The sequence below is a fragment of the Polymorphospora sp. A560 genome (genome assembly GCF_045781765.1).
Lineage (GTDB): Bacteria > Actinomycetota > Actinomycetes > Mycobacteriales > Micromonosporaceae > Polymorphospora > Polymorphospora lycopeni.
On sequence record NZ_CP122282.1, the window covers coordinates 5,280,249 to 5,336,677 of the forward strand.

Here is a 56,429-nt window from a genome sequence, read left to right on the forward strand (position 1 = left end):
GAAGCAGACCGCCCGGGAGATACCGGACGCGGTCAGGGGCCGCTGACCAGCAGAGAGGGATCGACATGTCCAATGATCCGGACCGTATTCGCCGGGACATCGAAACCACCAGGGACGAACTGAGCAGCGATGTCGACGCGCTCACCTACAAGGTGAACCCGAAACGGGTGGCGGCGGAACCGGTACACCGCGCCCGCGGCCGGCTCGCCATGATCAGGGAGAAGGTGATGGGCACCGCCGGCCACGCCCAGGACTCTGCCGGTCACCGGGCCTCCGCGGCGACACAGCGCGTCTCGGGCGCGGCACAGGACGCCGCCCACCGGGTCTCCGGTGCGGCGCACCATGCGTCGGGCATGGCGGGTGAAGCGGCGCACGACACGTCCGACCTCGCCTCCAACCTGGCCCACCAGGCGTCCCATGCCGCGTCCTCGGCCGCCGGCCAGGCTCGGCGGGTCCCGGCGGAGACGTTGCACCGCGCTGAGGGCAGCCCGCTGGCCGCCGGCCTTATCGCCTTCGGCGTCGGGCTGCTCGTCTCGGCGCTCATCCCACCCAGCCAACAGGAACAGCATGTGGCCGGTCAGGCGAAGCGGAAGGCTTCGGAGCACGCGGACGAGGTCAAACAGCAGGTCGGTGGGATGGCACACCAGGTGCAGGAGAACCTGCGCCAGCCCGCGCAGCAGGCAGCCGACGCGGTTAAGGGCGCGGCTACACGCGGCGCCTCGACGGTACGCGACCAGGGCACGACGGCGGCCCACCACCTCCAGGACGAGGTGCGACAGAGCCGGACCGATCTCCGACACTAGGGCCGGCCGGCACACCGCGCAGCCGGGTGCCTTTCCACGTCGACAGCACCGAATACGCCTGACGACTGACCGTCGGCCATGGTTCGCTCATCCTCGGAAAACGTGACGGGCGGGAGCTGTGGGGCAGGCACGGGGGCGAGGTCGAGGCCTTTCCGGGCACTACCGGCCTCGCCGCCTCATCCTGCCGGCATGACGATCTGGACCGACCAACCAGTCAGAGGTGTATATCAGTGTCTACCGACGCCATCGAGTTGCTGACCAACGACCACCAGCAGATGCGGCGCATGTTCCAGGAGTTCCAGGCCGCCGGGGACGACATGACGAAGAAGGTGAAGCTGGTCGGTCAGATTCTCGAGGCGCTCACGGTGCACACCTACATCGAGAACGAGTGCATGTACCCGGAGACGCGCCGGCTTCTGCCCGACCTCGACGAGGAGATCCTGGAGTCGTACGAGGAACACCACGTGGCGGACGTCCTCAGCTTCGAACTGGCCATGATGGACCCCGACGACGAGAACTTCGAGGCCAAGACGATGGTCCTCATCGAGTCGGTGACCCACCACCTTGATGAGGAGGAGCAGGAATGGTTCCCGACGGTTCGTGAGGGTCTCAGCCGCGAGCAGTTGCAGGACATCGGCGCCCGGATGGTCGAGCTGAAGAAGAAGGCTCCCCGCAAGCCGACGGCGCCGCGGGCGTTGCAGCGGGCGATGGCGGCCGTCAAGGCCTGACCTGTTCTTCCGACCGGGCCAAGGGATCAGGGCTGGGTTCGGGCGGACGACGCGTGGGCCGAGCACCGAACACCGGCGCCGGGACGGCGCCGGCGCGGCTCGTGGGGCGGATCGGCCCGAGCCCTCCCATCAGCAGGCGACGTAGCAGGGAACGTCCGCCCTGCGCCGCCGCCACCGCGGCAATCATCGCCGCGGACGTCAGCAGTCCGACCTGCCACCACAACGGGAATCCGGCAAGCGCCGTCATGATCGACAGGACGACCGGTACGCAGAGCTTGAACCTGAGCTTGGCCACCGGGATCGATCCACCGTCGGTCGTTGGGCCGGTTCTGGGCATCGGGCACCTCTTCTCGTTCATCGCCGCAGCCACCACAAGGCCGCCTCACAGGAGCCACAGGACGGCGAGGCCGACGGTGACGGCCGGAACGGTGGTGATGAGGGTGGCCATCACCGCGGATCTGCGGCGGAGTACGGCCAGTGGGATGAGCGCGTCCCCGTCCTGGCTGACCGCGTTCGCGACCAGGGTCGGCAGTGGTAGCCCACCGCTGACGTACAGCCCGGTGAAGACGATCTGTACCGCGCACCCGGGAATGAGTCCTACAACGGCGCCGAGCAGCACGCCGAGGACTCCGGTGAGGGCCAACTGGGTCCCGTCGAAGCCGGTCGTCGTGCTCAGCACCTGCCAACCGAGGTAGGCGACGGCGACCCAGACCGTGATGAAGGAGGCTTCGTGGGCACTGTGCCGCAGGGCGGCACGGGCACTGCGCGGCTCGGCGGTCTCCACGGTGTCGTCGGCGAAGCGTCCCCGGCCAGCCATAAAGATCAACGCGGCGGCGAGGGTTCCGCAGCAGCCGATGACGAGGTACGGGTCGATCCCAGCCAGTGCGGTGGCCAGGAGCGACGGGTCGACGGCATGGAAGACCACGGGTACGGACACGACGAACCCCGGGATCGTCAGCGCCCAGAACGCGGCCGACATCAGGCGGGTCCGCCTGGGAACCGTGTCGGCCAGGACGGCGAGCGCGCCCGCCGGCTGTGCCGGAGCGGGAGTTTCCTTGATCGGGTGTTTGGCGGGACGGTCGTCGAGAGCCTTCGCCGGATCGATTCCGAGCAGGTCGACCACGTATCCGGTGGCCAGACCCACGACGAACAGCAGTGCGTGGATCTTCAGTGCGAAGACGGGGTTCGCCGCGATGACCACCCAGGACGAGTCGCCCATCGTCGCTGTCAGGGCCGCGACGACCGTACCGAACGAGACCTTGCCCCGGGCGTAGAGGGGCATCAGGATGATCGCGCCGCCGCAGCCGGGGCTGACCCCGAGCAGCGCGCCGACCAGCGGCCCGATTCGGGGACGGCGGGTGAGGCCGTCGGTGACACGATCGCCGTACCGCCACCGCAGCCATCCGAACACCGCCACCAGGACGGCGACGTACACGCCGACCTGCATGAACGCGTCCGCGAGCGGGCGGACCACAAGCTCGACCATCATCGGCCCCCTCCGGTCGGGGCCGTGCCGGGCCCGGTGGTCCACCGGGCCGGGCACGGCCGGCGTCAGTGGCGACCGCCGGACGAACCGACGGGGGCGGGCGGCGGAGTCCCGTGCAGCCGCGGATCCGCCGGGGCGAGCACCGGCGCGGGGGCGTGCGCGGTCGGCGTCGCCTGGTAGCTGAACTCGCCCTTGCCGTCCGGGCTGGGGCCGGAAGCCCAGCGGCCCTCGGCCGCTTCCTCCCCTTCGGAGAAATTGATGTACTGGTAGGAGAACCGGTTCTCCTGTTCGGCGTCGGGGAACGCCTCCGGTACCGGCATCTCTTCCAGTCCGTCCTGCTTGAGCTGCTCGATCGCGGCGAGCCACATGTTTTGGTGCATGGTGTCGCGGGCCAGGAGGAAGCGCAGCATCTGCTTCACGCCGGGGTCGTCGGTCATGTTGAACAGTCGCGCGACCTGAAGCCGGCCCTGGGCCTCTGCGGTGACGTTGAGCTGGAAATCGGCGAGCAGATTGCCGCTGGCGGTGATGAAGGCGCCGTTCCACGGCACGCCGTTGCTGTCGACCGGCAGCGGTCCGCCACCGGCGTGGATGAAGTGCGCTGGGTTCGAGCCGCTGTAGATCGCGGTGAGCATCGGGTTGTCCTCGGCCGCCGCCTCCTGGGCCGACAGCGGCGCGCTGTCCAGCAGTCTGGCGATCATCGTGCAGATCATCTCGACGTGCCCCATCTCCTCGGTGCCCACGTCGAGCAGCAGGTCCTTGTACTTGCCCGGCAACCGGCAGCTCCAGCCCTGGAACAGGTACTGGTTGGCCACCGTCATCTCACCCCATTTGCCCCCCAGCACCTCCTGGAGACGGTTGGCGAATTCGGCGTCAGGGGCGTCCGGCTTGGCCTCGAACTGCAGGTCCTTGACGTGACTGAACATGGTGTCCTCCTCGGTGACGGATCGCAGACACCAGGCTCATTCCCATCTCGCTGGCCCGGCGGGGCCAACCGGCGGCCCACCGGGGCCATCGTCGGACCCGCCCGCCCCGGGGACCGTGACGCAGGACCACCTCGACCGCCACGCCCCGCGGCCGCAGTGGATAGGCCCGGACACGTCCACCCTGCGCGGCCACCAGGCACCCGACGATCCACAGCCCCAGACCGGACATGCCGGCCGAGGGCTCGCGCCGGCGCAGCATCGCGCGCACGGCCGCGCAGGACGTACCTTCGTCGGCGACCACGATCACCAGGTCGTCGGCGGGGATCCGGGCGGAGATCGACACCTGTCCGCCCGCCGGTCCGTGCCGCAGGGCGTTGTCGACAAGATTGATCAGGATCTGGCGTACGCGCTGGCCGTCGACCAGCCGGTCTGCTGCGCGCGGGCTGAGATGCAGCCGGGCCCGTTCTGACGGCACGGTGGCGAGGACCGCGTGCAGGACCTGGGTCAGCGGGATCCGAGCGCCGTCGTCGCCGGTCGTGGCGTCCCGTGCCAGGGCAGCTGCCTGTTGCCACACGCCGTCGAGATGCGCGGCCTGGTCTCTGGCCAAGCGCAGGAGCGCCTGCCGGTCCTGGGCAGTGAACCGTCGCGAATCGTCGGTGAGTGCCCGCGTCAACGACGTGAGGGCGCTGATGGGGGTTCGTAACTCGTGGCACAGCGCCCGTAGCATCAGCGCGTCCGCACCGTCGGTGGGCCGGGCGTCGACACTCGCGCCCCGGAGGCCCCGCAGCCGAGCGACAACGGCGCCGACCGCCCGCCGTGACGGCATGGTCAGTCCCGTCCGGGGTAACGTCGCGGGATGTCGGGCCCGGCGACGATCCGTATCGCGCTCGTCGACGACCACGCCCTGTTCGTCCGAGGACTCGAACTGCTGCTGCCCACCACCAGCAACGGCCGGATCCAGGTGGCGGGCACGACGAGCGACGCCGCGACGGCGGCCGCACTCGTCCGGGGATGCCTGCCCGATCTGGCTCTGGTCGATCTGCACATGCCTGCTCCCGGCGGGGTCCGTGCCATCATGGCGATCCGGCGTACCAGTCCCGGCCTGCGGATCCTCGCGATGTCCGGCATCGACGACACCGACACCGCGGTGGCGGCGCTGCGGGCGGGGGCCGAGGGCTACCTGCCCAAGAGCAGCGAGCCCGAAGATCTTCTACCGCCTCTTCTCGCCGCCCTCGAAGGATGGTCGGTGCTGCCCATGGACCTGTTGGCGGCGGTCGTCGCGCCGGCGCGGACCGGCCGTCCGGTCGCGGCGATCCTCGACGACCAGGAGCGGGCGCTGCTGCGGCTGATCGCACAGGGCAGCGGCACGTTGCAGATCGCCGACACGCTGCACATCTCCGAACGGAGCGTGAAACGGTTGACCGCCGCGCTGTTGCGCAAGCTCAGGGTCTCCAGCCGTGCCGAGGCCGCGGCACTCGCCGGCAGCGCCGGCCTGCTCTAGACCTACCCCGGGGCACCGCCTTGCCGGTGCGAGCGTCAGTCCTCCTGGTCGCGGTGCTTCTCGCGCCAGTCGCGTACGGCGTCCCGGACCCGGTCGAAGACGGCCAGCGGCGGGCCGGCCACCAGGTTCGCCGCGGCGGATTCACCCGTATGCGGGTGGGGCCGGGTCGGGGCCGTCGCCTCGGCCACGCGCAACGCGCCGGCCATCCGGCTCAACTGGGCCGAGGACAGGCTCTTCCGTAGCGACGGGAACTCCTCGGTCTCCTCCCGCGTCGCGTGCGCGATGACCGCGTCGGAGAGTTTCGCCAGCCGCGCGTCGAAGTCGGGGTGGTCGACCCCAAGTTCGTATAGGGCGTGGAGTTCGTGCTTGGCCTGGTCTTCCTCGTGGCGGAGCCGCTCGGTGACCGAGTCGCCCCCGTCGATCCGGCGCCGGGCGCTCGGATGTACGACGATCTCCTCGGCGCTCTCGTGCACCGCGAGCAGCCGGACGAGGTCCTCGAACAGTTCACGCTTCTGTGTTCCCCCGGCCCGCGCGAGTTGGCCGAACAGGCTCTTGATCTGACCGTGCTGGTCGACCAGGAGATCGACCACGTCGTGCTTGACATTTGTCGTCACGTTTGCCACCCGCTTCCGGCTTCTCAGTCCCGAACGTCGTGTCCGTCTGTTCCCGAACCGGGAGGTTCCATGCGTTCCACCGGCGTTCGCGATCCGACAGGCTTGCAGCGCCGGTCGTCGTGCCTCGTGCGGCCGTCGCCGTAGGCGGTGCTGCGATCTTCTCATCGGTGCGCGACATTGCCGCGCCCGCACCCGGTTCGGCGACCGCCCTGGCGCTTCGCCGTCGGGAAGCGCCAGGGCGGCACGTTGGCTGGGTCAGCAGGTGGAGTTGGTTTGGGTGAGCAGGCCCATGCGCCATGGCAGGGCGATGTAGTCGCCCCGGGCGTTGGGGTCGATGCCCTGGTAGAGGAACTGGAGCCGGCAGGGGTTGATGGGCACGGTCTGGTCGTTTCCGGACCGCAGGAGTTCTCCGTGGCTGAAGTCGCGCGACCATGCGGCGCCGGAGAACGTCACGTTGTTGGAGCGGGCGAACGGGTTCGACTCGGTGGCCAGGTGTGGTGTCCACTGGCCGGCGAGATCGTTCGAGGTGAAGGACCGGTACCAGCGGCGGCCATCCGTGGCCTGGCATCCTTCCCTCATGGGACTACGGTTCGGCACCCGCGCGTCCCATTCCCCGTGGGTGGACACCGTGTGGACCTGTACGAGCGAGCGGGTCGCGGAGATGACCTCCGTTGCGACGGCGTGCTGGGGCCTGGTGTTCTGGGAGCACGAGGGCAGGGCGTACGCCGGCATTTCCGGCCCGCAGACCGGTGCCGGCGCCGCACCGGTACCGGAGGGCGCGACGTTCGTCGGCATCGAATTCGCCGTGGGCACGTCGCTGCGGGCCGTGCCCACGGCGGCCCTGGTCGACGGCGGCGTCGAACTTCCGGAGGTCACGCGCGGGACCTTTCGGCTCGACGGCGTCCGCTGGGAGACGCCCCGCGCCGACGACGCCGAGACCTTGGTCGACCGTCTGGTCCGCTCCGGGTCCGTGGTCCGTGACCCACTCGTCGCCGAGATCCGCCGGGCCCACCGTCCAGCGGTCTCGGGGCGCACGGTCGAACGCCGGTTCCGGGCGGCGACCGGGCTCACCCGGGGCGCCGTGCGACAGATCGAGCGCGCACGCCGGGCGGCGGCGATCCTGGCCGCCGGCGTCCCGGTCGCCGATGTCGTCGTCAGGCTCGGATACTTCGACGAGCCCCACCTGGCCCGTGCGCTACGCCGGTACGTCGGGCGTACGGCCCGAGATCTGCGTACGGGCACCGGTGGTGCGATCGCCTTGGATCTGGATCATCCGACGACGTCGTAGATGAGCTTCATGACGCCGTTGGGATAGGCGGCGGACGACCGGAGGGTCAGCATCTGCTTGTCCCGGTCGGACCTACTGAACAGGCTCTTGCCGGATCCGAGCAGAACGGGGAAAAGGAGAAGGTGGTACCGGTCGATGAGTTTCGCCTCCGACAGTCGGCGGGCGAGTTCCGCGCTGCCGTGAATGAATATCGCGCCGCCCTCGCTTCGCTTGAGCGCGGCGACGTCATCGACCGAGCGCAGAATCGTCGTCCGACCCCATCCCTCGACGAGGGCTTCCTCGGGCAGCGTGGTCGAAACCACGAACTTGGGCAGTTCCTTGTAGGCGAGGTGGTCGTCCGAGTCACGCCAGATCGGCGCGAACGCCTCGTAGCTTCGGCGGCCGAACATCAGTGCCGTGGTCTGCTCCAGTTCCTCGCCCTTGAGCGAGAACGCCTCGGGCAGGAATTCGATGTCCTTGACCACCCAGCCTCCGCTGCGGTGTTCCTCGCCCGGCCCACCGCCCGGGGAGTCCACAACGCCGTCGAGCGAGACGAACGCGGTATAAACCAGATCACGCATGGTTGTACTCCTCGCAACCGGGCGACGGGGTCGCCGGGTAGATCGGCAATCGGCCGCTGCCCCACCCTGACCTGGCGTGGCGCAGCACTGACGGCAGGTTAGGCGGCGCCCACCGTGGCGGTCTTGTACGGAAACGACGAAAGCCGGCGCGATGTCATCCGGAACCCGAGGGCATCGAGGCCGCCATGTCGTGACGTCGGCAGCGGCCAGCCATGGAGCGAACGCGGTTGCCGTGCCCGTCAATCCGCCGTGAACACGACGGGCAGTGTGGTGAGCCCCCGGAGGAACGTATGTCGCCATCTGAGTTCTTCCGGTCGGACGGCCAGCCGAATGGTGGTGTAGCGGCGCAGCAGCGAGCTGAGCGCGATCTCGCCCTCCAGTCTGGCCAGCGGTGCGCCGAGGCAGAAGTGCCGACCGTGACCGAACGCCAGATGTGCCTGGTCGGACCGGTCGGGGTGGAAGGCGTCCGCGTCGGCGAAGCGGGTCCGGTCCCGGTTGGCCGAGGCCAGACCGATACTGACGACGCTCCCCTCGGGTACGGCCACCCCGCCGATGGTCAGATCCTGGACGGCTGTCCGCAGGGTGCTGCGCTGGACCGGTCCGTCCAGCCGCAGCGACTCCTCGACCGCGGCGTGCAGCAGTGCCGGATCGTCACGGAGACGGTCCAGGCTGACCCGCTCCAGGAGCAGGCGCAGAATGGTGTTGCCGAGAAAATTGGTGGTGCTTTCGAAGCCGGCGACCAGCAGCAGGTAGAGCATCGCGACGACCTCTCGCTCGGCGAGCAGGCCCTGCTCGTCCCGGGCGGTGATCAACGTCCGGAGAAGGTCCGGACGGTCATCGAAGGCGGCGTCGTCCACGGTCGCGTCGTGGCGGGTTCGCTCGACCAGTTCGGTGAGGTATTCGCGTAGTGCCGCGTCTCCCGCGGCCCTGGTCATCGGCCGGTTTTCGACGTACGACGGGGTCAGTGCCGCCTCCGCCCAGACCCGGAACCTGTCCCGGTCGGCTACCGGCACCCCGAGCAGTTCGCAGATGACCAGGACCGGCAGCGGATGGGCCAGCGTTTCCACGAGATCGGCGCCGGCCCGGTCGGCGATGCCGTCGAGGAGATCGTCCGTGATCTGCTGGACACGGGGGCGCAGCCGCTCGATGGCCGCGGGGGTGAAGGCGCGTTTCACCACGCCGCGCAGTCGCGTATGGTCCGGCGGATCGCTGTGCAGCAGGTGCGCGGCGCCGAACTCGATCCGCTCCTCGGTCAGTTCGATACCGGCGGACTCGAGGGCCGTACGGGCGTGGCTCAGGTGATGGGCCAACCGGGGGTCGGTCAGCGCCGCCCGTGCCTCCTCGTACCGGCACACGAACCAGGTTTCCACCCCGTCGGGCTGGACGAGCCGGTGCACCGGTGCCCGCTGCCGCAGGTCGGCGTAAGCGGGGAACGGGTCGGCGACGCCGTCGAGGCGGAAGATCTCGCTGTACCGGGCGGGGGTACGGGGCTCGTTCACGGTAACTCCTCGGCGGCGGTACCGGGCCTGGCGGGACGGTCGGTGCCCGCACGTGAAGCGGGCGGTGTGGCACCACGGACGGGAGTGGTTCCACGGTGCCGCGCACCGGGCACGTACGCAGTGTGCCCCGGTGCGCTGTCGGACGCCATCCCCATGGCGGTCAGCCGGTGAAGGGTGCCCCGGGCGGGTCGGCAGCACCGACCGACGTCAGCGCAGCGCCATCCTCGTCTGTGTCTGCATGACGCCGCCGTCGCGCTTGAGCGCGCGTAACAGCCGGTCCAGCGCGGGCATGTCCCGCACCCGGACGCGCAGCAGGTAGTCGTAGGGGCCGGTCACGTGGACGGCGTCCACCACGCTCGAGACACGTCTCACCCAGGTCAGGAACTCCTCGGAGTCCCGGTCCTGATGCAGCCGTACGTCGATGAACGCCTCCATCCCCACTGCCGGATCCGGCTGCGCGTCGGCGAGCACGACCGTGAATCCGGCGATCACCCCCACCGTTCGCAGGCGGCGGACCCGGGCCGCGACGGCATTCGTGCTCAGCCCCACCTCGCGACCGATCGCGGTGAACGATGCGCGGCCGTCTGCCCGCAAGATACTGAGAATCTGCTCGTCCACCGCATCCACACCACAAATCTAGCCGTCACACCGCGAAAATCTCTGCCGCTTCCGGCGGGATGGCCGATCGTTGCCCGGTATGGAGATCAGTAAGGCGTTCCTCAGCGGCATCCTCGCCGGCCTCGCCGTCGCCGTCCCCCTGGGCGCCATCGGCGTCCTGCTGCTCAAGGAGGGTGTCCAGCACGGCATCCGCCGGGCCTGGACCGCGGCCGCGGGGGTCGCCGCCGCCGACGTCGTCTACTGCACCGTCGCGGTCCTCTTCGGAGCGGTCACCGCCCCTGTCGTCACCGGGCTCGCGCCCTGGCCCGCCGTCGTGGGCGGCCTCGCCCTCGTCGGCATCGCCGCCCGTGGACTCGTCCGTGGACTCTCCAGCACGGCAGCGCCCGCGGCGCCCGACCGTTCCCCGGGTCCGCGACGGAGGTTCACGGCGTTCCTCGCCCTGACGATGATCAACCCGGCAACCCTCGTCTACTTCGCGGCGATCACCACCGGGCTCGGCACCGTGTCGCAGACGCGCGCGACGTCCACGGCGTTCATCGTCGGTGTCGGCCTCGCGTCCGTCGCCTGGCAGATCCTGCTCGTCGCTGTCGGGAGCACTCTCAAGACGCACACCGGACGGGGCGCGCAGCGGGTCACCGTGCTGGTCGGGAATGCCGTCGTGGGCGTCCTCGGTCTGCTGATCGTCACCGGCGCGGTCCTCTGAGCATCCCCGCCGCCGCATGGCCCGCCACCGAGAAGACCGTCTGGGACAGACGCCCGACCGGCACCGTGGGTGGCGGGCAAGCTCAGTGGTCGCCGGGGTCGCGCCGGGTGGCGAGGTGGAAGGCGACGACGAGTTCGTGCGCGGCCGTGTCGAGGTCGATCTCCTCGCCGTAGGTGGTCCAGTCACGCTGGCCGGCCCCACCCACGGCGCGGAGCTGCCGTACCTGCGGATGACGGATGCCAGCTTCGGCCTCCCCGCAGCCTTCACGCCGCAGCAGAAGGCGCTCTCCACGCTGATGGTCGACTACTGGACCGGGTACGCCCAGCGGGGCGACCCGAACCACCGGGACGGCCCGCGCTGGTCACGCCACGACCCGGCCCGGGCCAACGCGCTGCGGCTGGCCCCCGGGCCGGGCGGCGTCACTCCGATCGACATCCGGGCCGCGCACCAGTGCGGATTCTGGGACGAGGTGGCCGACGCGGGCTGAGCCCGGCCGGCGACAGCCCCGCCACCCCGGCAAGGGTGGCGGGGCGTCACGCCGACACGGAAGGCGTGGCGGCCGGCCGGCGTCAGCCGTTGTCGATCAGGCTGGCGATCTCGTTGTAGATCAGGTGTGCCTTCGCGCCCTGGTTCGACGGGCAACCGCCGAGGTGGTGCAGGGCGATGACCTGGTGGTTGGCGTTCAGCACCGGCGAGCCGGAGTTTCCGCCGGAGGTGTCACAGCTGTAGCTGATGTTCCAGGTGTTGTAGTTCGCGTTCCGCACGGTGCACGTCGGGCCGCCCTGGCTGTCCTCGTAGATCGACAGCCGCTTCGGGCTGCCGTCGCCGTGCCCGGGGATGTAGATCCGCGTGCCGGTGGTGGTGGCGGTCGTCGCCAGGTAGAGCGTGCCGAAGCTCTGGATGCTGGCGAAGTTGTTCACGGAGTACAGGGTGTAGTCCAGCTGGTTCGATCCGCCGCTGCTCACCTTGTAGAGGGTGGCGCCACTCACCTTGGTGCCGGCGCCCGGGTTCGCGCCGCCGCAGGTGGCGCACTGGTAGTTGAACTGCATTTCACTGCCGCTGACCTGGGCCTGCGTCGAGAAGCAGTGCTTGTTGGTCAGCATGCGGTTGGTGTTGCCGATCCGCCAGGTGGTGCACAGCCCACCGCCGCTGATCAGCAGTCGCGCCACCGCCCGGCCGCGAGCGTATTCGGTGGGGTGACTGCTCTGGTAGCAGACCGCGTCGCGGCGGGCGTCGGTGCTGCACACAGACTGCGTGGAAGGGTTGTGCCGGGCGATCTCCGCGCGGTCGTAGCCGCGCCAGAACCGGTCGACGGTCGCCACGTTGCCACGGGAGGGGCGGCTGCTGTGCAGCGTCACCACCGCGGTGTCACCCTCCACCGACATCGCCCAGAAGCCCGGCTGCCCGTCGGTGGTGTAGTCCGAGCCGGTCGCCCGGTTCAGGTGGCGGTCGTACCGGTAGCTCTCCTTGCCATCGGGGCTCGACACGGTGACGTAGTCGCCGTCAGCCAGTTGCAGAGAGCTGAAGTGCACCTTGATGTACGTCGCGCCGGGGTGCTGGATGAGCTGTGTCCGGCTGTCCCCGGCGGCGGACAGTGAGCCGTCGACGATGCGTAGTTCACCGATCGTGGTGACACCCTCGGCCGAGAACTGGTCCGATTCGGGTGCCCGCTGTGACTGCGGCGCAAGAGGTGCGGCCGGGTACTCCTCGGCGGCGGCGGATACCGGCAGCAGACTCAGCCCGAGCGTGCAGGCGGCGAGCGCCACCGACGCCGTTCGCAGGCGGCGTAAGGCAAGGTTCATCGTCGCTCCTCTCCAGGAAACCAGCACCCAGACGTGCTTCCCGCCTTACTACACGAGGAGCGGCAATGCATGCAAGTTTATCAATATCTTCGTGCCCTGTGCGCCACTTCGTGACGCCACCGCGCCGGGATCGGAACCGTCGACATCGGACCGCGCGGCGACCGCACGCAGGGCGATCGCCGCCGGCCGCTCCCGCTCCGGCGGCGGAAAATCCGTGGATCTCGGTCCGTCCGACCGCCACCATGTCTCCCGGACATCTCCCCGGGCCGCGGCCCGACGATCGGGAACTGGCGGTAGCGATCGATGACGTGGCGACGGATCATGATCGACCTGGCGCCGCTGCGGGAGGCACCGGCCTTCCGCCGGCTGTGGATCGGGTCGACGCTGTCGGCTTTCGGCAGCCAGATGACCAGCTTCACGGTCGCGTTCCAGGTCTGGACCCTCACCGAATCCTCGCTCGCGGTCGGTGCCGTCGGCCTCGCCGTCGCCGGGCCCGCGATCCTGTTCGGTCTTGTCGGCGGGGCGATCGCCGACAGCATGGACCGCCGGCGGCTGGCGCTCGTCGCCTGCGTGGCCCAGGCGGTCATCGCCGCCGGGCTCGTCGTGCAGGCGATCGCCGGCCTGGAGCAGCTCTGGTTGTTGTACCTGCTGGTGGCAGCCAATGCGACGGTCAACGCGGTCGGCGGACCGGTCCGGCGTACGTTCCTGGCGCGGCTGCTCGACCCCCGCCTGGTCCCCGCCGGTGCGGCCCTCAACATGCTCGCCATGCACGCCAGCCTCACCACCGGCCCGATGGTCGCGGGCGCGCTGGTCGCCGGGTGGGGCATCACGGTCGCCTACCTCGTCCACCTGCTGACGTTCGTGGCCGCGTTCGACGGCCTGTTCCGGCTGCCGCCGATGCCGCCGGAGGGCGAGACCGGGCGACCGAACCTGCGCGCGATCGGGGAAGGGCTGAGCTTCATCCGCCGCAGCCGGGTGATTGCCGGCGCGTTCCTCACCGACATCAACGCCACCCTGCTCGGCATGCCGTTCGCCCTGTTCCCGGCGATCAACGCCGCCCACTTCGGGGGCAGTCCGCAGACGCTCGGCCTGCTCACCGCGGCGCCAGCGGTCGGCGGCGTCATCGGGGCGCTGCTGTCCGGGCCGGTCGGCCGGATCAGACGGCCGGGCCGGGGCATCCTCGTCGCCGCCGCGGTGTGGGGGGCGAGCCTGGCCTGCTTCGGGCTGACGACGTACCTGTGGCTGGCGCTCGCCCTGCTCGTCGTCGCCGGGGTGGCCGACGTACTCAGTGTCATCATGCAGACCGCGCTGGTCCAACTCGCCACCCCGGACAACTACCGCGGCCGGGTCGGCGCGGCCGAGTTCGTCGTCGGCGCCGGCGTGCCGCACCTGGGCAACTTCCGGGCCGGCGCGGTCGCCTCGCTCGTCTCCCCCGCCGCCAGTGCCTTCATCGGCGGATCGGCGGTCGTCGCCGGAACCGCCCTGATCGCGCTCGCGCTGCCCGAGTTCCGGCGCTGCACCGCACCGCCGACGACCGCCCCCGACGCGGCGAAGCAGCCCCAGCCGACTGGCTCGTCGTAACCCACCGGATGCCGACGGCGGCCCGCCCCGGCGGCCCGGGAAGGGGTCGCCCCGTGGGTGGAAGCCGTCGAACAGCGCGGTTTCCGTCGGTGGCGGGTGATAGCTTCGCGTCGAATCGCTCGACCGCGTCCTGCGGGTCCCGTCGCGGGCCAAGCCGACCGTCCCATCATCTTCACGTATATGGAAGGCCGCACCATGACCGAGGCAAGCACCCACACCCTGGACGTGCCGGGGGCGACTCTGCACTACGACGTCCGCGAGGGCACGGCGGCTGCGGCACCGACGCTGCTGATGATCGGGTCCCCGATGGACGCCACCGGCTTCACCAGCCTCGCCGCCCACTTCCCGGACCGTACGGTGGTGACCGTCGACCCGCGCGGGGCCGGACGCAGCACGCGCGTCGAACCCGGCGGCGAGTCCACACCCGAGCAGCACGCAGACGACCTGCACCGGGTGATCGAGGCCCTCGGTGGCGGCCCGGTCGACATCTTCGCCAGCAGCGGCGGTGCCGCCAACGCGCTCGTGCTGGTGGCCCGGCACCCGGAGCAGGTGCGCCTCCTGGTGGCGCACGAGCCTCCCGCCGCCCAGGTGCTGCCGGATCGGGAGCCGGCGCTGGCCGCGATCGCCGACGTCCGTCGGGCATACGAACAGGACGGCTTCGGTGCGGGAATGGCGAGGTTCATGGCGCTCAGCGGCTTCCGGGGCGAGATCCCGGCCGACTACACCGGCCGGCCGGCGCCCGATCCGGCCGCGTTCGGCCTGCCCACCGACGACGACGGCTCCCGTGACGACGTGATGTTCCGGCAGAACCTCGTCACCTGCACGCACCACGAACACGACTTCGAGGCGCTGCGGGCGGCGTCGACCCGGATCGTGGTCGGCGTCGGGGCCGAGTCGGAGGGCGAGATGGCCCACCGCAGCGGGCTCGCCGTCGCCGACCGGCTCGGCACGAAGGCAGTGGTCTTCCCCAGCCACCACGGCGGTTTCCTCGGCGGGGAGTTCGGCTGGGCGGGCGAGCCGGACGCGTTCGCCGTGACCCTGCGGCAGACGCTCGACGAAGACCGGTGAGGCGGGTGACCGGCCCGCGTCCGGGATGAGCCCGTAGGAAGCGGACCGGTCAGCCGGCGGCGGCTTTCGGGGTGGTGCTGATCGCGTCGCGCACCTCTTCGACCAGCTCGCGCATCGCGGTCTCGGCGCCCCAGGCGTCGCCGGCCGCAACGCAGTCCGCGACCCGGTCGTGCAGGTCGAGCGCCACCGGCCGGGGACATTTCGGCATCAGGCCGTGCTCGGTCCGTCCGGCGAGCACCTCGGCGATCACGCCGGTCAGCGCGGTGAACATCTCGTTGAGGCACGCCTGCAGCAGCAGCGCGTGGAACTCGACATCGGCGGCCAGGAACGCGTCGAGTTCGCCCGCCTCGCCGAGTTGCCGCATCCGTGTGGCCAACGTGCACAGCCGCTCGCGCACGTCGGCGGTGGCGTGCCGGGCGGCGCCCGCGGCGGCGAGTGGCTCGACGGCCACCCGCAGGTCGGTGAGGGTACGTAGCTGGTCGGCGCGGCCGGGGCCGTCGAGACGCCAGCGGATGACCCGTGGGTCGAGCACCCGCCACCGGTGCATCGGCTGCACCACCAGGCCGACACGGCGGCGGGATGCGACCAGGTTCAGCGATTCGAGGATGCGCATCACCTCCCGCATCACGGTGCGCGAGACGCCGAAGCGCTGTTGCAGGTGTTCCAGGGTGAGTGCGGTACCGGGGGCGTGCTGCCCGCCGGTGATTTCCAGCCCGAGGGCATCGAGCACAGCGCCGTGCATCACCGGCGCCGCGGCCCGCGCCGCGTCGCGACTCGCCTCGGCCATCAAGGGATCCCCGATCACTCCGTCCTGCGAAGAGGTTAGCGGGCGCCCGCCGCGGCCCGGTCCGGCGACCGGCCCCAGCATTCTCAAAGGTGTTACCTTTCTATTTACAAAGGTAACACCTTTGTGTGACGATCATGCCAACCACCAGGTGGACGACGCCCGACGACCCGACGCGACCGCGCACCGCGACGGGTCCGACGGCCATGGCCGCCCACGCCCACACCGAACGATGTGGACGGGCTCACCCGCGGCCGGGGCGAACCGTCACCTCGCCACGTCCACCACCGGTCCCCGGAGCGGCATCCCCCGAACGCTTCGGTCGACCAGCCGATGAAGGGAAGGCACATGCCCGTTACACACCCACAACCAGCGCCGGCACGCCGACTCCGGCGAGGACTGACCGTGTCGCTCGCCGCCGGCCTGACGGCCGCCGCCGGCGCCCTCGCCGCCCCCGCCGCGACCGCCGCACCGGCTTCGGATCTCGGGCCGAAGGTCGTCCAGACCAACCAGGCACCGACCGGCAACTCGGTCACCTTCAGATACCAGGCCCCGGCCGGCGTCGAGTCGGTCCAGATCTACGGCGAGTGGTGGTTCTCCAAGGCGGAGAGCGTCACCTGCCAGGGTTGCGGTGACGCCCGGCCCGGCGCCCAGTGGCAGCCGGGTGACATCGTGGCCGACCCGTGGCGCACCCTGCCGATGGAGAAGGGCGCGGACGGCGTGTGGACGTTCACCACGCCGCTGCCGTCCGGCACCTTCCGGTACGCGTTCACGCACGACTGCAGCAGCCCCACCGCCAGCGGCTGCACCCTGCACCCCGACCCGGCCAACCCGCTCGAGGTGCTGCCCCACGACGAGGCCACCGGCGCACTGCTCAGCCGCGTCTACGTCCCGAACAGCAAGCGTTTCCCCAGCTACGACAACGACTACCAGGCACCGGTCGCCGCCAACAAGGCGGGCAAGCTGGAGCAGCGCTGGTACGACTCCCCGCTGTCGACCAGCCCGGCGGGCAAGCACGACGTCGTCGTCTACCTGCCGCACGGCTACGACCCGAAGCGCTCGACCCCGTACCCGACGCTGTACCTCAGCCACGGCGGCGGCGGTAACGCCACCGACTGGACCGTCGAGGGCGTGGCCCACCAGATCCTGGAGAACGCCGTACGGGACGGCGCGGCCCAGCAGATGGTCATCGTCTCCACCGACTTCAACGGCCTGCCGAACGGCAACCAGGGCTACGTCGACGAGCTGCGCGACAACGTCATCCCCTTCGTCGAGCAGAACTACAACGTCTCCACCCGCGCCGTCGACCGCGCCTTCGGTGGACTCTCGGCGGGCGGCGCCCGCGCCCTCACGCTCCTCTACGACAACACCGACCTGGTCGGCTACCACGCCGCCTGGGGTGCCGCCGGCGGCGCGGTGACGCCGACGCAGGAGCAGGTCGACCGGCTGAAGGCGGTGCCCGGCGGCATCCACGTCGGCACCGGCCTGCAGGACTGGCTGGCGAACATCGCCCCGAACTCGGTCGCCCGGACCGAGGCCTGGCGCGCGGCCGGCATCGAGGTAACCGAGCACAACGTCGACGGTGTGCACGTCTGGGACATCTGGCGGCAGATGCTCAACGACTACCTGCGTACCGTGGCGTTCCGTACCACCACCACGAGCCTGGACGTCGACAGCACCCCGGCCGGCAACTCGCACCGTACCAAGGTCACCGCGACCGCCGAGGTCGACTCTGTGACGATCAGTGACCGCGCGCCGTCCGGCAAGGTCGACTTCTACGCCGGCGACACGTACCTCGGCTCCGCGCCGGTCCGTAACGGGGTCGCCCAGTTCAAGGGCACGGTCAGCGGCGGCCTCGACCAGCCGGTGACCGCCCGCTACCAGGGCGACAGCCTGTACAACGCATCGGAGAGCACGGCGAACGCCGGCTGATCCGACGCCCGCACCCGGCCCGTGGCGGCACCCCGACGAGGGGGCTGCCACGGGCCGTCGTCACATCTGCCTGCCGTGAAGACGCGGGTGACGCCTGGGATCACCTTGACATCGGTCGATGCCAGCGACAACATCGGTCCATCGCGACCGGGTGGGCGAAGTCCGGGCAGTTGAACCGCTGGTCTCAGGCGGACGTCTTGCAGGTGATCGTGGGCAGGGCCACGCTGCTGCCCGTACCGGTGTAGCCGAACTTGGAGATGGCATTGGATCCGAGTACGGGGGCGTGGGCGGGTGGGTCGATGGTGTGCTGGCCGCCGACCCCGTTGAACGTGGCGCCCCACCCGGTGATGGTCCCGGTCGGCGGCGCGACCTTGCCCCGCCACGTGATCCGGCCGGAGCTGATGTTCTTGATCGTGACGTCCACCTGGTAGCCGCCGTCCCACGCGACCGTCGAGGTCGTGACGAGGCACAACAGTGGCGGCTCGTCCGCCGGCACCGCGCTCGCCGGTGCGGCACCGAACACCACCGCCATCACACCAAGTACGGCAAGGACCACGAGGCGCACCCGAGAAGCCATGGCGGAAATATACAACCCCATCCATACCTTGCGATGACCGCGACGAGTGCCATCCGTCGGTGGCGGTAGAATTCTCCGGGTATGGCAAGTTGGTGAATGACGGCGTGTGCTCGCCGCCGTCGGGACTTGGGCCTCTGCCTCACGCTGGCGATCGACCTTCATCGCCGCGCAGATCGGCCGGTCAGCTCTCTGTGGACCCGTCCCCCGCTGGCGTTTCCTCCCTGCCGCGAACGTCGCCCCTCCCGCAGGCATGCCGCCGCGCGGATCCCACCCACGAGAACGGAAGCATCGTGACCTCTCCCCAGAACGGCCTGGTCGTCATCACCGGCGGTCCCGGATCCGGCAAGACCACTCTGATCAGCCTGCTGCACGAGGCTGGGTTCGCCACCGCACCGGAGGCCGGGCGGGCGATCATCCAAGATCAGACCGCAATCGGTGGGCCGGCCGTGGCCGACCCGGCGCTACGCGCCGAACTGAACCTGTGCTGGGATCTGCGCTCCTACCGCTGGGCGCTCAACCAGCCGGAGCCGGTGTTCTTCGACCACGCGCTGCCGAGCCTGGCGGCCCACTACCGGCTGGCCTCAGGCCCGGTACCCCCACACGTCGAGGCCGCGATCGCGGCCTTCCGGTACCGGCCTCAGGTCTTCCTCGCGCCGTGGTGGCCCGAGATCTACCGCAACGATGCCGAGCGACGCCAGACCCTCGTGGAGGCGCGGCAGACCTCCGAGGCGATCGTCGAGGCCTACAGCCGGCGCGGCTACCAGCTGATCGAACTGCCTCGCGTCGACCCGCGCAACCGACTGCGGTTCGTACTCGAATGCCTGAACCTTTCTGCTCCGGTGACGTCCGCGACGACCAGCGGTCGGTAACCGCCCACGCCCCCCGTCCGGCCATCGCCGGATCCGTCCGCGAACCACCGTGCGCATTGTCGACGGCCGGCAACTCGAACAGGTGGCCTCGACGGGACAGGCCTCACCGGAGCGGGGTGAAAGGGCGGGTCTCGGCGGGTTGTCTGCCGGTGGCGATCTGCTCGGCCAGCAGCTTGCCGGTGATCGGGCCGAGGGTGATACCCCACATGCCGTGGCCGCCCGCCAGGTAGACCCGCGGTGACCTGGTCGGACCGATCAGGGGCATTCCGTCAGGGGTGCAGGGACGGGCGCCGACCCACTCGTCGGTGCGGGCGTTCAGGTCGGCGTTCCTCAGCAGCGGGCGTGCCGCGTCGGCGATGGCCGCGATGCGTCGCGGATCGAGGGGCGCGTCGGCCGAACGGAATTCCATCATCCCGGCTACCCGGAGGCGGTCTCCCAGCGGAGTGCACGCTACCCGTTGCGCGGGAAAGTAGACCGGGCCGGCCGGGAGATGTTCGATCCCGACGCTGAAGCTGTATCCACGACCGGCCTGTACGGTCGTCCGGACCCCGAAGCGGCGTGCCAGCTTGCCGATCCACGCACCACCGGCCAGTACCACCGCGTCATATCTGTCAGATGGGCCGGCCCCGGTCACGACCCGCACCCCCGCCCTGTCATCGCGAATCTCCACGACGTCCGTCTTCGGCATCAGCGAGCCGCCCCGCGCCCGGACCGAGGCCGCGAGCGCGTGAACGTAGTGCCCCGGGTCGACGAATCGCTGGCCGTGGAGGCGGATGGCGGCGCCGATGTCATCGGACAGTGCCGGCTCCAGCTCGCGTGCCCCGGCGCCGGTCAGGACGTCGAATTCGATTTCCTGTCCGGCGGAGCGGATGTGTTCCAACTCGTCCAGCAGGTTCGACCGTTCGGTCTCGGTCCGGTATGCGGCGATGAAGGACTTCGCCTCGTTGACCGTCGACGCGACCCCGCCGGCCTCCAGGGCGTCGAAGCCCTCGAACGCGCGTCGGTTGATCGGGATGTAGGCGCGCATCGCGGTCTTCCACCGGCCGGCGGTGCTGTGCCGCGCGAACCCGGCCAGGAAACGCAGCAGGTGCGGATCCGCACGGGGCGGAACGTAAACCGGCGATGCCGGGCTCAGCAGGGCGCGCAGACCGTACCGGAGCACCGCCGGTTCCGGTAGCGGAGTGGTGATGCCGGGTGTCAGCCAGCCGGCATTGCCCCACGAGGCGCCGGCGGCCACGTCGTCCCGATCGAGAACGGTGACCTCGATCCCCCGCTCCTGCAGGAACCATGCGGTGGCCAGGCCGACCATTCCCGCGCCGATGACGGCAACGTGTCGCGGTGCGGGGTTGCCGGACGTGGTGGCGGGCATCTCATCTCTCCTTGTGCGAACGCTGGACCACCGGACGGCGGGTGTTCACCGCCTCCTGACGGAGTCGGGAACAGCGCATGGAACCACCAGCGTGCGCCGGGAGTCACCCCGGTCGACAGGGGCGACTCCCGGTCAACAAACAGGTCCGCTCGTTGCCGGGCCTCGGCAACCATCGGCAAGCCGACGCCCGCAGATGGGAGATTACGCAGCGGCCGGCACGGGACAACGCCACCGTACGATCTTGGTTACAGTGCGTATTCATGAGTGACACCCGTCCCCTGTTCCACCGCGCCGGAGCCGCGATGCTGCTCCTCGCCGGCCTGGTCGCCGGAGCCGCGAGCGCCGCCTCGGCGGCCCCCGGGTCCCCACCGGGCGCACCGGCCGACCCCACGCCGGGCGGGACGGCCGACACCGCGACGACGGACACCGCGCCCCCGGCTGGAACGGCCGGCACCGCGACCGCCGTGGCGAGCGGTTCGGCCGACCTGTCGGTCACCGCCCGCGGCCTTACGGTCACCAACCCCGTGAAACGCAAGATCGCCACTCTGAAGGTCACCAACCACGGCCCGGCCACCGCCACCGGCATCCGGCTGCGGCTGGTCGGCTGGGTCGACGGCGAATCCACCGACGCGGGCGAGATCACCTGGTGTGACCGGCCCGGGCCGGTGACGTCGCCGATGCCGACGATCCCGCCCGGCCACCGTCTGGTGCCCGTCGGCACGGAGTGCGACCTGCCGGACCTGGGGCCGGGCCGGTCGCTGACCCTCGACATGGCGTTCCCGATCTTCGGCGGGGGTGTGATCGCCACGTTCGGTGAGTTCACCACGTACGTCTGGCACGGGGGGACCGATCCGGTGCCGGCCAACAACAGCGTGTTCAGCCGGCTCACCGGCAGCGACGCGGTCGTCGGCGCGGATCTGTACGCGTTGGCCCGGGACGTACCAGCCGACGCCTCCGGGCGGGTCGGCACGGTCGTCCCGGGTGGGCGGGGGGACCTGCGGTTCGAGATCGGCAACCAGGGCAGGACAGTGGTCCGCGAGATCGAGTTGACAGTCCGGCTGCCCGAGCACGTCAGTTTCGAGGGCGACGTGTCCGGGTGCGACTACGGCGCCGGCCGCCGCGAGGCCACCTGCGTCTACCGTGGCCTGTCACTCATCCCGGCCAAGGACGACACCGACCCGAACGACGACCGGTATTCGGGGCTGCGGTTCCGGTTCCCGGTACGGGTGGCGAAGTCCGCGCCCGCCCCGGCGCACCTGCCAGGTGGACGGCTGGAGGTGCGGGCGCTGGTCGACGAGGAGACCTCGCGGAACGTCCCCGCCGAACTGCCTCAGCAGGCGAGCCCGGTACGTGCCGACCCGGAGGCTGCGCCGGACCGGGATCCGAGCGACAACACCGACACGTTCACCGTGTTCACCGCGGTGGATTCCGGTGGCGGTGGCGGCCTGCCGGTGACCGGCGGGAACACCGCCCTGCTGACCCGTGCCGGCGCCGGTGTGGTCCTGGTCGGCGCCACCCTGCTGGTGCTCACCCGCCGCCGTCGCCACGGCACCCGCACCACCCCGCTGGCGTAGGTTCCGACGGGGCCGCGCAAAGCCTGCGTGGCCCCGCCCAGGCTGTTCGAGTCATGGCCTTGGGCGCCATACGGCGAGGTCGCCGCCCGGTGCCGGCCTGTTCGACCCACAGCCGGCAGTTGTCGTCGGTGCGCACGGCCAGGCTCATGAGCGACAGTATGGCGGCCTGTGCGGGACCGCTCTTCTGACGCCGACTCAGAAACGATCCCCGGCAGGGTGGGTGCGACGTCGTGGTCCAGCCGGCGACGCACCCACCCTGGGTTCAGGACGGAAGTCAGGGGAATGGATGCGGATAGGGGTTGATCTCTTCGGGGGGCAGTGGTGTGGACCGGTACCCCAGCCGTACCGGAAGCTCCCGCAGCCGGGGCAGGTCGACCCGCCGGTTCCGGTGCCCGAAGACCATCGGCAGCGTGCCCGGAATGATGACCTTGACGCAGGTGAGGTCGACGGCGGCCTGTTCCCGGGCTGTCTGCTCGACGACGACCACGTCCAGACCGCTGTCGAGATACCGGTCCACGATCCAACGCAGATCCGCGAGCAGATCGGTGGCCGGCCGGTAACGCTTCGAGTGCGGGAACGCGGTCTCCATCGAGACGATCTCGTCGCGTCGGTAGAGGAAGCCGAACCGGTCCCAACTGTCCGGAGAGGCGGCGACCAGCGCGTGGTCCTCCATCGACCGGACCAGGTCGGAGTCGGCGACCAACCCCGGTGCCGTGGTGTCGCCGGCCACCATCTCCTTCGTGGCGTCGGCGACACTGGCCAGTTCGACCAGCCCGGACCACAGCGCCCGCTCGGGGTCGAGGTGCGCACCCGCGCCACAGAACGCCTTGGGTTGACCCGGACGGCCTGTCTCGTCCACCAGCATCAACCAGAGCGCGGGAACCCCCTCCGGCATCGTGATATCGAAGACGTGCAGCCGACTTCCGGTGGACCGTTCCAGCCAGCGCACCAGCAGCCGGGTCATCGGGTCCGCGGAGGTCAGCGGGTCGACCCGTGGGACCGGCAGCCGGGCGAACCAGGTGGCCAGGAAGGCGTCGCGTTCGGCCACCTCGAAGATGCCGTGCAGGATGGCCTCTTCCAGGTCTCCGCCGAGCGCGCAGCCGTTGGAGCTCTCCAGCCCGAAGGCCGTCGCATGGGAGCCGTAGTAGGCCGAACTCTCCGGGACCAGGACCGGGCCGCCCCGGCGGAAGGAGTAGCCGTACACCCATTCCACCGGCAGGTTCGGGTGGTAGCGCACGGCGTGTTCGTGCGGCGGGGCGTCGGGTAGTCCCAGGGTCGGCGGTTCGACCGCACGCTCGGGGCCGAGTTCGGCGAATGTGGCGGTCACCCGGGTCCGGCGGGACCGGGGCAGGGTGCCGCCCAGCCGCTCCAGCGCCTCGGCGATGGCGACCGACACACTGGCGGGATAGCTGAACGTGCGCCCGTAGCCGGACAGGTCGGTGCAGCACGCCGGTCCGCCGATGGCCGCGGCCAGGATCATGGGGTGGTTGTGGTGGATGGTCATCGACGAGATCAGTCCGGTCTCGACGTCGACCATGGTTTCCAGCAGCCGCTCGTGCTCGGCGGCGAGACTGCGGGCGCGGTAGTTGTCGGGAGCCTGTTTCGGCCGGGACATCAGGGTGAAGCTGCCGGCCTCGGGACCGTCGTCGGGCAGGGTCGAACACATCGGACATTCGGGGTCGGCGATGAACCGGTGCCGGCTGACCGCGAGGGTGGCGGTGGTGACCTCAAGTACCGCGTCGGCGCAGCGGGGTGTGGCACCGCGCGCCACGCGCGCCAGCTCATCGGTCACCAACGCGGCCACGGTGGTGAGCACCGGCGGGCCGAGAACGGGAGCCGGCGCGGTGACGGATCCCTCGTACAGGCCCTGCCAGAGAGCCGACCGCTGGGGTGTTCCGGTGACCCGCGCCCGGCCTTCGCGGACCCGTACGCAGTGGTGGCATCCGGGTTGCCCGGCGACGGTGCGCGGACCGATCCGGACGCCACGCGGGGTCGGGTAGACCGGCAGGAAGTCCCGCCCGCCCTGATAGGCCGCGCGGGCCGCGTCCAACACCTGGTCGGCCTGGTCGACGCCGTCGACGACAAACAGGTCGACGGCGCGGCCGTGGTCGGTCCGGAACCGGTCCGTCGCCGCCGCCACGGCCTGGAACAGGAGGCCGTCCCCGTGGACCTGAACGGCCGGTGTCGGCGCGGTCATCGTCTCGGTCATCCGATACTCCCGGGTCCGGGTGCCAGCATGGCTTCGACAAGGAACGGGAGCACGTGGGTGTCGGGGAGATGGTCGACCGGCCGCAGGAGCAGCCGCTGCCCGGAGTCGGTCAGCTCCTTCAGCAGTGGGGCGAGCCAGGTGTCCCAGTCTCCCGCGCCGAGATCCGGGCCGACGTCCGCGCCGGCCGGGCTGCGACCGGTGAGGCCGGCTACCGCCGCCTGCATCGCCTGTTCGAGGGCGGTGTCGGTGTCCGGGGCGGTGGTGTGGGCGAGCCAGCCGGAGGCGGTTCCGACGAAGACCGTCGGGGTGCTGGACGCGTCGCGCCAGGCGTGCAGGTCGTGCCCGAGGACGCTCATGTCCGCCGCCATGGTCCGGACCGGTTCGGGCCAGTGGGCCGGGTCGAGTGTGGAGCCGACCGAAACCGCCGGGTCGGGTGTGGAGCCGGCCGGGTCGGGAGGGCCGGGCAGGTGGCCGGCGTCCGGTGCCGTCGCCGCCGAACGGCGTAGCCTGAGCAGCGCCCGGCCCTGGGCCTCCGCCCAGGTGAACCCGGCGGCCACCAGCGGTCCCGTGGGCTCCGCCGGGACGACCTCGCCGGTGGCCGGGTCCCACCAGTGGGGCAGGTCGGTGGTTCCGGCCGGCCCGGTGTCGGTCACCGTGGCCGCCCGCTCGGCGAGCGACTCCACCGCGGCCACCGCCGCACGGCTCAGAGCCTGCCGGCGACTGTTACCGATGGCGGTGACGGTCGTCGGTCCGGTCCCGGTGCCGGCCACGTCGGCGACGGTCGCCTCGATGCAGCTCACCGACATCTGTGACTGCCGGCCGGTGCCGATGTCGAGGATCGGCCCCAGCCGAGGATCGATCATCGTGGCCACCCGGGTCGCGAACGTCTCGGCGTCGACCGGGGTCCGGCGGGCCATCACCGCGATCCGCTCGGCAAGCGGTTCCGCCGGTACGGAACCGCGGCAGGAGCGGCAGCGGGGATGGACGCCGAGCAGGTGTTCGCTGGTGACCGCCGATTCCAGGTCGATGTGGGTCATGCGGTTGGTGGCGGTGGTCTCGGCGCCGACGGCGTGCCGGAAGTAGCCGAATCCGAGCGCCGTTCCGATGAGTGCGCCCACCGGAGCGGTGAGGTATTCCGCGACGGCGTCCGGGTGGTCCGTTTCCAACGGTGCCTCGCCGGACGGGCTGGTGCCGTGCAGGCTCCGGACCGCGCATTCCCAGCAGCCGCCGACAGCTCCACCGCCGGTGGGGCCGACCCAGGCGCTGCCGGCGGTGGCGAGGGCGTGCAGCACCGGTACCCCGTGTGCGCGGGCCACCCGGTTCAGGGTCAGCGCCCGGCCGGCCATCAGCCGGTCGGTGCAGTGCAGTACGGCGTCGTATTCACCGACCACGGCGGCGAGCGCGGCGCCGTCGGCGAGTTCCGGGCGCAGACTCAGCTCGACGGTCGGGTCATCGGCCCGGCAGCGGTCGAGGATCCGCTGGCAGGCCGCCTGTTCGGTCGGCGACTCGGCGGTTTCGACCAGGGTGGCCGTCAGCAATCCGAGGTCGAAGAGGGTCTGGACCAGTGCGGCCAGGCCCGGGCCGGCGCCGATGAGCAGGACCCGGCTGTTGCGGAAGGATTCGAAGCGGTGCAGCGGGGCGTCGGCGGTGTGTTCGGCGAAGGAGATCGCCTGCCGGTATCGGGTCAGTTCCCAGTCCTGTAGCCGGTGTGGCGGCTCCCGGTCCAGGTCACGGGCGATGCCACGGTGGACGAGCATGGCGACCAGGTCGGTGACCAGCCGCTGTTGGTTGGCGGGCAGGCTTTCGGTCAGTTCCGCGACGGTCCGGCTGCCGTCCAGGTGCGGGGCGATCCGTCGGATCAGTCCGTACGCGGCCCCGCCACTGATCTCGGTGCTGGTCGTGCCCGTCTCGAGGTAGACGCCGGCGTCGGTCGCCACGTACATCAGGTCGTCGCGCAGCTTGGCTCTCATCCCGCCACCGCCGCCCGGTCGAGCATGCCCATCCGGACGAGGACGGCGCGTCCGGTGTCCTGGAATACCTGGCGGCCGTGCAGGTACCGGGAGTTGTCGACGAGCAGGACGTCACCCGCCTGCCAGGGCACGGTGACGGTGAGGTCCGCGGCCGCCGCGGCGGCGGTGGCGACGAGATCGTCGTCGACCGGTGTCCCGGCCGGGGTCCGCACCCGCAGCCGCTGGTCCCGGTACTCGTCGTCGCGCGGCCGGCTGATGAACAGGGAGTTGCAGAAGGCGGGAACGGCGCCGAACAGGGTCGGCGGGGTGCAGCAGGTGCCGAAGCCCACCGTCATCGCCTCGTCGGTGAAGTCGACGTGGATCGACTCCCACGACCGCAGGTGCGGCTCCCACAGCCGCAGCAAGCCTTGCGCCGTGGCCCGGTCGGTGGTTCCGAACATCTGTTGCCAGGCGGCGGTCGACATCCGGCTCTCCCAGGTGATCTCCATCTGTTCGAACCGCTCACGCACCGGCTCGGGCAGGGCGGCCAGCAGCGCGACCCCGTCGCAGAGCGTCGTGCCGCCGCCGTCGGCCGCCGGTCGTTCACACAGGAAGGTCAGCAGGTCGGGTGAGCCCGGGGCGTACGACGCCTCGCGGTGCAGCGGCATTCCCCGGGTGCCCCGGGTGACCGTGGTCGTGGTCGGGTCGTCACCGACGACGTCCCGCTCGTCGTGGAACGCACCGTCGTACGGCAGTGGTGTCATCAACGCGTCGCCGAGCCGTACGAACGTCTCGCGCCGCCAGCCGCCGTCGCGGAGCAGCGCCGCGCCGTGTCGGGCCAGGGTCGCCAGGACCGTGTCCGGTGCCGGTTGGCCGGTCAGCACCGGTATCTGGTCGTCATCCATCCGAGGTTCCTTCCGTGAGTGCCACGGCCAGCAGTCCGGCACGCGGTTTCGGCGCACCGAGCAGGAGCTGCACCACGGGGGTGTGTCCGTGGGGCAGTCCCAGTTGTTCGGCGGCGTCGCGGGCCGAGAACCCGCCGATCGGGCGGGCCGCCGCGCCGACCGCCTGGCAGGCCAGGGCGGTCAGTTGTACGACGGCACCGGTGAGCAGGTGGAGCTGGCGGAACGCCGCGGGTGTCAGGTCGGCCATCGGCGGGTCTCCCCCGGCGACGACGAAGACGGTGACGCCGGCGGTCGCCATCCGGCGGTCGACCACATTGGTGGTCGGGGCCTGCGGCCCGGTGCCGGCCGATGGCCACAGCAGGTGCTGTCGCGGGTCGTACCGGTAGGCGCCGGGCGGCAGCCCGTCCACCTGGTTGACCAGGCACCACAGCGACGGGTGGAGCGGGTGCCGGGACAGGGTGTCCAGTGCGGTGGTGGTGGCCCGGTGGCCGCCGGCGTACGCGAGGATGTCGGCGAGTTGCCCGAGGCGCAGGCCGGGGGCGAGGTCGCTGGCCGAGACCCGGCCGGCGGCGGCGCCGACCAGGTCCAGGGGCGTGACCTCGGGCAGCCGGACCGGTGCCGTGGTGGGCGGCGGCGGTGCCGCCGCCCCGTTGTCCGGCGGGTGGGGATCCGCGCGGACCGCCGCGTCGCCCCCGGTCGAGATGGCCCGGTGCAGGGCGACCGCGCTGGGGTCGGCGTCGGCCAGGGCGAGCCGGTCGTTGGCCAGGCCGACCGGGTCCGGCGGCGGGGTCAGGTCCGGCTGCGTGCCGGTCTCGACCGTCGCGGTGGTGGGGAGTTCGATCACCGCGTAGACGCTCTCCACCAGGCCGTCGAGTCCCAGCAGGTCGTCGGCGGCCCGCGGATCGGGAGCCAGGTGGACGGTGCCGGTCTGAGTCGACGTGAGCAACTGTCCAAGAAGGACACCAGTGTCGATGGTGCCCAGCTGGTAGCCGAACGCGCGGTATTTGCCGCTGTTCTTCCACGGCCGGCAGGCCAGCAGCAGGGCGCTGCGCCGTGATCGGTCCGCCGGGTTTGTCGTCGGGCCCAGCAGCCGGTCGAGTTCGGCGACCGGATTTCCCGCGCGGAGCAGTTCCAGGCAGTGATGTACGTGGTCGTAGTGGTAGACGCCGGCGGGCAGTTCACCGGACCCGGTCCAGGCGAGGTAGATCTCGCCGGGATAGTAGGCACCCCCGGACGGTACGGACCAGCGCAGGGTGAACCAGGCGGGCAGGGCGCGGGCGAAGACCGGCCCGCTCGACGGGGTGCCGGTCAACGCCGACAGCCCTGCGGAGGTCAGCGTCTCCACCCGGCGGGGTCCGTAGCCCAGCAGCAGTGCGCTGATCCGGTCGAGGCCGGCACCGGTCAGCGGTGGTGCCCCCGGTCCCGGCCAGGGCAGCGGTGTACGCGGGCTGCCCGGATAGCGTTTACTCTGCGGCGGCGGGTAGGAGGACGGTGCGGCGGCGGTCTGGGCGCGCACCGCGCTCAGATAGCGTTCGACGACTTTCTCCGGCCCCGGCCGGCCCTGCGGTTCGTCAGCCATCTCAGTTTCCCGCGCTCTCGTAGCGACGCAGCCCGGCTTCGAAGACTCGCCAGGCGCCGAAGGCGCAGGCCAGCGCGACGACCGGGGTCAACGTTCCGACCGTGGCCGGGACACCTTTGCCCAGCAGTGCCGCGGCGGGAAAATAGCCGACGAAGGCGACCGGGACGACGGTCAGCAGCGACCGCACGCCCGTGCCGTAGACGGTCAGCGGATACCGGGCCAGGTCGCCGAGCATGTGCACGCTGACGGCGATCGAGTTCGAGGGGCTCAGCAACCAGAACGCCAGCGCGTTGGTGGCGAGGTTGACGGCGGTCTTCACCAGCAGCCCGCTGACCAGCAGGAGCCCCGCCCACAGCACGGTGACCGGTGACCAGGCCACGTCGACCCGGCCGACCGACACGGCCAGCAGCAACGCGCCGAACACGACGTTGCCCAGGCCGTTGACGCCGACCGCCGCACCGGTCACCTGGAGCACCACCGGGTACGGACGGACCAACAGGTAGTCCAGGGCGCCGAGGTTCACCATGCCGCTGAGATGCCAGGCACCTTCGAAGAACAGCGAGCCGATCCCCTCGGCGAGCATCACCATCGCGCAGACGCAGAGGACCTCCCACTGCGTCCACCCCTCCAGGACGGGCACCTGCCGGAAGATCGTGGCCACGAAGACCAGCCCGGCCAGTTGGCCCAGTACGGCGGCCCCGATGGTGAGCAACGCGTCGGCCCGGTACTCCAGGACGGCACGCAGGTGCGCCCCCAGCAGCCTGCGGTAGATCCGTACCGCCTCGATCGGCCCGCTCACGTCAGCCCCCGTGCACCACGAGCCGACGTACCGCGACGCGCCAGAGCAGCCGGGCACCGATCCAGAGCACGGCGACCCACAGCAACTGGGTGCCGATCAGGTACATCGACTCGGCGCCCCGGACCTGGCCCAGGAAGATCAGCGCCGGCGTGGAGACGATGCCGGAAAACGGCGACCAGGCACAGATCGTCTGCAGCCATCCGGGATACAGGGCGATCGGCACCAGCGCGCCGGACAGGATGTTGGTGATCGCGACCCGGGACAGGCTCAGGCCGTGGAAGTTGCCCGTCCAGAAACAGGCCAGCCCGACCAGATACACCAGCGCGAACTTCAGCGGCACCATCGCGGCCAGACTGAGCAGGAACACCCCGGCCTGGGCAGGGTCGGGAAGCGGCATCCCCCCGAACGCCACCAGGAGGACCGAGCCCATCACCGCGACCACGAACAGCTCACCGACGAGATAGCCGACCGACTCGGCGAACCGCGCCAACTGGTAGTCGATCGGCCGGACCAGGTCGAGGGCCACCGAACCGTCCAGCACCCGGACGGCGATCTGCCCGTCGGTGAAGCTGGACAGCAGGGTGCCGGTCAGAAAGGCGATGAACAGATACGCCTTCATCTGCTCCCAGGACAGTCCGGCCATCTCGCCCCCGGGTTCGGCCGCGAACAACGCCCGCCACACCGCGAACAGCGCCACGGTCTGCACCGCGACCCCGGCGAGCTGGAGCAGGAACTCACCCCGGTAGACCAGGACGGTCGACCAGGCCATCCGGGCCAGACTCCGGTACGGTCTCATGCCGGCGTCGCCAAGGTCGGCCGACCGAGTTCGCCCGCGTACGCCCGGCGTACCACGTCCTCGATCGACGGCTCGTCGATCCGCAGGTCGACGACCGGGACCCGGGCGGCCACCGCCGCCACGACCTCGCCCGCGCCGTAGGTCGCGTGATCGAAGGCGATCGAGATGTGCCGGGGTGACGTCCCCGGGGACAGGTGGGTGCCCGGCAGGTCGGCGTCGAGGTTTCCGGTCCAGTCGGCGTCCAGCGTCAGGTGCAGCGTGCGCTGCCGGGCGATCTGCTCGCGTACGACGTCGATCGGCCCGTCGAAGATGATCCGGCCACCGTCGATGATCACCAGGCGCTGGCAGACCTGCTCGATGTCACCGATGTCGTGCGTGGTCAGCAGCACCGTCGTGCCGGCGCGGCACTGGGCCCGCAGGAAGTCCCGGACCGCCTGGCGGGCGATGATGTCCAATCCGATGGTGGGTTCGTCGAGGAACACCACGGACGGCGAGTGCAGCAGAGCGGCGGCCAGGTCGGCCCGCATCCGCTGGCCGAGGGAGAGCCGGCGGGCCACCACCGGCAGCAACTCCCCCAGGCCGAGCAACGCGTCGAACTCGGCGAGCCGTTCCTCGTACCGGCGGCGTGGAATGCGGTGGATGTCGCGCAGCAGCGACAGTGAGTCACGGACCTGGAGGTCCCACCAGAGCTGGCTGCGCTGGCCGAACAGGACCCCGATGTTGCGCGCGTTGGCGAACCGGTTGCGGTGCGGAACGATGCCGCAGACCTCGACCTGCCCTGCCGTCGGTTGGAGGATGCCGGTGAGCAGCTTGACGGTGGTCGACTTGCCGGCGCCGTTGGGCCCCACGTAGGCGACGGCCTCCCCGGCCGCGATGGTCAGGTCGATGCCGTCCACGGCGGTGTGCGAACGGTGCCGGGGCCGGACGAGGTGGCTCAGCGATCCGGTCAGACCCGGCCGTTTGTCGGGCATCCGGAAGGTCTTGGTCAGGCCGCGAGCCTCGATCACAGGGGTGTGCGTCATCAGCGTGGTCGGCCTGGGGTCACTCGGTCGCGGCGGCCGGCGGGAGGTGCGGGCGCAGACGCAGCACCGTACCCAGGCCGTCGACGTCGCTGACGGCGGTCTCGAACGCGGTCCGCAGGACACGGGTGAGGTAGCCGAAGGTCGACGCGTCCGGGTCGACCGCGCCGGAGAGTTCGGCTCCGGTGCTGACCAGATGGACCTCCCCGGCGAGGACGCCGGCGACGTTGATGAACTGGCAGAGGTCGTCCCACCGCAGGTAGCGCCAGAAGTCGACGCTGACCACGGCGTCGAGGCTGCCCGGGGCGATCGGCGGGCTCATGCCGATCAGGTGGTGGTTGGTGGGGCCGGCCGGGGCGGCGTAGTCGAAGGTCAGGGCCCCCTCGGGCAGGGTCGTCCGGTCACTGCCGATGCCGATCCAGAGCACCCGGTGGCCGGGCAGGTGCGGCTGAAGAAGGTCGACGGCGGGCCCGATCCGGCAGGCCGACCGGGCCAGGCAGTCGGCGATCGACGCGCGGTAGTGCACCACCCGCTCCGCCGAGTCGTAGACCTCCAGCATGCCGACGAACTCCCACTCGACGACGAGGTACTTCTCGGCGACCAGGCCGCGGTTGTTCGCGAAGTCCTGCCAGTTCCGGTCGATGTTGCGGTGGTGCGGCAGGTGGTAGGCGGCCGCCGCGTCGTCGTAGGCGAAGTTGCGTTCGAGCAGCCCGAGATGCCTGTGCACCCGGTAGAACAGCTCGATGTCCTCCAGCCCCCAGCGCAGCCCGAACCGCTCGTCGAACCCGCCGACCTCGTCGAACAGCTTGCGGGAGACCGAGACGTTGTGGGTGAACGCGAACAGCCAGCCCGCCTGCAACCATTCCTCGCCGGCCGGGTGCCCGGCCGGAAACCGCAGGTCACCGCCGCCGTCGGCGCGCCGGTTCGGTACCGGGATGGTCGGCTCGCCGGCCAGCGCGGCGTTGACGTGTGGCAGACCCAGTTCGTCTCGCCGCCCGATCAGGACCGGGGGCCGGTCGGTGTCCAGATGGTGGGCCAGGTGTCGTTCCAACAGTTGGGGCGTGGCGTACGAGTCGGAGTCGAGGAACAGGAGCAGGCCGGCCGAGGCGTGCCGTACCCCCGCGTTTCGTGCCGCCGCCCGGCCCTGGCGTTCGGCCAGTTCGACCAGCCGCAGCTTCAGTCCCTTGCTGGCGTCGGCGACGTCGGTGTAGTCGCCGCCGTCCCCGCCGTCGCGTACGACGATCACCTCGAACCGCTCCGGTGCCAGGCTCTGCCGACGCAACGACCGCAGTGTCAGTTCCAGGCACTGGGCGTCCTCGTGCGTGGGAATCACCACGCTGAGTTCGACACCGCCGTTCACGTCGGAAGCCATCCCTGAATCCCTCCCGGATCCTCGTGTGCGGTCAGGGGTTGGGGCGTCGGCGCCGGCGCCGACGCCCCAACCAGCCGCCGGCACACCGCGTCGCGGCATGCCGGCGGGGCGCTACCCGATCAGTGGCAGTTGATGCAGCACCACTGGATGGGCCGGCCGCCACAGCCGCCGCCGCAGCAGCTCTTGCCGTCGCTCGCGCCCTCGGTCACGGCAACGCTGCCAACCGGCGCCACCGTGTACAGGCCGGTCGACTGCTCGTCGCCGTCTGCCCACGAGATGTCGGCCGCGTCCAGATCGGACAGATCGAGTGCTCCACCCATCACGAACCTCCTTCAGGTGAGGTGATCATCGCGACGAGTGTAGGGAGCGCTCCCATCGAGCCTCCACAGAAGAATGGTCACGGGGAGGTAACTGGCGAAGAGTCGCAATCGGCAGCCGGATCGACGCTCCAACCGGCGGCAACCGCTGCTCCGGTCAACCGTCCGTGGCGGTGTCCCGGCCGGTGGGGCTGACGTGTGCCGCGATCAGGCGCCATCCCTCGTCCTCGTCGAGGATCCAGGTGCGGGTGTAGCGGACCCGGGCGGCGAACGGTTCGCCGTCAAGGGTGCCTTCCAGCGTGCCGAGGAACCAGGTCACGCCGGTGTCGCCGGCCACGAGAACAGCCAGGTCCTCCTCGTCCACCCGGGTCATCGACTGCCGTCCGGATCGATGAACCCGCAGGTCGTCCTGCTTTGAATACAGATCGCCATCGGGTCCGGTGAACACGAGCCGATCATCGATCAACCGATCCAGCTCCGCGACATCGGAGGCCAGTTGGGCCCGCTGTAGACGCCGTTCGGCAACGCGCAGTGCCTCGACCATGGCATCATCCGCGCCACCCGTTCCAGCGCCGAGAACATCGTCCGCCGGCCGCCCCACTTCAGACATCGATCACCTCCTGCTGAGCTGACCGGAGCATGTTCGGCCATCGCGTCATTCGGAAAGCCGCTGGTTGAAGCGCGCCGCAGCAAGATGGGCCGCCTGGGCGAAGTCGGAACCGGACGAGGCGTAGAGAATCGCGCGGGAGGAGTTCGCGATGAGGCCGAACGAGCCCTGCGCCTTGCCCACCCGCAGGCACTCATCGATATCGCCGCCCTGCGCGCCCAGGCCGAGCAGCAGAATGGGCATGTCGCCGACGGCTTCCCTGATCCGGGCGAGCTTGGCCGGTTCGGTGGCGCCGGCGGTCACCGCGCAGTTGCCGAGATGGTTCCAGTTGCCTGCCACCCTGCGGCACACGTACTCGTACAGCGGGATGCCCTCGGGGCCGACGGGCAGGTCCTGGAACTCCCCGACACCGGCGCAGGAGTTCGCCCCCATCACGATCACCCCTTTGTCCCGGCGCCGCAGGAACGGCTCCAGGGACTCACGGCCCATGTACGGATGCACGGTGACCACATCGGCGCCCCAGGTGTCGAAGACGGCCTCGGCGTAGTACAGGTTCGTGTTGTCGATGTCCCCGCGTTTGGCGTCGACGATGACGACACGGTCCGGATGTGCCTGCTTGATGTAGGTGATCGTGCGCTCCAGCGCCTGGACCCCCGGCACGCCCATCCGCTCGAAGAACGCGCTGTTGAGCTTGAACGCCGCGGCGAACTCCGCCGTCGCGTCAGCGATCTCCCGGCAGAAGACCGTCACCCGTCCCGCGTCATCAGCCCCCAGACCCACCGGCAGCCTCGACAGATCCGGGTCCAGGCCGACGCACACCAGCCGCCCCTGCGACCACTGCCGCCGCATCAGCTCGTAGATCCCGCCATCGGTCGTCACGCATCACACCCTACGGCGGACCACCACCGCCGCTCGTATCGACGGACCGCCGCGTGAAGGGGGGATCGACGATCCGAGGCTGCGGTAAGGCGCCGCTGGTAGAACAGAGGAACGGCAACCAGGGAGGGAGAAGCCATGATCGACCGAGCCGGGCTCGCCGAGTTCCTCCGTCGCCGCCGGGAGTCGTTGCAGCCCGAAGACGTCGGCCTTCCGCGCGGGCAGCGGCGCCGGACCACCGGCCTGCGCCGCGAAGAGGTCGCGACGCTCTGCCACATCTCCACCGACTACTACAGCCGACTCGAACGGGAGCGCGGGCCGCACCCCTCCGAGCAGATGATCGCCTCGATCGCGCAGGGCCTGCATCTGTCTCTCGACGAGCGCGACCACCTCTTCCGCCTCGCCGGGCACAACCCTCCCACGAGGGGCGCGACCAGCGAACACATCAGTCCCGGCCTGCTCCGCATCTTCGACCGGCTCGCCGACACCCCGGCCGAGATCGTCACCGAACTCGGCGAGACACTGCGGCAGACCCCGCTCGGCGTCGCTCTCACCGGCGACCTCACCCGATACCAGGGCCCGGCCCGCAGCATCGGTTACCGATGGTTCACCGACCCGGCCACCCGGGCCCTGTACCACCCCGACGACCACGCGCTGCACTCCCGCGTGTTCGCCTCCGGGCTCCGCAGGACGGTCACCCTCCGCGGACCTGACTCATGGGCGGCTCACCTTCAACGCCTCCTGCTCGACCGCAGCGAAGAATTCCGCACCGTCTGGAGCGAACACGAGATCGGAGTCCGCTACAACGGCGTCAAACGCTTCATGCACCCCGAGATCGGCGCCCTCGAGCTGACCTGCCAGATCCTTCTCGACCCCGACCAGGCACACTCCCTTCTCGTCTACACCGCCGTCCCCGGCAGCGAAAGCTACGAGAAGATGCAGCTTCTCTCCGTCATCGGAACCCAACACATCACTCTGTCCAGCTAGCCGCCCTGGTCGATCCGCTGCCGCACCACCGCTGCCTGTGGGTGGCGCAGGCCCTCCAGTATCCGCATCGAACTGACCCAGTCCGCCCGGGCCGCTGCGTGGTCGCCCGACGCCCACCGGTCGTCGGCCCGTGAACCAAAGAGGCTGCATAACAGCCCTGTGCGCCCGTCTGGTCGCGCCTCGGACGGCGGGGAAACGTTTCCAAACCCGCCCCCGGGGTTTGCCTGCGGTCGCCGTACGGTCTGCTTTCCCCTGAAATCTCGTGCGGGCCAGCAATCGATGACAAAGGTGGCCCCCAGTTCCATGACCAGCCGATACCTCCTCAGCCGCCGTACCATCCTGCGGACCGCAGGCGTGGCCACCGCGACGATCGCGAGCGGCCTCGCCGTTGCCCCGCGCGCTTTCGCCGGCGCCGTGCCGGACTTCGCGACGACTCCGTTCACCGTCGGCGTCGCCTCCGGTGACGCGATTCCGGGGGCGGTCGTCATCTGGACCCGCCTCGCGCCCGCGCCGACCGCCGTGAGCCAGGGCATGGACGGAGTCGGTAGCGTACCGGTCGGGTGGCAGGTGGCGCGGACGCCGGCCGCCCTTGAGTCCGGCGATCTCGTCGCCGCCGGTACCACGACGGCGGACCCGGAACACGGCTGGTCGGTGCATGTCGACGTCACGGATCTGCGTCCCGACACCGCCTACGCGTACCGGTTCGTCGTCGGCGACTGGGTCAGTCCCGTCGGGTTGACCCGCACCACGCCCGTTCCGTCGGCCGACCGGGCCGCCAGGTTCGCGGTAATCAGCTGCCAGAACATGGCCAGGCCCGGCAGTGGTCTGTTCTACTTCAACGGGGCCGCGGACCTCGGGCGGCGTGACGATCTCGACTTCGTCGTCTTCCTCGGCGACTACATCTACGAGTTCGGCCGCCCGGGCCACATCCCCAACCGGGCGGTGGTCTCGCTCGACGACTACCGGCGCCGGTACGGGCAGTACAAGTCCCGCGACGCGATGCTGGCACTGCACGCCCGCCACCCGGTGTACGTCGTTCCCGACGACCACGAGTTCTTCGACAACGTCGCCGGTGGGGACCCGGACATGACCGAGGCGGCACGTGAGCGGTTCAGCAACGCGTTGCAGGCGTACTGGGAGAACATGCCGCTGCGCGGCGGGCCGCCGGTCTACGACGCCGCGTCGGGCCGCAAGCACCTCCGCCTGCACCGACAGGTGCGGTGGGGGCGGCACCTCGACCTGCTGCTCGTGGACGACCGGCAGTGGCGCACGCCGACCGGCACGATCCTCGGCAAGGAACAGATGTCCTGGTTGCTGGGCAAGGTCGCCAGCTCGCACGCGACCTGGACGGCGATCGGCTCCGGAGTTCCCGTCTCCTGGTTCCCCGGGTTCCCCGGCACGATGGACAAGTGGACCGGCTACGAGGCCGACCGCTCCGCGCTGACCGATGCGCTCGGCGCCCGTCTCGCCGCCCGCAAACGCCGCGCGTTCAACCCCGTCGTGGTCAGCGGCGACACCCACCGCGCGATCGTCACCTCGGTGCGGCAGCGGCAGAACGAGAACTCCGCGCTGGTGGCGACGGAGTTCGTCGGGCCCCCGATGACCAGCAACAGCGGCACCGACTTCGAGGCGTACCTCGACCCGGGCGCGTTCCGCGCCCAGTACGCCTACGGGGACCCGGGATCCCTCAGCTCGTACCGCGGCTATCTCGACTGTACGGCTGATTCGACCTCGTGGACGGCGGCGTTCGTGCTGGGCAACGCGGTCGAGCGGCCGGGCGGCACGGTGTCGGTGATGGACCGTTGGCGGGTCGACGCCGGCGCCGCGATCGGTTCGGTCTACCGCCTCTGAACCAGTGGCCGGGACGGCTCCGACGCGCGGAGCCGTCCCGGCGCACCGGGGGCCGGCCCGCCGCCGCCGCCGATCTCGACGCGCACCTGGCGGTGACAGGTGCGCGTCGAGCGCGCGGCCGCTAGCTGGTGCTTCGGAAGCCGCGCAGGCGGAGGCTGTTCGCCACCACGAAGACCGAGGAGAAGGCCATCGCGGCGCCGGCGATCATCGGGTTGAGCAGGCCGGCGGCGGCCAGCGGTAGGGCGGCGACGTTGTAGGCGAAGGCCCAGAACAGGTTGCTCTTGATGATGCGTAGCGTCCGGCGGGCAAGCCGTATGGCGTCCACGGCGGCGGTCAGGTCGCCGCGGACCAGGGTCAGGTCCGACGCCTCGATCGCCACGTCGGTCCCGGTACCCATGGCCAGCCCCAGGTCGGCCTGGGCGAGCGCGGCGGCGTCGTTGACCCCGTCTCCGACCATCGCGACCGTCTTGCCCTCGGCTTGGAGGCGCTTGACCACTTCGGCCTTGTCGGCCGGCAGCACCTCGGCGATCACCTGGTCGATGCCGACCTCGGCGGCGACGGCCGCGGCGACGGTGGCGTTGTCGCCGGTGAGCAGTACCGGAGTCAGGCCGAGTGCGCGCAGCCCGGTGACGGCCGCCCGGCTGGTCGGCTTGACCGTGTCGGCGACGGTGAGGACGCCGCGCGCCCGGCCGTCCCAGCCGGCCAGCACCGCGGTTCGGCCGGCGGCCTCGGCCGCGCTCGCGGCCTGTTCGACCTCCCGCGGTACGTCGAGCCCGCGCTCGCGCAGCAGCCGCAGCCGGCCGACCACCACCTCCCGGCCGTGCACGGTACCGGTCACGCCGAGACCTTCGGCGTTCGCGAAGCCGGTCACCGGTGCCGGTGTGCCGGTTCGCGACGCCTCGGCGGCGATCGCCCGGGCGATGGGGTGTTCACTGGCGGCCTCCAGCGCGCCGACCAGCCGAAGCAGTTCACTGCGGTCCTGACCGTCGGCGGGCAGCACGTCGACCAGGGCCATCTTCCCGGCGGTGACGGTGCCGGTCTTGTCCAGCAGTACGGTGTCGACCCTCTTCGTGCTCTCCAGCACCTCCGGGCCCTTGATCAGGATGCCGAGCTGGGCGCCGCGGCCGGTGCCGACCAGCAGGGCGGTCGGTGTGGCCAGGCCGAGGGCGCACGGGCAGGCGATGATGAGCACCGCCACGGCGGCGGTGAACGCCGCGGTCAGGCCGCTGTCGTTGCCGATCCAGAAGCCCAGGGTGGCGGCGGCAAGGGCGATCACGATCGGGACGAACACACCGGAGATCCGGTCGGCGAGGCGCTGCACGGCGGCTTTGCCTGCCTGGGCCTGCTCGACCAGCTTCGCCATCTGCGCCAGTTGGGTGTCGGCGCCGATCCGGGTGGCGGTGACCACGAGGCGGCCACCGGCGTTCACGGTGGCGCCGACGACGGTGTCGCCCGCGCCGACCTCGACCGGAACGGACTCGCCGGTGAGCATGCTGGCGTCGACGGCCGAGGTGCCCTCGTCGACCACCCCGTCGGTGGCGATCTTCTCGCCCGGCCGGACCACGAACCGGTCGCCGACGGCAAGCTGTTCGACCGGGATCCGGGTCTCCACACCGTCGCGGAGTACCGCGACGTCCTTGGCGCCGAGTTCGAGCAGGGCGCGCAGGGCCGCGCCGGCGGTGCGCTTCGAGCGGGCCTCGAAGTAGCGCCCGGCGAGGATGAAGGTGGTCACCCCGGCGGCGGCCTCCAGGTAGATGTTGCCGGCGCCGCCCGTACGGCTGATGTCGAAGCTGAACGGGTGCGTCATGCCGGGCGTTCCGGCGTCGCCGAGGAACAGTGCCCACAACGACCAGCCGAACGCGGCGAGGGTGCCGAGCGAGACGAGGGTGTCCATGGTGGCCGCGCCGTGGCGCAGGTTGATCCAGGCGGCCCGGTGGAACGGCAGGCCACCCCAGACCACGACCGGGGCGGCCAACGTCAGCGACAGCCACTGCCAATAGGTGAACTGCCAGGCGGGCACCATGGCCAGCAGGATCACCGGCAGGGTCAGCACGACCGAGACCCACAGCCGGGTCCGCGTACCGCGCGTTTCGTCCACCGGCTCGGCGGCCGGTTGCGAGCCGGCCGGCGCGGGCGGGGGTGGCAGGACGGCGGTGTAGCCGGTCTTCTCGACTGCGGTGATCAGATCCTGCGGCGTGACGGTGTCGTCGTAGCGGACGGTGGCCTTCTCGGTGGCGTAGTTGACGGTGGCGGTGACGCCGTCGAGGCGGTTGAGTTTCTTCTCGATCCGGGCCGCGCACGAGGCGCAGGTCATCCCGCCGATTTCGAGTTCGAGCTGGTTGCGCGCGACGCGCAGCGGCCTGGCGGGTGAGGTCATGACGTGCTCCGGTCTCAGTTGTGGGGGTGGCCGGGCTCGCCGTGCCCGCCAGTGGCTGATGGGCTCGGCGTCGCGGGACCGGTCGGGGCGGTGCCACCGACCGTGGGGGCCTGGCCGGCGGTCAGGGTGAATTCGGCGGTGCGCACGGTGCCCTGGTGCTGGAAGTCGAGGAAGAGCCGATACGTGCCGGCCGAAGGGACCTCGGCGAAGAAGGTGACCCGCGGTCCCGGGCTGGTCCGTCCGTCTCCGGGCTCGCCTTCCGGGTGCACGTGCAGGTACGCCAGGTCGCCCTCGCGCAGGGCGACCAGGTGCCCGTAGGCGCCCAGGTAGGGCTGCAGGTCGGTCACCGGAGCACCGTCGTGGCTGACGGTGAGGCTCAGCTCGGCGGTGCGGCCGGGCTGGAGAGTGCCGTCGATCGTCACCGTGTATCCGTCGACCGAACTGCTGGTCGCCGGTGCCGGCAACGGTCGTGGGGTGAACGGGCCGGGAACGGATACGTCCACGCCGAGGGTCAGCGGCGGGCCGCCGCTGGGGGTGAAGTCGGCGAAGGCCCGCCAGGTGCCGGGCTCGCCGACCGGGGACGCGACCCGCCAGGTGCCGTCCGGCGCCATCTCCGGGTGTACGTGCCGGAAGCCGGAGAGGTCCCGGCGGGTCACGATGAGATGCATCCGCTTCTCGTGTGCCTCGTCGAAGGCGGTGACGGTGTGGGCGTCCGGGCCGGTGATCCGGAAGGCGAATTCGTCCACCGGTGCCGGGACCGGGACGAGGGTGTAGCCACGGTCGGAGACCAGCAGTCCGCCGGGAATCTGGTTGAACGCTCCCGAGTCGCTGTCGTGGCCGCCGCCGTCGTCGTCGTGGCCGCCGGCCTCGTGGCCGGTGGTGCTCTCGGGGCGGGTGTCGGCGGCCGGGGCGACGGGGTCGACGACATGGCCGACCCCGTACGCCGCGCCGAACACCGCCGCGAGGCCGAGGGCGAATCCGCTCAGCTTCGTCGCCGTGTTCATGTGACTGGCACCTCGGTTCCTTCGGGGTGGTGGGAACTTCAGGCGGCGACGAGGTCGTAGCCGGCCTCGTCGACGGCGGCCCGCACGGTGGCCAGGTCCAGCGGCGCCTCACTGGTCACGGTCACCCGCCCGGCGGCGAGGTCGACCTGGACGTCGCTGACGCCCGCGATCGCGCCGATCTCGGTGCTGACCGAGTTGACGCAGTGACCGCAGGTCATGCCCTTCACCTGGTACGTCGTGCTGGTCATGGAATGCTCCTCTCACATCTCACCCATACTCCCCGGGGGTATTTGGCGGGCGGACGCCCACGATCGCCCATGTGAACCAATACCGGGGAGGGGTATCGCCGTGTACGACCGTAGCATACCCGGGAGGGGTACGTTATCCTCGGTTCCATGACCACACCGAACCCGACCCCGACCCGGGGCTACACCGCCACCAAGGACCAGCTGCTCGCGCGGCTGCGGCGCGTCGAGGGGCAGGTCCGGGGCATCGAGAAGATGGTCGACGACGACCGCTACTGCATCGACGTACTCACCCAGATCTCCGCGATCCAGGCCGCGCTCGACAAGGTGGCCCTCGGCCTGCTCGACGGGCACGCCCGGCACTGCATGCACGAGGGAGCGGCGGAGGGCCGGGCCGACGAGATGGCGACCGAGATGATGGCCGCCGTCGGCCGCCTCATGAAGCGGGGCTGACCTCGCTGGGCGCACGCCCATCGCAGATGCCGCCCGATCCGCTACCACAAACGGTCGTACGACAGTCCTTGTTGGACATAGCCAGACGACCCTTGAGATGACGTGGGTGATCGACTAGATTCGATCACCAGACACGCTCTGGAGCGGCTTCGTGATCCTAGGAGAGTGACCCCATCGCATACATCGACCTAGGGGTGGACGAGACGGAGCTGCCCGGCGTGCGTGGGCCGCTGCGCTTCCGGCCGGAAACCGGCCAACCGTTGCTTGAGCTGGTCGAGGTGCTGCTGCGCGGGCCGCATCCGCTCTCCCCCGGCGAACGGGAACTGATCGCCGCGTACGTCTCCGGCCGCAACGAGTGCAACTACTGCTGCTCGGCGCACTCCGCGTACGCGGCGGCGCAGCTCGACGAGGGCATGACCCTGGTCGACCAGGTGCGCTCCGACCTCGACAACGCCCCGATCTCCGCGAAACTGCGCGCCCTGCTGCACATCGCCGGCGCCGTCCAGGTCAGTGGGCGCGAGGTCACCCCCGAACTGGTCAAGGCCGCCCGCGCCGAGGGCGCCACCGACCTGGAGATCCACGACACGGTGCTCATCGCGGCGGCGTTCTGCATGTTCAACCGGTACGTCGACGGCCTCGGCACCCAACCGGCAACCGGTCCCGAGTGGTACACGAAGGCGTCCGAACGCATCGTCAACACCGGCTACCGGCAGGTCGTCTGACGACGATCCGGCTCCGCTTCCACCCACGTCGCATCGCCGTCGCGGGACGCGGGTGGTGACCGCCGGTCCCGGCCGCGCTCTCCGAGGCGTACCGCTTGGCGGCGCCACCTGATCGTGATCGCGACGGTGCCGCCCCGGGTACACGCCGCTCCCACACGAGCCGGCCATGCCGCAACACCTCCCCTGCGATCCCGTCGCCCGGCGTGGACCAGTCGTGGACAACTCGTGGACTGCCTGAGGACCGCCGGTCCGACTCTGGTGCACGAGCCACGACAGGTGGCGCGTGACGAGCGAAAGAGGAGGAGTCCCGTGAAGAAGCTGCTCTCGCTGGCGGCTGCCCTGATCCTGACCTCGGGGGCGTTCATGGCCAGCCCCGCCGGTGCTGCGGTTCCGCAGGACGGAAGCGCCGCGCAGTTGGCCGGCGATCGGTCGATCGTGGGTCTGACCGCCGCGACGCTCCCCACCGGCGCGGGTTCGGCCCCGGCCGCCCCCGCTCCCAGCCATCAGGGATCTGACCGTGCCACCGGCGGACCGATCGTGCATCAGGTGCCGCGTGTCCCCCCTCACCATCGACGGCAAGCCGGCGAGCCCCGACGGCATAACCAGGTACAACGGACGGCCGCTCTACATGGCGGCGATGCTGGACCGTGGCGCGGCAGCGGAACTTGTCGCGTTCACCAGCCCGGCCGAGTTCGAACAGTTCGTACGCAAGAACGGCGGGCCGGCGAACGCGCTGGCCCAGCCCGCAAAGGAGATGACGGAGGACGCGAAAGGAGCGACCGGAGAATCATCCGCGGGTACGACCGGACCGTCGATCAACTTCACCAACAGTACGGCGATCTATGAGCACTCGCACTTCCGCGGGAACCTGTTGGCGACCGCGAGCGGTTGGGGGTATCGCGATCTGAGCAGGGTGAGCATGTACTGCCATCTGTGGTGCATCGACTGGAACGACCAGGCGTCATCGGTAGCGGCCGACAACCACAACGGCCAGACGATCTGGGAGCACGCCGGGTGGACCGGATCGGCACTGTGGACTCCGGGTGGAATGGGACGGGTCAACCTCACCGATCTCGGTTGGAACGACCGCGCCTCGTCGTTCGCGTCCTGGTAGGCAAATGAACCCGCACGCGTGGCTGGTGGGGGGCGAAACAGTCCGACGGGCAGACTCGCTCCCGAACCTGTGGTGAAAAGTCGCACGGAGGGTACTCCGGCCGCTGACCGCGGCCGGGGTACCCCGGTGTTTTCCAGCGATTCTCCGGCCAGAACGAAGGCCGCCGGTAAGGCGTGGCACCGCGTCCACACCGTCCCCCGTCGGACGCCGGTGGCAGCAGGGTGAGCGCAAGAACTGGCATTACCGATGCATCGGTAATTTAGACATCCGCGAATGGCTGACGGTGCCACACTGCGAAGCGGCACGGCTGCCTGACACCAGGTGGACCGGCCGCCGAGCCGACGACGGGGCCCTCCAACAGGAGGACCCGTCGATGCGTGGAACGGGGTGGCCGCCGTGAGGTTCCAGGCGTTGGGTCCGCTGACGATCCAGCTTGAACACGGACGGCTGGATCTTGCTGGATCTCGGGAGCAGCGCACCCTCGCCGCACTGTTGCTCGACACGAACCGGGTGGTGCCGGTGTCCCGACTGGTGGAGGCGATCTGGGACGAGCGACCACCGGCCACCTCGGTCAAGGCGGTCCGAAACTGCGTGTCCGCTCTCCGCAGCCGCTTCGCGGAGGCCGGGGCGCCAACCGGCTGCATCGTCACCGACTCCGGCGGCTACATCCTGCGTGTCCCGGACGACGACGTGGACCTACGGGTCTTCGCCGACCAGGCACGGCAGGGCCGCCGGATGGCCGCTCGTGGGGATCTGCCCGGCGCTGTCGCTCAGCTGCGACGCGCGCTGGCGTTGTGGCGAGGCACCGCCTTCACCGGTGTCACGGGACGGCTGATCGAATCCGCCGCGATCCAACTCGACGAGCAGCGCCGAAACCTGTACGAGGAGTGCCTGTCGCACGAACTCGCGCTGGGCCGTGGCGCCGAACTCGTGGACGAGATCGCTGAACTGGCCGCGGCGAGGCCTTTCGGGGAACGGGTGCAGGGACACCTCATGCTCGCCCTGAGCTGTGCCGGCCGCCGGACCGAGGCGCTGGAGGTGTATCACCGGGTCCGCCGCCTGCTGATCCACGAGATGGGGATCGAGCCGGGGCCGGAGTTGTCCGAGCTGCACCGTGCCGTCCTGAACGGCGATCCGGGGCTGGGACCCGTCGCGGTCGCCAGACCCGCTGCCCCGACCCGCCCCGTACGCGCGCCCGTACGCACGACGGCCGCCGCCGAGCCGCCCGGCCCGCCGACGGCCACCCCGCCGGTTCCGGCACAGTTGCCCGCGCAGCCGGTCGCCTTCACCGGGCGCGATCCGCAGCTCGATGAGTTGACCGGCCTACTGGATGCGGCCGTCGGGTCCGGTCGGACCACGGTGGCGGTGCTGTCCGGCACCGCGGGAGTGGGCAAGACCGCTCTGGCGATCCACTTCGCCCGCCTCGTGGCCGACCGGTTTCCTGACGGCCAACTCTACGTCGACCTGCGCGGATTCCATCCGACCAGCCCACGGCTTGATCCCGACGAGGCGATCCGCGGCTTCCTGGGCGCGTTCGGGGTACCCCCGGCGCAGATACCAGGCGGTCTCGCCGCCGCGTCCGCGCTTCTGCGCACGATCCTCGCCGGGCGCCGTGTTCTGCTGCTGCTGGACAACGCCCGCGATGCCGACGACGTTCGCCCGCTCCTCCCCGGCGCACCGCAATGCCTCACCCTGATCACCAGCCGTAGCAGGATGACCGGACTGGTCGCGACCGACGGAGCGCACCCGATCATCCTCCACCCGCTGCCGCCCGACGACGCGTACCGGCTGTTGACCCGTCGCCTCGGCACGGCCCGGGTCACCGCCGAGCCAGCGGCCGTCGCCTCGATCGCCATCCGGGCGGCGGGGCTCCCCCTGGCACTGGCGATCGTGACGTCGAGAGCGGCTGGTCACCCCACCTTTCCCCTCCAGGCGATCGCCGACGAACTGGAACAGGCACGCGGAAGCCTGGACGGATTCTCCGACCTGGACACCGCGACCGACGTACGGTCGGTTCTCTCTTGGTCGTACCACGCGCTGAGCGACCCCGCCGCACGCCTGTTCCGACTGCTCAGCCTGCACCCGGGACCGGAACTGGGCACCGCTGCGGCGGCCAGCCTGGCGGGCGTCCCGGCCCAGCGGGCACGTTCGCTGCTGACCGAACTCGCCCACACGCACATGGTCACCGAACGTACTCCCGGCCGGTACGGCATGCACGACCTGCTTCGCGCCTACGCCACCGAGCGAGCGAGCACCGAAGAGCCTGAATCAGAACGACTTGCCGCGACGCGCCGGATGCTCGACCACTACCTGTCCGGCGCTTACCTCGCCGACCTACAACTGAACGCGCACCGGGATCCGATCCACCCGCCGGCCAGGGCCGAAAGCGTGACCGTGCCGGAGATCGGCGACCGTGGCGCGGCCTGGGCCTGGTTCAGCCGGGAACACCCAGGGCTGCTCAACCTCCTCCGGCAAGCCGGTTACGACGGGCACCCGGTTCACGCGTGGCAGCTCGGGTGGGCCCTGACCACATACCTCGACCGCCGTGGCCACTGGCACGACCAGGTGGTCGTCCAGCAGATCGCGCTCCAGGCGGCCCGCCGGGTCCAGGACCCGGACGGACAGGCCCGAGCGCACCGCAACATCTCGATCGCGCAGCTACGCCAGGGCCTGCACGACGACGCCCAGGCTCACCTGCGGCACGCACTACGGCTCTACACAGCGCTCGACGATCCGGTCGGACAGGCTCGCACCCTGCTCAACCTCGGTACCGTGGCCGAGCGCCGGGACCGACCCCGGCTCGCCCTCCGCTACGCCGAACAGGCGCTGAACCTCTTTCGGACCGCCGAACATCGGCCCGGGCAGGCGAACGCCCTCAACAACGTGGGCTGGTACCACAGCCAACTGGGCAACCACGAAGAGGCGTTGCACTACTGCCAGCAGGCACTGCCCCTACAGCAGGAAACCGGCAACCGGTACTGGGAGGCCCACACCTGGGACAGCATCGGAAACGCGCATCACCAACTGAGCCAGTTCCCGCAGGCTGCCAAGTGCTACCAGGAGGCCTTGTCACTGTGGCGGGAGGCAGGCGAGCGCTACTACGAGGCGACGACGCTGACCCACCTGGCCGCAACCGAGTTCGCCAGCGGTGAGACGCGCGCAGCGCGGAACAAGAGGCGGCAGGCGCTGGAGATCCTCACCGAGTTGGGACATCCCGACGCGGAGCAGGTCCGCAGCACCATGCAGGAGCCCACGTGACAGCGACGCCGACCCGACCATCATCGGCCGATGAACTGCCGACGCGGATACCCGCACTTCCGCTTCGTCCCGCAGCACTACAGCGCCGTGGCGTCGTGGAACGCTGCGTCACCGTCTCGAACAGCACCATCGCCACACTCCTGCAACGGCTACGATCCGAGCCCTTTCGAAGACACCGCCTCGCGCAGGCCGAGCAGGTCCAGGGTCAGCATGCCCGACTCCAGGGCTGCACGCATGCCGTCCTCCTTGCGTTCTCGTTCGATCCCGGCGTCGATTGCCGCGGTGAGCCGGTCGCCGGGGATCACGACGACTCCGTCCCGGTCTCCGATGATGACAAGAACATCGTCAATTCGGTACTTAAGGCTGCAAAACTGATCGAGCTACTCAGCGCTCACCAATCGGACATGGGCCTCGCCGAACTCGCCGGCGCCACCGAAATGACCAAGTCGACGACCCGCCGCCTGCTGGCCACCCTCGAGGAAGCCGGCTGGGTGACCCGGATCGGCGACGGCCGCTACAAGATGACGATCCGGCTCTTCGAGATCGCCGCCGGCATCACCGACAGCATCGACCTGCGAAGCCCTGCCCGCCATGCGCGAACTCCGCGACACGTTTGGCGAACCCGTCTACCTCTACGTCCTCGACCAGGGACGCGCGGTCTGTCTGGAACGGGTCGAGGGCACCCGACCGTTCCGGATCGTGTCACTGCGCGCCGACAGCGTCACCCCGCTCGCCATCGGCGCCGCCCCCACCGCACTGCTCGCCTTCCAGAGAACGAATTGCTCGACCGGGCCTGGCGCGAGGCGCAGGCGCTCGCCCAGCGCCCCTTCGACAACCTCGGGCAACTCACCGCACTACTCGCGAAGATCAGGGTCGACGGCTACAGCTTCACCGCAGACGACGTCACCACCGGAGTCGCCGCGATCGGCGCGCCGATCCACGATCTGTACGGCAACACCATCGCCGCCCTGAGCATCGCCGGGCAGCGCGAACACCTGGACTCCGAACAAAAGCCCGCGATGGTCGCCGCACTGCTACGTGCGGCCGGTGAGGTGTCCCGCCGGCTCGGCCACAACCCCACCACGACCCACCGCTGACGCCGACCGCGGCCACGCCCGATCAGGCCTTCGCATGGCCGACGCCGTCGCCGTGGAGTTCGCCGTACGTGCCCAAACTCCCCAACAGCCAGGGGCAACCTCGCCAACTGGCGGCAGGAGCGGGCGGCCCCGCCACCGCTTTCGCACAGCTACTCGACGACCTCCTCCGGGTCCTCGGCCCCAACCACCGCGACACCCCACGGCCGGATAGACGCGGTCGAGGGGACGGTCCTGCCGCTCGGCGATCCCGTCGAGGACCTTGTCGGTGAACGTGGAGATCGTCTGTTTCGACACGTCGGTGCCGTACACCTCGGTTAGATACGCCGCGATCTCCCCGTGCGAAACCCCCTGGCCGACGACCACAGGACCAGGTCGTCGACCCCGGTCAGACGCCGCTGCCGCTTACGCACGATCTGCGGCTCGAACGTCCCCGCAGCATCCCGCGGCACCTCGACCGGCCCGACATTGGTCAGCACGGTCGTGGTCCGGCCGCCGTTACAGCCGTTTCCACTGCCACGACCCGGCCGTGCCGGGTGCGTGCAGGTGGTAGCGGTGGGCCAAGGAGACGGGCGTTCGACGAATCGGCTCGTCCAGGATGGCCTGCCACCCGGCTGGTTCCACGCTGTGGCACGCGGCCACCGCACGATCTTTGGTTGCCCTCACAAGCCATCGATAATCACGCGGTGGCCGCCTTTGCACACGCCCCTTGTCCGAGGCCGAAGCCAAGTGACGTTGGAGTGTTAGCGCTGCAGTGTTAGCAGACCCGGCCGGTAGGGCAGGCGGCCGTAGTCGCCGCCGGAGTTGGGGTCGCGTCCCTGGTAGAGCAGTTGCAGATTGCAGGGATCGACCGTCATGGTTTGGTCAGCGTTGCTGCGGATCAGTTCGCCGTGACTGATGTCGTTGGTCCAGGTGGCGCCACTGTTGGCCTTGCCCGCGAAGGGGTTGCTCTCGGTTGTGGCCTGTGGTGTCCACGATCCACCCAGACTGGTGGCAGTGAACGAGCGGAAGTATCGCCCCTGCGCCCCGATCGCTTCGACGAGCATGAGGTACCGGTTTTCGCCCTGGAGCTTGTAGACCTGGACCCCTTCGAACAGGTTGTTCGTCGTATCACTCATGACTATCGTCGACGTGGAGCCGAAGCTGCCCGGGAAATTCCCGATAGGCATGCTGGCCCGGTAGATCCTACCGTTGTCTCCAGCGAAGAACAGGTACATGTTTGCGCTGTCGCCGATGAGTGCCTGGTCGATGGGTCCGGTACTGGAGTTGGAAATACTTCCGGAGAAAAGTACCTGCTGCGATGACCATGAATTGACATTTGTGGGGTCGCTCGATGTCCGGTACGAGAAGGCGGTTCCGCCCCACTGGTAGGCGAGCACCCATATGTTTCTGGGGGCGAAGTAGAAGAGCGTAGGGGCAACGGCAGAGAAGGGCATCGCGTTCTGGCTGGTCGAGGCCATGTCGGACCAGTTTGTGAAGAGGCCGAAGTTCATCGAGCCCCATGTCGTACCCGTGTCGTGCGTCGTCGCGTAGACGAGATGCCTGCCGTTGTAGGGGGCGTGGGTGAAGTCCTTGAGTGATACCCAACCCGACCTCGGGTTCGCCAGTGAGCCCGTCGAGTTCCAGCGGTACGTCGAGGGAAGAGCACAGGTGCCAGGCGGCGGCGTGGTGGGATTGGTCCCGCCGTCGACGCGGACGAGTTGCCACTGCTGGTTGTTGCCGCCCCAGTCGTCGTACTGCACGATGTTGCCACCGTCAGCGGTCGACGCGCCCTGCACCTCCACCGCCTTGTTGCTGTGCCGGTTGATCAACCGAACGTAGCCGCCGGCGGAGTCCGCCAGCCGGAACTGCTGGTTGGACCCGTTACCGTCGGCCCACTGCACAATGCTGGCGCCGTTGGCCGTCGACCAGTTGTAGACGTCCAGCACCTTGCCTGACAGCCGGGACTTCAACCGGTAATAGCTACCGCCCGAGTCAACGAACTGCCACTGCTGCTGGCTGCCGTTGTTCCGGGTCCACTGCGTGATCCGCGCCCCGTCGTTCGTGGCCAGGTTGTACACGTCCAAAGCCTTGCCACTGTTGCGGTTCAACAACACGTACCACGCGGTCGTATCGACAGTCGCGGCGGCAACGGGCGTCGACACCACCATGGCAGCGACACCACCAACCACCAGCACCGCCGCGCTAGCGGCGACGGCTCGCAGGGACCGTCCGCGCCATCGCGACGGCGACGCGATCGGTGCAGACCCACCAGAGGTATACATGATCCTCCTTTAGACACTGAGATTTGGACGAGGCACCCCGAAGTGGGCGCATCGCGACGCACAACCGGCCGCCAATACCGGAATATGAGCGTTGACGAAAGGCGCCCGCTTGCCCGGCGTACGCCTCCCTCAAGGTCCGCCGAAGCAAGGCTGCCCGGCAAGCCGCAGGCATCGACATCCTTGACCATTTACGGTGGGTGTTAGCGTGCTGTTCGTCAAGACGCTCCAACCTCCGCCCAAACAGCAGCGCCTCGCGGCGCGCGAAGGCGTTTGCAAACCTTTCAGATCGCCTTCGACGGCCGGCTCACCCGACCAAGACTGACAGTCTCCACCACCAAGATCAGCTGTCAAATTCACGTTTCCGGACTGCCGAGATCAGATGCGGTCCATACTGAATGCAGCCAACCAGGGCGGCCCGATCCTCTGGTTAATGCCTTTCTTCATTTCGCCGTGTCGATTTACAGGTCGTCGCTCACCTGTCGCGCGCGAGTCTCCACAGGTTGTCGGCACTGCCATTGTCGGAATCCTGGACGACCTGGGCACCCCAGTCGGGTGAGCCGCCGAGGATGCCCAGCAGTTTGCCGCTGTGGACGTTGCGGATCTTGTAGGTGCCGTCTCCCTGATCCAGGAGCACCCACCGGTGGTCGGCGGTGCCGTTGTCCGCCCATTGGAGAACGCGTGCGTTGTCGGCGGTGGACATGTTCTCCACGCCGAGGACCTTGTTGCTGTTGAGGTTACGGAACCTGACCGCGTTGCCGTCGGGAACGACGATCCACTTGTGGTCCGCTGTGCCGGTGTCCCCCCACTGGACGGCTAGTCCGCCGTCGGCAAGCGACATGTTCTGGATGCCAAGGACAAGGCCGGTTCCTGCGTTAACCAGCCTGTACGTGTCGGTGCCGGTGTCGCCGCCGGTGTTCCAATAGACGGTGTAGTTGTATCCGTGGGCGTCCTGAAAAGGGGCGAGGTTGACGCTCGACCCGTTCGCGGTCGCGGTGAACGCCAATGCGGTGCCGCTGGTTCTGGCGATCGACGAAACCGTCAGCGACGGCAGGGCGCTCAGGGTGCTGTTTCCATAGTTGCCGCAAAGTACCGTCGGACCGTAGGTGACCGCGGCTACGTTGGGGGTGTCGTTGGCCGGGCGGATGGTTATGCGCATGGGTAGGCGCACGGTTATGGTGTCGCCCGGCGCCCAGTTGCGGGTGACTACGGCGTAGCTTCCGGGCGTCGTAGTGACGTTCTGTATGACGCCGTTGACGGCGATGGTCGCCCCGCCGGTCCAGGCCGGGATACGCAGCCGGATGCTCCATGGGCCGCTCATCGTGCCCGAGAGGGTGAGGGTGGTGGTGTCGCTGGCCGGGTAGGTGGTGCTCTGGGTGACCGTGATGCCGCGCTGAGACCAGGTCAGCACCGACGGGACGAACAGGTTCACCGTCAGGGCGGTGCCGTTGTGGAAGTAGATGGAGTCCATCAGCTTGGTGTTGATTTCGATTCCGGTTCCCTGGCAGCACCAGAACGAGTTGTAGTCGGTGCTCCAGGTGCCGCCGCCCCAGGCCGGCCCCACGCCTCGGCGGCCACCCGGTCTCAGTGGGGTGAAGTAGGTGATGTGGCCGTGGTTGTCGGTTGGGTTCTGCGCCCCGATCAGGTGGTTGAGTAGCGCGCTCTCGTAGTAGTCGAAATAGGCGACCCGGCCGGGGTCGATGAGCCATAGCTCTCGGGTCAGTTTGAGCATGTTGTATGTGTTGCACTGCTCGCAGGTGTCGTTGTTGAGGTAGCCGGCGATGGCGTTGGGTGGTCGGAAGTGTTCGGCCTGGCTGTTTCCGCCGATGGCGTACGTATGCGCGTCGACGGTGATGTTCCAGGCGTTGGTGGCGATGTCGCGATAGCGGGTGGTGCCGGTCGCCTTGTACTCGCGGGCGGCGCCGACCCACTTGGGAACCTGGGTGTTGGCGTGTAGCCCGCTGAGCCGATCCTGGTTGGCCGCCAAGGGGTTGAACACCGCGGCGTGGTCGAACCGCTGGGCCACGGACAGCCATCGCTGGTCACCGGTCTGCTGGTGGATGTCGGTGAGCACCGCGTTCATGCCGCCGAATTCGGTGGACAGCATCGCCTGCATCTGGCTCGAGCTCAGTCGCGCGGTGCGGATGTCGACCCACCCGGCAAGCGCGAGCAGCACTGTACGGGCCTGCGTGTTGCCGATGTACCGCCACACGTCGAGCAGGCCGGCAAGAGTCTTGTGGATGCAGTAGTAGGGCACGTTGCCGTTGGTCAAGGTGCGGTTCTCGACCGCCGTGATGTCCGACTCCGGGAACCCTGACAGGTATCCGGCGGTGAACCCGGCCGCCCCGTTGTTCGCCTGGCACTTGGCCAACTCGGCGACCATGTGGTTGGCCTTGTCCCGGCACGTGGTGTCACCCAGCACCGCCCACGCCTGCGCCCAGGCGGTCAGGAAGTGTCCCTGCATGTGGGTCCGGAACGGAAACGTCGGCGCGTCCCAGCCACCGTTGGCCGCCGCGCCGTTGGTGGACAGTCGGTGGTTCGCACGGAAGTTGTAGAGCAACCGCTCGACGTCGACGAAGCGCAGGTAGTTCAGGGTGCGGGTCTGGTTGTCCAGGAACCGTCCCGCGGTCAGCCTCACCTGACCGAGATCGAAGGGGTGCGCGGAGACGCCGGTATCCGGTCGGGCGGGTGGCAGGACCGCCGCAGCGGCCGGCTGGCCACCGAGCAGCGGAGCTCCGGTCGCGGAGACGGCAGCGGTCACGCCGACGGCCTGCAGAACGCGGCGCCGACTCACGGGCAGGGACGGCATGGAACCTCCCAGGAGGCTTCGGCCAATGCGGGATGGGGCTGTGGCCACGGCCGCGTCGCGCTGGGGACGGGTCGGCGTGTGGCTCGAGACTTGTGTGAGCGTTCACATCGTGCGGGCCATAGTACGGGCGAGGGATGCAAATATTCAAGACAGTAACTTCCGAGCTTCATTCGGACATCGACTCAACATCGGAGGCAGGGCGATCACCTTCGCTGGTGACGCCCTTGATGCGACCGAAACATTGAAGTAACATCCCCTTACTTCGATGTCCGACGCTGGCAGCGTCCGGTTGTCGCGGGTGGATGGCGCCACCTGCGGCACACTGTGACCGCTAACACTGCGAGCCGAGTTGGGCGTCGATACGTGGGGTTGCCTTGCCCTGGACCGGCTTGGCGACTCGGTCCGGGCATCGTCCGTCCGCCGTGCATGCACAGCCGCTCCAGCCCACCCCGGAGCGGACGCCGGCGGTGTCGCCCCCTACTCAAGGAGAAACATGAACGAGGTCGGCATGCTCTCGTCTGCGCCTCGTCGTCGGCGGTGATGGCGGTGGCTGGCGGTGGAGCGACAGCAACGGCGCCAACCAGCAGTTCCAGCTCGCCGACTCGGCCGGCGGCTACGTCCGGTTGATCAACCGTCACCGCAACAAGGTCGTCGAGGTGCAGAACGCCTCGACCCCGGACGCGGGAACGTCGTCCAGTACACCGACTGGGGCGGCAACAACCAGCAGTGGCAACTCGTCCGCGTCGGCTGAGCCGGCCACAAGCCCCAGCCCGGACGCGGGGTCTGCTGCACCGGCAGGTGACGGGTGTAGTCACGCGGCCTGACTGGCCGGTGGGTGCATGATGGTTCCGCTTTCAACGGGGGTCAACCGGGACGGCGACCACCACCACTGTCGTCGGCGGCGTGATAGGTCCTCGATCCAGCTCACGATCGCGATCCGTAGTTGGTCGCGGCCCATCGAGCCGGCCATGCGGCGGCGGTCCAGGCCCGGACGAACTTTCTGGACCGGAACTTCAGATCCGCGGTCGGTGTGCAGAATGCAGCCGGTCAGGCCACCGCGTCTGGCAGCGGCGTTGTCCAGTGCGGCGACGGCCAGGCAGGACTTCATTCGCGAGTCGATGACCGCGGTCAGCGGTATACCTTTGCGGTCACACAGTATGTGGATCTTCGAGCCGGGCTTGCCGCGACCGACCGGGCTTGGTCCTGTGTCCCGGGTTCCGCAGTTTGTAGTTCAACGATCATCGGAATCTGGATGTGGAGCAGCGAAGATTGACGTGCGTCGAACAAGAGGCGTGTGTCTACGCCCTCTTGCCAGGATCTGATCTTGGCTACTGGGGGTCGAAGGCGGTGACCCGGGCCGGCGGCTGGACGGAAAGTGCCTGGTAGATGGCCTTGTGTTCGGGTCTCAGCGGGGTGGTCTGCACGACGGTGCCGGCGGGCCCGGCGAGGGTGACCTGGCTGATTCGTCCGAGTTGCCGGTTGATGTTTCGCCAGGTCTGGCCGGTGGCGCGTTCGGCGACGCGGATCAGCAGCAGGGCCAGCCAGCAGATGAGGACGTGGGCGCGGATGCGGTGCTCGAGGCGGTGGAACACCGGCCGCAGCAGCAGTTGCGACTTCAGGTCGCGGAACCCGCGCTCGGCCTCGAGGAGGTTCTTGTAGCCCAGCGCGACGTCCTCGGCGCTGATGTGCGGGTCGGAGGTGGCGATGAGGTACTTGCCATCGAGGCGTTCCTCGGCCTTGACCTTGGCCTTGTTGACCTTCAGTCGTCCGTTGGGCTGCTGGACGAGCCACCGGCCCAGGGTCGGGTGGTCGCGCAGGGCGCACTCGGCGCGGGCGTGCGCCGCCTCGTTCTTCTTACGGGCCTTGTCTGCGACGGGTCGTCTGGCGTCGCGTTCGCGCTGGTCACGGATGCGTTCGAGTTCGGCTTCGACGCGGGCGATCGCGTCGTCGCGGTGCTGCTTGTCACGCATCGCCTGGTCGGGGTTGTGGCAGATGACGAACCGCACGTCGGATCCGTCGATGCGTACTTCCTTGACGCGCAGGTTGTCCTTGACCTGCTGGTAGCGGCCCTGGCGGGCCAGGACCCGCTCGACGAGGGGGTTGCCGTCACGCATGCGCATCCCGGCGATGTAGTGCCCGTCGGCGCGGCGCAGGTAGGCCAGGTTGTCCGCGCTGGAGAACCCGCGGTCGACCACGGTGATCACGCGTCCGAGCTTCCAGTCGCGCATGTCGTCGCGAACCTCGGCCAGCACGGCCTGGTCATTGCTGTTGCCGGGCCAGCACCAGCACCGCACCGGGATGCCTTCCTTGGTCACGGCCAGGCCGATGACGATCTGCGGCAGATCCGAGCGGTGGTCCTTGGAGTGCCCGAACCGGCGAAACGCATCGTCGCCGTCGTCTTCGGTGTCGCGTTCGAAGTAGGTGCTGGTGGTGTCGAAGAACAACAGGTCGACTTCAAGGTTGAACAGGTTGGCCACGGCGAAGAACACCGCCTCCTGCACCCGGCCGCAGGTATCGGCGTCGATGAGCAGGTCCATCGCCCGGTACGCGTGGTCGTCGTCCATACCGGTCAGGCCCGGGATGACCGTGTCCTGCCCGGCCCACTCGGCGGCCGACAGCTTGCTCATCGGCGCCACAGCTCGGTTGGCGACCAGCGCGAACAGCACCCGTTCCATGTTCGTGGTGAACCTACGCGCGTCCGCAGCCGCCCGCACCGCCGCGCCGACGTCGAGGCGCCGCCACAACCCGTCGAGCAGCCATGTCGACCCGATCGACCGTGCGTCGACGACGTCGAGAGGTCCCGCTCCGGCCGCCAGGCCCGCTTCCGCACCCGCGCCGTCTTCGCCGAAGTGCTTGTCGATCGACGCGGCGAGCCGGCGCAGCCCTTCGACGTCGACCCGGTCGACGCGGCCCAGATTCATAAGCACATCAGGCTTGATCTTGCCGTCCACGCGCCGGTTGTGTGCCAACGCGACGTAGCGCACCACGCTGCCGTCGGCGTTGGTCCGCGAGGTGAACCGCAGATACATGACTACGAAGAAACCACATCACCACTGGCAGAACAAGATGTGAATCTCAGGTCGTGTTACTACACTTTCGGATCCGCCGGCCCAGTCCGAGGCATCTGCGAGCCCGTGACCAGCATCGACCCCGACCCGATCATGCTTGTGTTCCTACGAACTGCGGAACTCGGGTGTGTCGTCGCCCCTATTTGCGCGCGGACGCCGATCGAGTCGACGAGCGCCCTGGACCGGTCGATCTCGCTGACGATGCCAAATGCACACGTTCTCCAGCAGGGCGTGGCGCGAATGATCGCAACAAGACGTCACGGGTGCCGGCAGCGTCGCCGGGCCGCGGCCACTCGGCCCGGCAACGCCTCGGCAGTGAGTCTCAGATCGCTACAGGCTGCGGCATTGTCCTGACTTCGGACCGGTGGCGGTGTTGGTGGAGCCGTTGTTCACCGGCGGCGGGGTGTTGTTGCTGCACGCCAGTGGGCCCGTGATCGAGTTGCCTGCGATGACGTTCCATCCCAGTGTCCCGGTCACCG

51 protein-coding genes and 2 pseudogenes (2 of these 53 cut by a window edge) are annotated in these 56,429 nt (G+C 69.7%); 20 read left to right on the forward strand and 33 right to left on the reverse strand.

The annotated features are described in order from the left end of the window. The 3 genes from QCD66_RS23450 to QCD66_RS23460 form a co-directional block, all read left to right on the forward strand. Positions 1–46, forward strand: the 3' end of a protein-coding gene (locus QCD66_RS23450; protein ID WP_364212715.1) for a phage holin family protein. 368 nt of this gene lie to the left of the window's left edge; only the last 46 of its 414 coding nucleotides appear in the window; the start codon falls outside the window, past its left edge; it ends in the stop codon at positions 44–46. 19 nt (positions 47–65) lie between these two features. Beyond that, complete coding sequence (locus QCD66_RS23455) at positions 66–803, forward strand: DUF3618 domain-containing protein (RefSeq protein WP_375734620.1); 738 nt, start codon at positions 66–68, stop codon at positions 801–803. A gap of 230 nt (positions 804–1,033) precedes the next feature. Next, positions 1,034–1,531 (forward strand): hemerythrin domain-containing protein, encoded by a 498-nt coding sequence (locus QCD66_RS23460; protein WP_364212721.1) that lies wholly within the window; start codon positions 1,034–1,036, stop codon positions 1,529–1,531. Here QCD66_RS23460 and QCD66_RS23465 read toward each other — a convergent pair. The 4 genes from QCD66_RS23465 to QCD66_RS23480 form a co-directional block, all read right to left on the reverse strand. Continuing rightward, positions 1,521–1,868: a hypothetical protein gene (locus QCD66_RS23465; RefSeq protein WP_375734619.1), complete on the reverse strand. Its 348-nt coding sequence runs from the start codon at positions 1,866–1,868 to the stop codon at positions 1,521–1,523. The two genes, QCD66_RS23460 and QCD66_RS23465, sit on opposite strands and share 11 nt — an antisense overlap. A 45-nt stretch (positions 1,869–1,913) precedes the next feature. Further along, the gene (locus QCD66_RS23470; protein ID WP_375734618.1) at positions 1,914–3,020 is read right to left on the reverse strand and encodes a putative manganese transporter; all 1,107 of its coding nucleotides are present in this window, start codon (positions 3,018–3,020) and stop codon (positions 1,914–1,916) included. Positions 3,021–3,082: 62 nt separating this feature from the next. Further along, complete coding sequence (locus QCD66_RS23475) at positions 3,083–3,940, reverse strand: manganese catalase family protein (RefSeq protein WP_364212730.1); 858 nt, start codon at positions 3,938–3,940, stop codon at positions 3,083–3,085. Beyond that, positions 3,888–4,547 (reverse strand): ATP-binding protein, encoded by a 660-nt coding sequence (locus QCD66_RS23480; protein WP_364212733.1) that lies wholly within the window; start codon positions 4,545–4,547, stop codon positions 3,888–3,890. The genes QCD66_RS23475 and QCD66_RS23480 overlap by 53 nt, the downstream gene beginning before the upstream one ends. Positions 4,548–4,796: 249 nt before the next feature. Between QCD66_RS23480 and QCD66_RS23485 the strand changes: the two genes are divergently transcribed. Continuing rightward, positions 4,797–5,441, forward strand: coding sequence for a response regulator transcription factor (locus QCD66_RS23485; protein ID WP_364212736.1), 645 nt, complete (start codon positions 4,797–4,799; stop codon positions 5,439–5,441). A 35-nt stretch (positions 5,442–5,476) separates the two neighbouring features. Here the strand turns inward: QCD66_RS23485 and QCD66_RS23490 are convergent, their stop codons facing one another. After that, positions 5,477–6,055: a hemerythrin domain-containing protein gene (locus QCD66_RS23490; RefSeq protein WP_364212739.1), complete on the reverse strand. Its 579-nt coding sequence runs from the start codon at positions 6,053–6,055 to the stop codon at positions 5,477–5,479. A 255-nt stretch (positions 6,056–6,310) separates the two neighbouring features. Next, positions 6,311–6,634, reverse strand: a complete 324-nt coding sequence (locus QCD66_RS23495; protein ID WP_375734616.1) for a non-reducing end alpha-L-arabinofuranosidase family hydrolase — start codon at positions 6,632–6,634, stop codon at positions 6,311–6,313. Between QCD66_RS23495 and QCD66_RS23500 the strand changes: the two genes are divergently transcribed. Beyond that, the gene (locus QCD66_RS23500) at positions 6,633–7,343 is read left to right on the forward strand and encodes a helix-turn-helix domain-containing protein (RefSeq protein WP_375734615.1); all 711 of its coding nucleotides are present in this window, start codon (positions 6,633–6,635) and stop codon (positions 7,341–7,343) included. The two genes, QCD66_RS23495 and QCD66_RS23500, sit on opposite strands and share 2 nt — an antisense overlap. Here QCD66_RS23500 and QCD66_RS23505 read toward each other — a convergent pair. From QCD66_RS23505 to QCD66_RS23515, 3 genes are all read right to left on the reverse strand, one after another. Beyond that, positions 7,325–7,903, reverse strand: a complete 579-nt coding sequence (locus tag QCD66_RS23505) for a dihydrofolate reductase family protein (RefSeq protein ID WP_375734614.1) — start codon at positions 7,901–7,903, stop codon at positions 7,325–7,327. The genes QCD66_RS23500 and QCD66_RS23505 overlap by 19 nt on opposite strands. Positions 7,904–8,142: 239 nt before the next feature. Beyond that, the gene (locus QCD66_RS23510) at positions 8,143–9,402 is read right to left on the reverse strand and encodes a cytochrome P450 (RefSeq protein WP_375734613.1); all 1,260 of its coding nucleotides are present in this window, start codon (positions 9,400–9,402) and stop codon (positions 8,143–8,145) included. 207 nt (positions 9,403–9,609) lie between these two features. Further along, positions 9,610–10,029 (reverse strand): Lrp/AsnC family transcriptional regulator, encoded by a 420-nt coding sequence (locus tag QCD66_RS23515; RefSeq protein WP_364212745.1) that lies wholly within the window; start codon positions 10,027–10,029, stop codon positions 9,610–9,612. A 70-nt stretch (positions 10,030–10,099) separates the two neighbouring features. Here QCD66_RS23515 and QCD66_RS23520 point away from each other — a divergent pair, with 70 nt between their 5' ends. Next, on the forward strand, positions 10,100–10,723 hold the full coding sequence (locus QCD66_RS23520; RefSeq protein ID WP_375734612.1) for a LysE family transporter: 624 nt from the start codon (positions 10,100–10,102) through the stop codon (positions 10,721–10,723). A gap of 82 nt (positions 10,724–10,805) precedes the next feature. Here the strand turns inward: QCD66_RS23520 and QCD66_RS23525 are convergent, their stop codons facing one another. Beyond that, positions 10,806–10,928 (reverse strand): hypothetical protein, encoded by a 123-nt coding sequence (locus QCD66_RS23525; protein ID WP_375734611.1) that lies wholly within the window; start codon positions 10,926–10,928, stop codon positions 10,806–10,808. Between the two features lie 24 nt (positions 10,929–10,952). On the opposite strand from QCD66_RS23525, the gene QCD66_RS23530 reads away from it, so the two are divergent. Continuing rightward, on the forward strand, positions 10,953–11,210 hold the full coding sequence (locus QCD66_RS23530; RefSeq protein WP_375734610.1) for a hypothetical protein: 258 nt from the start codon (positions 10,953–10,955) through the stop codon (positions 11,208–11,210). A gap of 82 nt (positions 11,211–11,292) precedes the next feature. Here QCD66_RS23530 and QCD66_RS23535 read toward each other — a convergent pair whose 3' ends face one another. Continuing rightward, entirely contained in the window at positions 11,293–12,525 is a 1,233-nt protein-coding gene (locus QCD66_RS23535) for a trypsin-like serine peptidase (protein ID WP_375734609.1), read from the reverse strand. 303 nt (positions 12,526–12,828) lie between these two features. Here QCD66_RS23535 and QCD66_RS23540 point away from each other — a divergent pair, with 303 nt between their 5' ends. Together QCD66_RS23540 and QCD66_RS23545 are read left to right on the forward strand one after the other, a co-directional pair. Continuing rightward, the gene (locus QCD66_RS23540; RefSeq protein WP_375734608.1) at positions 12,829–14,106 is read left to right on the forward strand and encodes an MFS transporter; all 1,278 of its coding nucleotides are present in this window, start codon (positions 12,829–12,831) and stop codon (positions 14,104–14,106) included. A gap of 195 nt (positions 14,107–14,301) precedes the next feature. Beyond that, positions 14,302–15,174: an alpha/beta fold hydrolase gene (locus tag QCD66_RS23545; RefSeq protein ID WP_375734607.1), complete on the forward strand. Its 873-nt coding sequence runs from the start codon at positions 14,302–14,304 to the stop codon at positions 15,172–15,174. A 49-nt stretch (positions 15,175–15,223) separates the two neighbouring features. Here QCD66_RS23545 and QCD66_RS23550 read toward each other — a convergent pair whose 3' ends face one another. Then, entirely contained in the window at positions 15,224–15,961 is a 738-nt protein-coding gene (locus QCD66_RS23550) for a FadR/GntR family transcriptional regulator (RefSeq protein ID WP_375734606.1), read from the reverse strand. 402 nt (positions 15,962–16,363) lie between these two features. Here QCD66_RS23550 and QCD66_RS23555 point away from each other — a divergent pair, with 402 nt between their 5' ends. Continuing rightward, the gene (locus tag QCD66_RS23555) at positions 16,364–17,890 is read left to right on the forward strand and encodes an alpha/beta hydrolase-fold protein (RefSeq protein WP_375734605.1); all 1,527 of its coding nucleotides are present in this window, start codon (positions 16,364–16,366) and stop codon (positions 17,888–17,890) included. A gap of 184 nt (positions 17,891–18,074) precedes the next feature. Here QCD66_RS23555 and QCD66_RS23560 read toward each other — a convergent pair whose 3' ends face one another. Further along, positions 18,075–18,467, reverse strand: a complete 393-nt coding sequence (locus QCD66_RS23560) for a hypothetical protein (RefSeq protein WP_364212769.1) — start codon at positions 18,465–18,467, stop codon at positions 18,075–18,077. Positions 18,468–18,757: 290 nt separating this feature from the next. Here QCD66_RS23560 and QCD66_RS23565 point away from each other — a divergent pair, with 290 nt between their 5' ends. Further along, positions 18,758–19,336 carry an AAA family ATPase gene (locus QCD66_RS23565; protein WP_364212771.1) on the forward strand — a complete coding sequence of 193 codons (579 nt, stop codon included), beginning with the start codon at positions 18,758–18,760 and terminating at the stop codon, positions 19,334–19,336. A gap of 103 nt (positions 19,337–19,439) precedes the next feature. On the opposite strand, the gene QCD66_RS23570 is transcribed toward QCD66_RS23565, so the two are convergent. Beyond that, on the reverse strand, positions 19,440–20,705 hold the full coding sequence (locus QCD66_RS23570) for an NAD(P)/FAD-dependent oxidoreductase (RefSeq protein ID WP_375734604.1): 1,266 nt from the start codon (positions 20,703–20,705) through the stop codon (positions 19,440–19,442). 260 nt (positions 20,706–20,965) lie between these two features. Between QCD66_RS23570 and QCD66_RS23575 the strand changes: the two genes are divergently transcribed. Continuing rightward, complete coding sequence (locus QCD66_RS23575; RefSeq protein WP_375734603.1) at positions 20,966–22,279, forward strand: hypothetical protein; 1,314 nt, start codon at positions 20,966–20,968, stop codon at positions 22,277–22,279. Between the two features lie 274 nt (positions 22,280–22,553). Here QCD66_RS23575 and QCD66_RS23580 read toward each other — a convergent pair whose 3' ends face one another. The 11 genes from QCD66_RS23580 to pyrF all read right to left on the reverse strand — a co-directional run bounded on the left by QCD66_RS23580 (position 22,554) and on the right by pyrF (position 34,710). Next, positions 22,554–24,488 carry a TOMM precursor leader peptide-binding protein gene (locus QCD66_RS23580; RefSeq protein WP_375734602.1) on the reverse strand — a complete coding sequence of 645 codons (1,935 nt, stop codon included), beginning with the start codon at positions 24,486–24,488 and terminating at the stop codon, positions 22,554–22,556. Next, positions 24,485–26,458: a TOMM precursor leader peptide-binding protein gene (locus QCD66_RS23585; RefSeq protein ID WP_375734601.1), complete on the reverse strand. Its 1,974-nt coding sequence runs from the start codon at positions 26,456–26,458 to the stop codon at positions 24,485–24,487. The genes QCD66_RS23580 and QCD66_RS23585 overlap by 4 nt, the downstream gene beginning before the upstream one ends. Further along, the gene (locus QCD66_RS23590) at positions 26,455–27,342 is read right to left on the reverse strand and encodes a TauD/TfdA family dioxygenase (protein ID WP_375734600.1); all 888 of its coding nucleotides are present in this window, start codon (positions 27,340–27,342) and stop codon (positions 26,455–26,457) included. Before QCD66_RS23590 ends, QCD66_RS23585 begins: the two co-directional genes overlap by 4 nt. Then, a complete protein-coding gene (locus QCD66_RS23595; protein ID WP_375734599.1) occupies positions 27,335–28,921 on the reverse strand; it encodes a hypothetical protein in 1,587 nt (528 codons plus the stop codon). Before QCD66_RS23595 ends, QCD66_RS23590 begins: the two co-directional genes overlap by 8 nt. A gap of 1 nt (position 28,922) precedes the next feature. Beyond that, entirely contained in the window at positions 28,923–29,720 is a 798-nt protein-coding gene (locus QCD66_RS23600; RefSeq protein WP_375734598.1) for an ABC transporter permease, read from the reverse strand. A gap of 1 nt (position 29,721) precedes the next feature. After that, complete coding sequence (locus QCD66_RS23605; protein ID WP_375734597.1) at positions 29,722–30,516, reverse strand: ABC transporter permease; 795 nt, start codon at positions 30,514–30,516, stop codon at positions 29,722–29,724. Further along, positions 30,513–31,538: an ATP-binding cassette domain-containing protein gene (locus QCD66_RS23610; protein WP_375734596.1), complete on the reverse strand. Its 1,026-nt coding sequence runs from the start codon at positions 31,536–31,538 to the stop codon at positions 30,513–30,515. The genes QCD66_RS23605 and QCD66_RS23610 overlap by 4 nt, the downstream gene beginning before the upstream one ends. A gap of 19 nt (positions 31,539–31,557) precedes the next feature. Further along, positions 31,558–32,907, reverse strand: coding sequence for a glycosyltransferase family 2 protein (locus QCD66_RS23615; RefSeq protein ID WP_375734595.1), 1,350 nt, complete (start codon positions 32,905–32,907; stop codon positions 31,558–31,560). 119 nt (positions 32,908–33,026) lie between these two features. Beyond that, on the reverse strand, positions 33,027–33,227 hold the full coding sequence (locus QCD66_RS23620) for a hypothetical protein (protein WP_357539292.1): 201 nt from the start codon (positions 33,225–33,227) through the stop codon (positions 33,027–33,029). A 154-nt stretch (positions 33,228–33,381) separates the two neighbouring features. Further along, positions 33,382–33,834, reverse strand: coding sequence for a nuclear transport factor 2 family protein (locus QCD66_RS23625; RefSeq protein WP_407566784.1), 453 nt, complete (start codon positions 33,832–33,834; stop codon positions 33,382–33,384). 45 nt (positions 33,835–33,879) lie between these two features. Beyond that, a complete protein-coding gene (pyrF, locus tag QCD66_RS23630; RefSeq protein ID WP_375734593.1) occupies positions 33,880–34,710 on the reverse strand; it encodes an orotidine-5'-phosphate decarboxylase in 831 nt (276 codons plus the stop codon). A gap of 135 nt (positions 34,711–34,845) precedes the next feature. On the opposite strand from pyrF, the gene QCD66_RS23635 reads away from it, so the two are divergent. After that, on the forward strand, positions 34,846–35,694 hold the full coding sequence (locus QCD66_RS23635) for a helix-turn-helix transcriptional regulator (RefSeq protein ID WP_375734592.1): 849 nt from the start codon (positions 34,846–34,848) through the stop codon (positions 35,692–35,694). 303 nt (positions 35,695–35,997) lie between these two features. After that, complete coding sequence (locus tag QCD66_RS23640; RefSeq protein ID WP_375734591.1) at positions 35,998–37,545, forward strand: alkaline phosphatase D family protein; 1,548 nt, start codon at positions 35,998–36,000, stop codon at positions 37,543–37,545. Between the two features lie 121 nt (positions 37,546–37,666). On the opposite strand, the gene QCD66_RS23645 is transcribed toward QCD66_RS23640, so the two are convergent. From QCD66_RS23645 to QCD66_RS23655, 3 genes are read right to left on the reverse strand one after another with little or no spacing between them, the layout of a single operon-like run. Next, a complete protein-coding gene (locus QCD66_RS23645) occupies positions 37,667–39,922 on the reverse strand; it encodes a heavy metal translocating P-type ATPase (protein WP_375734590.1) in 2,256 nt (751 codons plus the stop codon). Positions 39,923–39,936: 14 nt separating this feature from the next. Further along, positions 39,937–40,926 (reverse strand): hypothetical protein, encoded by a 990-nt coding sequence (locus tag QCD66_RS23650; protein WP_375734589.1) that lies wholly within the window; start codon positions 40,924–40,926, stop codon positions 39,937–39,939. Positions 40,927–40,964: 38 nt separating this feature from the next. Next, positions 40,965–41,174: a copper ion binding protein gene (locus QCD66_RS23655; RefSeq protein ID WP_357539301.1), complete on the reverse strand. Its 210-nt coding sequence runs from the start codon at positions 41,172–41,174 to the stop codon at positions 40,965–40,967. Between the two features lie 147 nt (positions 41,175–41,321). On the opposite strand from QCD66_RS23655, the gene QCD66_RS23660 reads away from it, so the two are divergent. The 5 genes from QCD66_RS23660 to QCD66_RS23680 all read left to right on the forward strand — a co-directional run bounded on the left by QCD66_RS23660 (position 41,322) and on the right by QCD66_RS23680 (position 47,815). Then, complete coding sequence (locus QCD66_RS23660; RefSeq protein WP_357539302.1) at positions 41,322–41,624, forward strand: metal-sensitive transcriptional regulator; 303 nt, start codon at positions 41,322–41,324, stop codon at positions 41,622–41,624. A 173-nt stretch (positions 41,625–41,797) separates the two neighbouring features. After that, entirely contained in the window at positions 41,798–42,346 is a 549-nt protein-coding gene (locus tag QCD66_RS23665; protein ID WP_364212856.1) for a carboxymuconolactone decarboxylase family protein, read from the forward strand. Positions 42,347–42,974: 628 nt separating this feature from the next. Then, entirely contained in the window at positions 42,975–43,460 is a 486-nt protein-coding gene (locus tag QCD66_RS23670; protein WP_375734588.1) for a hypothetical protein, read from the forward strand. Between the two features lie 396 nt (positions 43,461–43,856). After that, positions 43,857–46,718, forward strand: a complete 2,862-nt coding sequence (locus QCD66_RS23675) for a BTAD domain-containing putative transcriptional regulator (RefSeq protein WP_375734587.1) — start codon at positions 43,857–43,859, stop codon at positions 46,716–46,718. Next, positions 46,715–47,815 carry an IclR family transcriptional regulator gene (locus QCD66_RS23680; RefSeq protein WP_375734586.1) on the forward strand — a complete coding sequence of 367 codons (1,101 nt, stop codon included), beginning with the start codon at positions 46,715–46,717 and terminating at the stop codon, positions 47,813–47,815. Before QCD66_RS23675 ends, QCD66_RS23680 begins: the two co-directional genes overlap by 4 nt. Here the strand turns inward: QCD66_RS23680 and QCD66_RS23685 are convergent. The 3 genes and pseudogenes from QCD66_RS23685 to QCD66_RS23695 all read right to left on the reverse strand — a co-directional run bounded on the left by QCD66_RS23685 (position 47,753) and on the right by QCD66_RS23695 (position 52,882). Beyond that, a pseudogene (locus QCD66_RS23685) lies at positions 47,753–48,459 on the reverse strand (transposase). The gene QCD66_RS23680 and the pseudogene QCD66_RS23685 sit on opposite strands and share 63 nt — an antisense overlap. Positions 48,460–48,555: 96 nt before the next feature. Beyond that, positions 48,556–50,076: a non-reducing end alpha-L-arabinofuranosidase family hydrolase gene (locus QCD66_RS23690; RefSeq protein WP_375734585.1), complete on the reverse strand. Its 1,521-nt coding sequence runs from the start codon at positions 50,074–50,076 to the stop codon at positions 48,556–48,558. A gap of 472 nt (positions 50,077–50,548) precedes the next feature. Then, entirely contained in the window at positions 50,549–52,882 is a 2,334-nt protein-coding gene (locus tag QCD66_RS23695) for a beta-L-arabinofuranosidase domain-containing protein (RefSeq protein WP_375734584.1), read from the reverse strand. Between the two features lie 554 nt (positions 52,883–53,436). On the opposite strand from QCD66_RS23695, the pseudogene QCD66_RS23700 reads away from it, so the two are divergent. Beyond that, positions 53,437–53,627 (forward strand): annotated as a pseudogene (locus QCD66_RS23700) (RICIN domain-containing protein); the annotation flags it as partial. A gap of 583 nt (positions 53,628–54,210) precedes the next feature. Here QCD66_RS23700 and QCD66_RS23705 read toward each other — a convergent pair. Together QCD66_RS23705 and QCD66_RS23710 are read right to left on the reverse strand one after the other, a co-directional pair. Next, positions 54,211–55,911, reverse strand: a complete 1,701-nt coding sequence (locus QCD66_RS23705) for an IS1634 family transposase (RefSeq protein WP_407566785.1) — start codon at positions 55,909–55,911, stop codon at positions 54,211–54,213. 369 nt (positions 55,912–56,280) lie between these two features. Beyond that, a protein-coding gene (locus tag QCD66_RS23710; RefSeq protein WP_375736824.1) for a glycosyl hydrolase 53 family protein crosses the window boundary here: on the reverse strand, positions 56,281–56,429 show its 3' end. Its footprint extends 2,227 nt past the window's final position; the window shows 149 of its 2,376 coding nt (coding positions 2,228–2,376); the start codon falls outside the window, past its right edge; its stop codon occupies positions 56,281–56,283.

Excerpts from the sequence above, each read along its gene's own strand:
- QCD66_RS23455 (WP_375734620.1), top strand. The coding sequence starts at position 66 with ATGTCCAATGATCCGGACCGTATTCGCCGGGACATCGAAACCACCAGG.
- QCD66_RS23465 (WP_375734619.1), bottom strand. The coding sequence starts at position 1,868 with ATGCCCAGAACCGGCCCAACGACCGACGGTGGATCGATCCCGGTGGCC.
- QCD66_RS23470 (WP_375734618.1), bottom strand. The coding sequence starts at position 3,020 with ATGATGGTCGAGCTTGTGGTCCGCCCGCTCGCGGACGCGTTCATGCAG.
- QCD66_RS23475 (WP_364212730.1), bottom strand. The coding sequence starts at position 3,940 with ATGTTCAGTCACGTCAAGGACCTGCAGTTCGAGGCCAAGCCGGACGCC.
- QCD66_RS23485 (WP_364212736.1), top strand. The coding sequence starts at position 4,797 with ATGTCGGGCCCGGCGACGATCCGTATCGCGCTCGTCGACGACCACGCC.
- QCD66_RS23500 (WP_375734615.1), top strand. The coding sequence starts at position 6,633 with ATGGGACTACGGTTCGGCACCCGCGCGTCCCATTCCCCGTGGGTGGAC.
- QCD66_RS23495 (WP_375734616.1), bottom strand. The coding sequence starts at position 6,634 with ATGAGGGAAGGATGCCAGGCCACGGATGGCCGCCGCTGGTACCGGTCC.
- QCD66_RS23505 (WP_375734614.1), bottom strand. The coding sequence starts at position 7,903 with ATGCGTGATCTGGTTTATACCGCGTTCGTCTCGCTCGACGGCGTTGTG.
- QCD66_RS23520 (WP_375734612.1), top strand. The coding sequence starts at position 10,100 with ATGGAGATCAGTAAGGCGTTCCTCAGCGGCATCCTCGCCGGCCTCGCC.
- QCD66_RS23530 (WP_375734610.1), top strand. The coding sequence starts at position 10,953 with ATGACGGATGCCAGCTTCGGCCTCCCCGCAGCCTTCACGCCGCAGCAG.
- QCD66_RS23535 (WP_375734609.1), bottom strand. The coding sequence starts at position 12,525 with ATGAACCTTGCCTTACGCCGCCTGCGAACGGCGTCGGTGGCGCTCGCC.
- QCD66_RS23540 (WP_375734608.1), top strand. The coding sequence starts at position 12,829 with ATGACGTGGCGACGGATCATGATCGACCTGGCGCCGCTGCGGGAGGCA.
- QCD66_RS23545 (WP_375734607.1), top strand. The coding sequence starts at position 14,302 with ATGACCGAGGCAAGCACCCACACCCTGGACGTGCCGGGGGCGACTCTG.
- QCD66_RS23550 (WP_375734606.1), bottom strand. The coding sequence starts at position 15,961 with ATGGCCGAGGCGAGTCGCGACGCGGCGCGGGCCGCGGCGCCGGTGATG.
- QCD66_RS23560 (WP_364212769.1), bottom strand. The coding sequence starts at position 18,467 with ATGGCTTCTCGGGTGCGCCTCGTGGTCCTTGCCGTACTTGGTGTGATG.
- QCD66_RS23570 (WP_375734604.1), bottom strand. The coding sequence starts at position 20,705 with ATGCCCGCCACCACGTCCGGCAACCCCGCACCGCGACACGTTGCCGTC.
- QCD66_RS23575 (WP_375734603.1), top strand. The coding sequence starts at position 20,966 with ATGAGTGACACCCGTCCCCTGTTCCACCGCGCCGGAGCCGCGATGCTG.
- QCD66_RS23580 (WP_375734602.1), bottom strand. The coding sequence starts at position 24,488 with ATGACCGAGACGATGACCGCGCCGACACCGGCCGTTCAGGTCCACGGG.
- QCD66_RS23585 (WP_375734601.1), bottom strand. The coding sequence starts at position 26,458 with ATGAGAGCCAAGCTGCGCGACGACCTGATGTACGTGGCGACCGACGCC.
- QCD66_RS23590 (WP_375734600.1), bottom strand. The coding sequence starts at position 27,342 with ATGGATGACGACCAGATACCGGTGCTGACCGGCCAACCGGCACCGGAC.
- QCD66_RS23595 (WP_375734599.1), bottom strand. The coding sequence starts at position 28,921 with ATGGCTGACGAACCGCAGGGCCGGCCGGGGCCGGAGAAAGTCGTCGAA.
- QCD66_RS23605 (WP_375734597.1), bottom strand. The coding sequence starts at position 30,516 with ATGAGACCGTACCGGAGTCTGGCCCGGATGGCCTGGTCGACCGTCCTG.
- QCD66_RS23610 (WP_375734596.1), bottom strand. The coding sequence starts at position 31,538 with ATGACGCACACCCCTGTGATCGAGGCTCGCGGCCTGACCAAGACCTTC.
- QCD66_RS23615 (WP_375734595.1), bottom strand. The coding sequence starts at position 32,907 with ATGGCTTCCGACGTGAACGGCGGTGTCGAACTCAGCGTGGTGATTCCC.
- QCD66_RS23620 (WP_357539292.1), bottom strand. The coding sequence starts at position 33,227 with ATGGGTGGAGCACTCGATCTGTCCGATCTGGACGCGGCCGACATCTCG.
- QCD66_RS23625 (WP_407566784.1), bottom strand. The coding sequence starts at position 33,834 with ATGTCTGAAGTGGGGCGGCCGGCGGACGATGTTCTCGGCGCTGGAACG.
- QCD66_RS23635 (WP_375734592.1), top strand. The coding sequence starts at position 34,846 with ATGATCGACCGAGCCGGGCTCGCCGAGTTCCTCCGTCGCCGCCGGGAG.
- QCD66_RS23640 (WP_375734591.1), top strand. The coding sequence starts at position 35,998 with ATGACCAGCCGATACCTCCTCAGCCGCCGTACCATCCTGCGGACCGCA.
- QCD66_RS23645 (WP_375734590.1), bottom strand. The coding sequence starts at position 39,922 with ATGACCTCACCCGCCAGGCCGCTGCGCGTCGCGCGCAACCAGCTCGAA.
- QCD66_RS23650 (WP_375734589.1), bottom strand. The coding sequence starts at position 40,926 with ATGAACACGGCGACGAAGCTGAGCGGATTCGCCCTCGGCCTCGCGGCG.
- QCD66_RS23655 (WP_357539301.1), bottom strand. The coding sequence starts at position 41,174 with ATGACCAGCACGACGTACCAGGTGAAGGGCATGACCTGCGGTCACTGC.
- QCD66_RS23660 (WP_357539302.1), top strand. The coding sequence starts at position 41,322 with ATGACCACACCGAACCCGACCCCGACCCGGGGCTACACCGCCACCAAG.
- QCD66_RS23670 (WP_375734588.1), top strand. The coding sequence starts at position 42,975 with ATGGCGGCGATGCTGGACCGTGGCGCGGCAGCGGAACTTGTCGCGTTC.
- QCD66_RS23690 (WP_375734585.1), bottom strand. The coding sequence starts at position 50,076 with ATGTATACCTCTGGTGGGTCTGCACCGATCGCGTCGCCGTCGCGATGG.
- QCD66_RS23695 (WP_375734584.1), bottom strand. The coding sequence starts at position 52,882 with ATGCCGTCCCTGCCCGTGAGTCGGCGCCGCGTTCTGCAGGCCGTCGGC.
- QCD66_RS23705 (WP_407566785.1), bottom strand. The coding sequence starts at position 55,911 with ATGTATCTGCGGTTCACCTCGCGGACCAACGCCGACGGCAGCGTGGTG.